The sequence below is a fragment of the Microbispora hainanensis genome, from assembly GCF_036186745.1.
Taxonomy (GTDB): domain Bacteria; phylum Actinomycetota; class Actinomycetes; order Streptosporangiales; family Streptosporangiaceae; genus Microbispora.
Genome location: NZ_CP108086.1, coordinates 5853311 through 5910981, shown reverse-complemented (window position 1 = coordinate 5910981; position 57671 = coordinate 5853311). Strand labels below are relative to the sequence as shown.

Genomic DNA, 57671 nt, shown 5'->3' with positions numbered 1-57671 from the left:
CCGGACTCGGTCCTCGGCCAGCAGGTGATCCGCGACCACTTCATCCCCGGCCGGGCGGCGCCGCTTCGCATCGTCGTGGCCGACGATGTGGCCGGGAAGGTCCAGAGCGCTCTCACCGAAGGCACGCACACGCCGGTCGCCGACATGCACGCGGTGGCGAGGTCGGTCGGGGCGGACGGCTCCTCCCCGGGGGCGGAGGCGCAAGGCCGGCCGGGTTCCGCGAACGACCTGATCACCTTCGACGCGGACCTGCGGATGGATCCGTTCTCGGAGCAGGCCACCGACGCCGTCCCCGCGCTGCGCGAGGTCGCCGAGCGCGCGGCCGGCGGCCGGACGGTCATGATCGGCGGGACCGTGGCAGAGAACTACGATGCCCGCCAGGCACTCGGCCGTGACACCGGGCTGATCGTCCCGGTCAGCCTCGCCCTGATCCTCGTCGTCCTCGCCGTGCTCCTGCGTGCGGTGGTGATGCCGCTCTACGTGATCGCGACCGTGATCCTCTCCTTCGGCTTCGCCCTCGGCGTCAGCTCCCTCGTCTTCACCCACCTCATGGGCCAGCCGGCCTCGGACCCGAATCTGCCGATATACGCGTTCATCTTCCTCGTCGCCCTAGGCGTCGATTACAACGTGTTCCTCCTCGGCCGGATCCGCGAGCAGCGCCGCAAGCACGAAACCCGCCGTGCGGTGACGGAGGCCCTCGCGCGGACCGGTGGCGTGATCACCTCCGCGGGCCTCGTGCTCGCCGCCACCTTCGCCACGTTGATGGTGATCCAGATGGAGTCGCTGTTCCAGATCGGCTTCGTGGTGACCCTGGGCCTGCTCGCCGACACCTTCCTCGTGCGGGCCCTGCTCGTCCCCGCTCTCGCGATAATGCTCGGCGAGCGGAACTGGTGGCCGTTCAACACGACAGCGCGCCCGCCGGAAGCAGGCCCGCCCACGGTGAGAGCCGCCGTCAGCCTGGGAGAATCGTGAGCACTTCCAGAACACTGCCGCGCTGAGGGGCGCTCACGCGCCTCCGTGCCACCCCGGTTCCGTACCGGAAAGAGCCGGGCGGGTCAGAGCGGGATGTTGTTGTGCGCTCCCCGCGTGGCCGGCGCCGCGGCGAGGGCCTCGGCGAGCCGCCGCCGGGTCGTCCGCGGGTCGATCACCTCGTCCACGACCTGGAGGTCGAGCGCCCGGCGGACGCCGCCCGACAGCTCCTCGTGTTCCCGCACCAGGTCGGCGCGCAGCCGCTCCCTGTCCTCCGCGGAGGCGGCCGCGGCGAGGCGCCGGCGGTGCAGGATCTCCACTGCCGCCTCGGCCCCCATGACCGCCACCTCCGCGCCCGGCCAGGCGAAGACGGCGGTCGCCCCGAGCGAGCGGGAGTTCATGGCGATGTAGGCGCCGCCGTAGGACTTGCGGACGACCACCGTCGCCCGCGGCACGGTCGCCTCGGCGAAGGCGTGCAGCAGCTTCGCCCCCCGGCGGACCACGCCGCCCCACTCCTGGTCGACTCCCGGGAGGTAGCCGGGAACGTCCGCCAGCACGACCAGTGGAACGCCGTGGGCATCACACATACGGACGAACCGGGCGGCCTTCTCCGCCGACAGGGCGTCGAGGCAGCCGCCCTTGCGGAGCGGGTTGTTCGCCACGACGCCGACCGTGTGCCCGGCGAGGCGGCCGAGCCCGACGACGATGTTCGGCGCCCAGCGGGCCTGGATCTCCACGAACGCGGCACCGTCCTCGCCGTGGTCGAGCAGCGCGCGGATCACCGGGCGGATGTCGTACGCGCGGCGCGCCGACTCGGGGAGCAGGGCGGCCGGGTCGCGGTCGTCGGTCAGGCCGTCCAGGGCGTACCCGCCGATGTCGGCCAGCAGGCCGGTGAGGGTGCGGGTGCGGCGGTAGGCGTCGTCCTCGTCCCCGGCGACCACGTGCACCACGCCGGAGCGGCGGCCGTGCGCGTCGGCGCCGCCGAGCCCCTCCATGTCGATCTCCTCGCCCGTCACGCTGCGGACCACGTCGGGGCCGGTGACGAACACCCGGCCCAGGTCGGACATGACGATCAGGTCGGTGAGGGCCGGTCCGTACGCCGCCGCGCCCGCCGCCGGGCCCACGATGACGGAAATCTGCGGCACCCGGCCCGAGGCGCGGATGTTCGCCTCGAAGACCAGTCCGGCGCCGTGCATCGACTCCACGCCGTCGGCGAGACGGGCCCCGCCGCAGTGCCACACGCCGATCACCGGCACCCGGCGCCGCAGCGCCTCGTCCACGGCGGCGACGATGTGCCGGGCCCCGGCCAGCCCCAGCGCCCCGCCCATGACCGTCGCGTCGGTGCAGAAGGCGACCACCGGGGAGCCGTGGACGCGCCCGGTGACCGCGAGCACGCCGCTGCCGTCCTCCGCGTGCAGCGGCGTCATCGAGTCCCCGTCGAGCAGGCGGCCGAGCCGGGCCACGGGTTTGCGGACGTCGCGGCTCTCCTGCGCCGCCACCGCCTCGGCAACGGTCATGGATCTACCCCCATCGATGTGCGTGCGCTCGCGTTTCCCCGGAAACGGTAGGCGGGCCGCACCATCGGGGTCCAATTACGATTTCCGATGGAAATATATAAAGAAATCATTATGAATGAGCCGATATGCCGTGATGGGCGTCACAGTTGACTATCGCACGAAATTCGTGCAAATGTCGATCAGGTTGGCTGGGCCGGAGCCACGAGCTCCGGACGGGAAGCGCGGGTACGGCGAAAACCGCGCCGCCGCTGCTCAGCGCTCTCCGGAAAGGCCTCCCGCGGGCGGACCGGGCTGTTTCCTTTTCCGTTTCGGCCGTGGAATAGGGACAGCCCGGGCCGTACCACCTTCCACGGTGAGGGAAAGCGGCGAATGCGGCCGGACCGGTCGCGCGTTCACGCGAGCGAGCAGGCGCGAGACCTGAAGCGGCGAAAACGACGACAGGCACGACGAGAAGCACGGGCACGACGCGAGGGGACGGATGTTCACCATGGACGAGGCGGTCGGCTACGGCGAGAACGCGGTCGCGGTGGTCGGGCTCGCCTGCCGGCTGCCGGGAGCGCCGCACCCGCGAGACCTGTGGGACCTGCTGCGCGCCGGGCGCGACGCGGTCGGCCCGCCCCCGGAGAGCCGCGTGGCGGGCGAGCCCCGGCTCGCCGGCCTGCGAGGCGGGTTCCTGGACCGGGTCGACGAGTTCGACGCGGGGTTCTTCGGCGTCTCGCCGAAGGAGGCGGCGGCGATGGACCCCCAGCAGCGGCTGACGCTGGAGCTCGCCTGGGAGGCGCTAGAGGACGCCGGCATCCGGCCCGGCGATCTCGGGGGCATGCCGGCGAGCGTGGTCATCGGGGCGATGGCCGCCGACTACGCCACGCTCGTCTACCAGCAGGGAGAGGCGGCCATCACCCGCCACACGCTCGCCGGGCTCACCCGCGGCATCCTGGCCAACCGCGTCTCGTACGCGCTGGACCTGCGCGGGCCGAGCTTGACCGTCGACACCGCGCAGTCGTCCGCCCTGGTGGCGGTCCATCTGGCCTGTGAGAGCCTGCGCTCGGGTGAGGCGGCCGTCGCGCTCGCGGGCGGGGTGAACCTCAACCTCGTCCCGGAGAGCACGGCGACCGCCGGGCGGTTCGGCGGCCTGTCCCCCGACGGGCGGTGCTTCACCTTCGACGCCCGGGCCAACGGCTACGCGCGCGGGGAGGGCGGCGGGATCGTCGTGCTGAAGCCGCTGCGGCAGGCACTGGCCGACGAGGACCACGTCTACGCCGTCATCCTGGGCAGCGCGGTCAACAACGACGGCGCGACCCCCGGCCTCACCGTCCCCGACGCCGCCGCCCAGGAGCGGGTCGTACGACTGGCCGTGGAAAGGGCGGGCGTCGATCCTGCCGCCGTACAGGTCGTCGAGCTGCACGGCACCGGCACCAGGGTCGGCGACCCGATCGAGGCGGCGGCCCTCGGCGCCGCGCTCGGCGCGGCCCGGCCCGCGACGCGGCCGCTCCTGGTCGGGTCGGCGAAGACGAACGTCGGCCACCTGGAGGGAGCTGCCGGGATCGTCGGGCTGCTCAAGGCCGTGCTCAGCATCCACCACCGGGAGGTTCCGGCCAGCCTGAACTACGAGACGCCGAACCCCGGCATCGACCTCGACGCCCTCAACCTGCGGGTCGCCACCGAGCTCTCCCCCTGGCCGCGCCCGGACGCGCCGCTGGTCGCCGGGGTCAGCTCCTTTGGAGTGGGCGGAGCGAACTGCCACGTCGTCCTCGCCGAGCCGCCGCCGCGGCCCGCGGCCTCCGGGCCGGGAGCGCCGGCTCGGGACGAGATCGCCACCGATGCCGGGCCGGCCCGGGAAGGCGAGGATGCCGGCCCCGGCGGGAGCACCCCGGAGGTCGTCCCTCTCGTTCTGTCGGCGCGCGACCCGGCGGCGCTGCGCGAGCAGGCCGCCCGGCTGAGCGGCTCGGCCGCACTCGACGCCGACCTGTCCGACGTCGCGCTGTCGCTGGCCACCGGTCGCACCGCGTTCGAACACCGGGCGGTCGCGGTGGGCACGGACCACCAGGACGTGCGGAAACGGCTACGCGCGTTCGGCGCGGGCGACCTGGCGTCCGGGGTGGTGCAGGGCAGGGCGCGCGACCTCGGCGGCACCGTGCTGGTCTTCCCCGGTCAGGGCAGCCAGTGGGCAGGCATGAGCAGGGACCTGGCCGACGCCTCTCCTGTCTTCGCCCGGCATCTGGCCGAGGTCTCCGAGGCCCTCCAGCCCCACGTGGACTGGTCGCCCCGGGACGTGCTGTGGGATCTGCCGGGCGCGGCGTCGTTCGAGCGGGTGGACGTCGTGCAGCCCGCGTTGTTCGCCGTCATGGTGGCACTGGCCCGGCTGTGGGAGCACTTCGGCGTCCGTCCCGACGCGGTCATCGGCCACTCCCAAGGGGAGATCGCCGCCGCGCACGTCGCGGGCGCCCTGTCGCTGGAGGACGCCGCCGCGATCGTGGTCCTGCGCAGTCAGGCGCTCGCCGCGATATCGGGCCGCGGCGGGATGGCCTCGGTCCCGCTGCCGCGTCCCGTGGTCGAGGCGCGGGTGGCCGAATGGGCGGGACGCCTGGAGATCGGCGCCGTCAACGGCCCCTCGGTCACGGTCGTCTCCGGTGACGCGGACGCGCTGGACGAGCTGATCGCCCGATACGAGGCCGAGGGCGTCGCGGTGCGGCGGGTGCGGATCGACTACGCCTCCCATTCGGCGCACGCCGAGGCCGTACGGGACCGGCTGCTGGCCTGTCTGCCGGGGCACCCGGCCCGGCAGAGCGGCGTTGCCTTCTACTCCGGGCTGACCGGCGGGCGGCTCGACACCGCGGAGCTGAACGCGGACTACTGGTATCGCAACCTGCGCCACACCGTGCGGTTCGACGAGGCCGTCGCGGCCGCGCTGGGTGACGGGCACACGGTGTTCGTGGAGGCCAGCCCCCACCCGATCCTGGTTCCGGGAGTCCGGGAGATTCTGGACGCCACCGACGCCGCGCCGGGCCTCGGACGGGTGGTCACCGGAACGCTCCGCCGCGGCAGGGGGGACCTGGGCGAATTCCTCCGGGCGCTCGGCACGCTCCACGTCAACGGCGCGCACGTCGACTGGAGCCGTGCCGTACGGCCGGGCGCGCGGCGCGTGCCGCTGCCCACCTATCCCTTCCAGCGTCGCCGGCACTGGATCGACACCGTCGCCGCGCCGGCGAACCCGGACGCGCGGCCGGCACCGGCCGATCCCGTGCCGGGAGAAAGCCGGCAGGAGACACGCAGCAGACAGGAGACACAGAGCCGGCAGGAGGCGTCCCGGGATCCGGAGGTCGCGAGGAGCGAGCAGGCGTCGCTCGATCTCGTGCTTTCCGCCACGGCGGCCGTCCTGGGGCACGCGGACGCGCGGAGCGTCCCACCGGACCTCTGCTTCAAGGACCTGGGGCTCGACTCGCTGGGCGTGGTGGAGCTGCGGGACGCCCTGGCCACGGCCACCGGCCTGACGGTTCCCGCGACCGTCACCTTCGAGCACCCTTCGCCCCTCGCGCTGGCCCGCCACCTGCTCGCCCTGTCCGGCGGCGGGACGACCGCTCCCTCGGCGCCTCCCGCACCGGCGTCCGGGGAGGGGACGGCCGACGAGCCGATCGCGGTGGTCGCCATGGCCGGGCGATACCCGGGCGCCGACAGCCCTGAGAGGCTCTGGGACCTCGTCCTCGACGGCGCCGACGCCGTCACCGCCTTCCCCGCCAACCGGGGCTGGGACGTGGAGGCGCTGCACGATCCCGCCGCGACGCGGCCGGGCACCTCCGTGACCGGTGAGGGCGGCTTCCTGCACGACGCCGACCGCTTCGACGCGGAGTTCTTCGGCATCAGTCCCCGCGAGGCGGCGGCCATGGACCCCCAGCAGCGTCTCCTGCTGGAGGTGGCGTGGGAGGCCTTCGAACGGGCCGGTGTCGTGCCGCGGTCGCTGGCCGGGACCCGCACCGGCGTGTTCGTCGGCATGATGCCCCAGGACTACGGCCCCCGGTTGCACGAGGCGGCCGGAGGATCCGAGGGCTACGCCCTCACGGGCATGGCGACCAGCGTCGCCTCCGGGCGGATCGCCTACACCTTCGGGCTCGAAGGGCCTGCAGTGACGGTGGACACGGCCTGCTCGTCGTCGCTGGTCGCGTTGCACCTGGCCGTACGGTCGCTGCGGTCGGGCGAGTCGGACCTCGCCCTGGCCGGCGGGGTGACGGTGATGTCGTCACCCGGCATGTTCACCGAGTTCTCCCGGCAGGGCGGGCTCGCTCCCGATGGGCGGTGCAAGGCGTTCTCCTCCTCCGCGGACGGCACCGGCTGGGCCGAGGGCGTCGGCCTGCTACTGGTCGAACGCCTGTCGGACGCACACAAAAACGGCCACCCGGTGCTGGCCGTCATCCGCGGCACCGCCGTCAACCAGGACGGCGCCTCCAACGGCCTCACCGCGCCCAACGGGCTGTCGCAGCAGCGGGTGATCCGCCAGGCCCTGAAGGACGCCGGGCTCGGTCCTTCGGATGTGGACGCGCTGGAGGCGCACGGGACGGGCACGAGGCTCGGCGACCCCGTCGAGGCGCAGGCGCTGCTGGCGACGTACGGCCAGGACCGGCCCGCCGACCGGCCGCTGTGGCTCGGCTCGCTGAAGTCGAACATCGGCCACACCCAGGCCGCCGCGGGCGTCGCCGGCGTCATGAAAATGGTGCTGGCCATGCGGCACGGCGTGTTGCCGAAGACGCTGCACGCCGACGAGGCGTCCCCGTACGTCGACTGGTCCGCGGGCCTAGCGCTGCTGACGGAGCCCGTGCCCTGGCCGGAGACCGGCCGCCCGAGACGTGCGGGCGTTTCGTCGTTCGGGATCAGCGGCACCAACGCCCACGTCATCCTCGAACAAGCACCCGAGCGGGACGACACCCCGCAGGCGTCTCACGCCGTCTCGCCGAACGGTTCCCTGAAAGCGTCCGCTGCCCAGAACGATGGTCACTCCCTCGCCGCCGCATCCGACGGTCGTCGAGAAGGACCGGCCACACGGGGTTCGGTCCCGGTGGTGCCGTGGGTGATCTCAGCACGATCCCAGCAGGCGCTGCACGCCCAGGCCGCCCGGCTCGCCGATCATCTGGACCACCACCCCGACCTCGACCCGGCCGACGTCGGCCACTCCCTGGCCACCACCCGCACCCACTTCGACCACCGCGCCGTCATCATCGGAACCACCCGCCACGAACTCCTGGAACGCACCCGCGCCCTCGCCGACGGAAACACCGGCGGCATCGTGACCGGGATCGCCCGCCCCGGCGGACTCGCCTTCGTCTTCACCGGCCAGGGCAGCCAACACACCGGCATGGGACGCGGCCTGTACGCCACCTACCCCGCCTTCGCCACCACCCTCGACCACACCATCGAATTACTCGACCAGCACCTCGCCGGACACGCACCCGTACCACTACGCGAAGTACTGCTCGGCGACACCGACCCCACCCTGCTCGACCAGACCCTCTACACCCAGCCCGCGCTGTTCGCCCTGCAAACCGCCCTCACCCACCTGCTGGCCACCTGGGGCATCACCCCCACCGCCGTCGCCGGACACTCCATCGGCGCCATCGCCGCCGCCCACACCGCCGGCATCCTCACCCTCCCCCACGCCGCCGCCCTCGTCGCCACCCGCGCCCGCCTCATGCACACCCTCCCCCCCGGCGGCGCCATGACCGCCATCAACGCACCCGCAGACCACATCACCCCCCAACTCGCCCCTCACCACAACACCGTCACCATCGCCGCACTCAACACCCCCACCTCCACCGTCATCTCCGGCGACACCCACACCATCACCCACCTCACCCAGCACTTCCGCGACCACGGCTACAAAGTCCGCCCCCTGACCGTCAGCCACGCCTTCCACTCCCCCCACATGAACCCCATCCTGGAGGAGTTCGAACACGCCGTCGCCGAGCTGTCCCTCACCCCGCCCACGGGACCGGTCATCCCCTTCGTCTCCGACCTCACCGGCCAGATCGCCACCCCAACCGACCTGACCGACCCCTCCTACTGGACCCGCCACCTGCGCAACCCCGTCCGCTTCACCGACGCCACCACCACCCTGCACGACAACGGCATCACCACCTTCATCGAAATCGGGCCCGACGGCGTCCTCAGCGGGCTCATCCGCGAAACCCTCGACCACGAACCAGACCTGATCGCCGTCCCCGTCCTACGCCGCGACCACCCCGAACCCCACACCGCCGTCACCGCCGCCGCCCACGCCCACACCCACGGCACCCCCGTCGACTGGACCCCCCTCCACCGCCACGCCACCACCATCGACCTGCCCACCTACGCCTTCCAGCGGCGCAGGCACTGGGTGAGCCCGCCGAAGTCCGGCCAGGCCGGGCCCTACGACGACGGAAAGGCGCGTTTCTGGGACATCGTCAGCCGCGGCGACCTCGACGCTCTGGTCGGCACCCTGGGTGCCGAAGCCGAGCGCGTACGGCAGTCGCTCGGGGAGGCCCTGCCGGTCCTGGCCTCATGGCATGCCGTTCGGGACGCGCGGACCACGCTGGATTCGTGGCGCTACCGCGTCGCCTGGCGGCCGGTGGAGGAGCCCGCGCTCCGGTCCGGGGGCCGCTGGCTGCTGGTCCGTACACCGTGGGAGACGGCCGCGGCCTGGGCGAAGGCCCTGCGACACGTGCTGGAGGAGCGCGGCGCCGAGGTGGCGGAGGCCGTCGTCGGCGGGACGGCCGACCAGGATTCCCTGGTGGCGTCGCTCACCTCCGTGCGGACCGGTGAGCGATTCACCGGTGTCGTGTCCCTGCTCGGCCTGGACGGCACCCCCTACGAGGGTCAGGACATCGCTCTGCTGCAGGCGTTGGACGCGGCGGCGGTCGACGGCCCGCTCTGGCTCACGACGAGCGGCGCGGTCGCGGCGGCGCCGTCCGACCGGGTGCCGGACCCCGCCGGGGGGCTCGCGTGGGGCCTGGGCGGAGTGATCGCCGCCGAGAGGCCCGAGCGGTGGGCCGGGATCGTGGACCTTCCGCCCCTGCACGAGTCGCCGCACGGGTCGCCGCCTGATGGGCGGAGCGTCGCGTACGCCGTGACCGCGCTGACCGGACGGCACGGCGAGTCGGAACTCGCGGTGCGCGCCTCGGGACTTCTCGCGCGCCGGCTGGTTCCCGCGCCGAGCCGGGAGGCCACGCCTGCGGAGTGGACACCGGCGGGGACCGTGCTCATCACGGGCGGCACGGGCGCGCTCGGTGCTCATGTGGCCCGGCGGCTGGCCCGGCGCGGGGTCCCGCACCTGTTGCTGGTCAGCCGGCGGGGGCTCGACGCTCCCGGGGCGGAGGACCTGCGTGCCGAGCTCACCGGGCTGGGCACCCGGGTGACGGTCGCCGCGTGCGACGTCTCCGACCGGGACGCTCTCGCCGCCGTGCTCGCGGCCGTGCCGCCGGAGCATCCGCTGACCGCCGTGGTCCACACCGCCGCCGTACTGGACGACGGCCTGCTCGGCTCGCTCACGCCGGAGCGGCTGACCGCCGTGAACCGGGTGAAGGTGGGCGGCGCGCTCGCCCTGCACGAGCTGACCCGGGAGCTTCCCCTGACGGCGTTCGTGCTGTTCTCGTCGGTCACCGGGCTGATCGGCAATCCCGGCCAGGGCAACTACGCGCCGGGCAACGCCTTCCTTGACGCCCTCGCCGAGCATCGCCGGTCGCTCGGCCTGCCCGCCACCTCCATCGCCTGGGGGCACTGGGACGGCGAGGGCATCGCCGGCGAGGAGGCCCGGGAGGGGCTGCGGCGAAGCGGATTCCCGCCCATGGCCCCCGATCTCGCGGTGTCGGCGCTGGAAGAGGCGGTGGCCGGCGGAGAGACCCGGCTGGTCGTCGCCCGCGCGGACTGGGCGACGGTGCACGCCGTACGGCCTCACCCGCTGCTCGCCGAGCTGCCCGAGGCCCATGCGGCGGCGCCCGGCGCGGCGGAGACCTCCGGCGGCGAGCCGGACCTCCCCGCGCGGCTCGCGGCCCTGCCGGAGCCCGAGCGACGGCCGACGCTGCGCGCGCTGGTCCGCGCGGAGATCGCCGACGTGCTCGGATACGGCTCGGCGGCCGAAGTGGACGACGACCGGGGCTTCCGCGACCAGGGGTTCACCTCACTGTCGGCCGTCGAACTGCGCAACCGCCTCACCCGGCTGACCGGAACGCCGCTTCCGAGCACGCTCGTGTTCGACTACCCGACGCCCGCCGGGCTCGTGGACCACCTGCTCCACGTGCTGCTGCCCGATCCCGAGCCGCCCGTCGCCGCCGTGCTCGCAAAGCTCGGTGAGCTGGAGACGCTGATCGGTGAGCTGGAGACGCTGCTCGGCGAGACGCTTTCATCGTCAGATCGGGAGGCCGCGGCGAACCGGATGCGGCGCCTCGCGGAGCTTCTCGGGGAGACCCGGCCCGGCGAGCGCCCCGCGGCGGCCGCCGACCTGTCCTCGGCCTCCGACGACGAGCTCATCGACTTCATCAGCAACGAGCTCGGCATCTCCTGACCTGTTCCCTTTGCCCCACCCTGGCCCATGGAAGGCGGACCTGTGAGCGACGACCAGATCCGGCGTCTCCTCCGACGCGTGACGGAGGAACTGCACAAGACGCGCGAAGAACTGCGGGACGTCCGGGACGAGCAACGGGAGCCGATCGCGATCGTGGGGATGGGCTGCCGTCTGCCCGGCGGGGTGGCCTCCCCCGAGGACCTGTGGGACCTGGTCGCCGAGGGCCACGACGCCGTCACCGAGTTCCCCACCGACCGCGGCTGGGACCTCGACGCCCTGTACGACCCCGACCCCGACCACCCCGGCACCTCCTACACCCGCCACGGCGGCTTCCTCGACGACATCGCCGGATTCGACGCCGACTTCTTCGGCATCTCCCGCCGCGAAGCCCTCGCCAGCGACCCCCAGCAACGCCTCCTCCTCGAAGTCGCCTGGGAAACCTTCGAACGCGCCGGCATCGACCCCACCACCCTCAAAGGCAGCCGCACGGGCGTCTTCACCGGGACCAACGGTCAGGACTACGCGAAGTCGTCGGGCCCCGCGCCGGAGGAAGTCGAGGGCTACCTGATCACGGGCACCGCGGCCAGCGTGTTGTCGGGGCGCATCGCCTACACCTTCGGGCTCGAAGGGCCTGCGGTGACGGTGGACACGGCTTGCTCGTCGTCGCTGGTCGCGTTGCACCTGGCCGTACGGTCGCTGCGGTCGGGCGAGTCGGACCTCGCCCTGGCCGGCGGGGTGACGCTCATGACGTCGCCGGGGACGTTCGTCGAGTTTTCGCGGCAGCGGGGGCTCGCGCCGGACGGGCGGTGCAAGGCGTTCTCCTCGTCGGCCGACGGCACCGGCTGGGCCGAGGGCGTCGGCCTGCTGCTGGTCGAACGCCTGTCGGACGCACACAAAAACGGCCACCCGGTGCTGGCCGTCATCCGCGGCACCGCCATCAACCAAGACGGCGCCTCCAACGGCCTGACCGCCCCCAACGGCCCCTCACAACAACGCGTCATCACCCACGCCCTCGACAACGCCGGACTCGGCCCCCTCGACGTCGACGCCGTCGAAGCCCACGGCACCGGCACCACCCTCGGCGACCCCATCGAAGCCCAAGCCCTCCTGGCCACCTACGGACAAGGCCGCCCCACCGACCAGCCCCTATGGCTCGGCTCCCTCAAATCCAACATCGGCCACGCACAAGCCGCCGCCGGCGTCGCCGGCATCATCAAAACCGTCCAAGCCATCCGCAACAAGCACCTCCCCCAAACCCTCCACATCGACCAGCCCACCCCCCACGTCGACTGGACCACCGGCACCATCCAACTCCTCACCGAACCACGCCCCTGGCCCGAAACCGGCCACCCCCGCCGCGCCGCCGTCTCCGCCTTCGGCGTCAGCGGCACCAACGCCCACGTCATCCTCGAACAAGCACCCGAGCGGGACGACACCCCGCAGGCGTCTCACGCCGTCTCGCCGAACGGTTCCCTGAAAGCGTCCGCTGCCCAGAACGATGGTCACTCCCTCGCCGCCGCATCCGACGGTCGTCGGGAAGGACCGGCCACACGGGGTTCGGTCCCGGTGGTGCCGTGGGTGATCTCAGCACGATCCCAGCAGGCGCTGCACGCCCAGGCCGCCCGGCTCGCCGATCATCTGGACCACCACCCCGACCTCGACCCGGCCGACGTCGGCCACTCCCTGGCCACCACCCGCACCCACTTCGACCACCGCGCCGTCATCATCGGAACCACCCGCCACGAACTCCTGGAACGCACCCGCGCCCTCGCCGACGGAAACACCGGCGGCATCGTGACCGGGATCGCCCGCCCCGGCGGACTCGCCTTCGTCTTCACCGGCCAGGGCAGCCAACACACCGGCATGGGACGCGGCCTGTACGCCACCTACCCCGCCTTCGCCACCACCCTCGACCACACCATCGAGCTACTCGACCAGCACCTCGCCGGACACGCACCCGTACCACTACGCGAAGTACTGCTCGGCGACACCGACCCCACCCTGCTCGACCAGACCCTCTACACCCAGCCCGCGCTGTTCGCCCTGCAAACCGCCCTCACCCACCTGCTGGCCACCTGGGGCATCACCCCCACCGCCGTCGCCGGACACTCCATCGGCGCCATCGCCGCCGCCCACACCGCCGGCATCCTCACCCTCCCCCACGCCGCCGCCCTCGTCGCCACCCGCGCCCGCCTCATGCACACCCTCCCCCCCGGCGGCGCCATGACCGCCATCAACGCACCCGCAGACCACATCACCCCCCAACTCACCCCTCACCACAACACCGTCACCATCGCCGCACTCAACACCCCCACCTCCACCGTCATCTCCGGCGACACCCACACCATCACCCACCTCACCCAGCACTTCCGCGACCACGGCTACAAAGTCCGCCCCCTGACCGTCAGCCACGCCTTCCACTCCCCCCACATGAACCCCATCCTGGAACAGTTCCAGCAGGCGATCAGCGACCTGACCTACACACCCCCCACCATCCCCTTCATCTCCGACCTCACCGGACAACCCGCCGGCTCAGAAATCGACGCCGCCTACTGGACCCGCCACCTGCGCAACCCCGTCCGCTTCACCGACGCCACCACCACCCTGCACGACAACGGCATCACCACCTTCATCGAAATCGGCCCCGACGGCGTCCTCAGCGGGCTCATCCGCGAAACCCTCGACCACGAACCAGACCTGATCGCCGTCCCCGTCCTACGCCGCGACCACCCCGAACCCCACACCGCCGTCACCGCCGCCGCCCACGCCCACACCCACGGCACCCCCGTCGACTGGACCCCCCTCCACCGCCACGCCACCACCATCGACCTGCCCACCTACGCCTTCCAACACGAACACCTCTGGCTCACCCCACCCACCACACACACCGACCCCGCACACCTGGGCCTCACCACCACCGCCCACCCCCTCCTCGGCGCCGCCCTCACCCTCGCCCACGACCACACCACCGTCTACACCGGCACCCTCTCCCTCACCACCCACCCCTGGCTCGCCCACCACACCGTCTTCACCACCCCCATCCTCCCCGGCACCGCCTACCTCGACCTCGCCCTCCACGCCGCCGACCACACCGGCCACACCACCATCGACGAACTCCTCCTCCACGCCCCACTCGTCCTGCCCGAGAACGGCGGCGTGCAGGTGCAGATCATCGTCACCGGCTCCGACCGGTCCACCGCGGAGATCTACTCCCGGCCCGACGGCGACACCGGAGACTGGACCCGCAACGCCACCGCTCTACTGGCCAAGGACGATGCCGGGCCCGGCTTCGACCTCACCGCATGGCCTCCGGCGGACGCGGAGCGGATTGGCCTCGGCACCGCGTACGACCGCCTGACCGAGGCGGGGCTGCACTACGGTCCGGTGTTCCGGGGACTGCGCGCCGCCTGGCGGCGCGGCGACGAACTGTTCGCCGAGGTCTCCCTACCCGAAAGCGAACGGGCCGGCGTGGCGGACTTCGGCGTGCACCCCGCTTTGCTGGACGCGGCACTGCACGGGGCCGCGCTGCACTGGCTGGACGGCACACCGAGCGGCCACAGCAACCTGCCGTTCGCCTGGAACGGCGTCCGCCTGCACGCCACCGGCGCCACCGACCTGCGGGTACGCGTCAAGCTGGGCGACTCCGGATCGCTGTCACTTGAGGCCGCCGACCCCACCGGCGCGCCGGTCGTCTCTATCGGCCGGCTGCAGGTGCGTCCCGTGGCGGCCGACCAGTTGTACGCCGGGTCGGCGAAACAAGACGGGCTCTACCGGGTGGAGTGGTCACCGCTGGATCCCGTGCCGGCCCCGCGCGAGGCATGGGCGGTGCTCGGCGACCGCCCGCTCTACGACACACTGCGCCAAACCGTCACCGCCTCCTTCTACGAAGACCTGACCACCCTCACCGACGCCATCACCGCCCCCGACACCGCCCCCGACACCGCCGCCGGCAACGCCGCCGATCCAGTCCCCGACCTCATCGTCCTGCCGATCCCCACCCACAGCCCCAACACACACAACACCAGCCCCACCAGCGTGGAAGAAGGCGCGACCACGCACGACAGCCCGGTGGAGACAGCGCACGCGGTGCTCGAACACACCCTGCACACCCTGCAGACCTACCTGACCGACGACCGCCTCGCCGACACCCGCCTGCTCCTGCTCACCCACCACGCCGTCGCCGTCAACAACAACGACCCCATCGACCTGACCACCGCCCCCCTCTGGGGCCTCATCCGCACCGCACAAACCGAACACCCCGGCCGCATCCACCTCATCGACCACGACACCCACCCCAACTCCCTCACCACCCTCCCCCAAGCCACCGCCACCGCCCACCACCACAACGAACCCCACACCGCACTCCGCACCGGAACCCACCTCACCCCACGCCTCACCCCCCACACCCCCCAACCCACCCACACCACCCACACCACCCAACCCACCGAACCCGCCCACCCCCACACCTGGGACCCCAACGGCACCGTCCTGATCACCGGCGGCCTAACCGGCATCGGCGCCCTCCTCGCCCACCACCTCGCCACCCACCACCACATCCGCCACCTCCACCTCGCCGGACGACGCGGCCACAACACCCCCGGCGCCGACCAACTCCTCACCGACCTCACCACCGCCGGCGCCCACGTCACCATCACCGCCACCGACATCACCGACCCCCACGCCGTCCACACCCTCATCAACTCCATCCCCCACGACCACCCCCTCACCGCCGTCATCCACGCCGCCGGCATCACCCACGACACCCCCCTGGCCACCCTCACCCCCCACCACCTCCACCCCGTCCTCGCCCCCAAAATCGACGGCGCCTACCACCTCCACCACCACACCCGCCACCACAACCTCGCCGCCTTCATCCTCTTCTCCTCCATCAGCGGCCTCCTCGGCGGCGCCGCCCAAGCCAACTACGCCGCCGCCAACACCTTCCACGACGCCCTCGCCCACCACCGCCACACCACCGGCCTCCCCGCCACCAGCCTCGCCTGGGGACTATGGGCCCACACCAGCACCCTCACCACCAACCTCAGCCAGATCGACCGGAAACGGCTGGCCAGGCTCGGCCTGCATCCGCTCGCCACCGCGCACGCACTGGCCCTGTTCGACGCGGCCGTCTTCGGGCCGGCCGGCCAGCCGCCCGTGCTCGTGCCTGCGCGGTTGAACACGGCGACCGAGACGCCCCCGCCACTGCTGCGCCGCCTGATCTCCCCCCGCCGACCGGCCGCACGAGCCGCCCGGACCACCCAGGCGACCGGTCAGGACACCTCACTGCCCGCCCGGCTCGCCGGGCTCGCTCCCGAGCAGCGCGGCACGGTTCTGCTCGACCTGGTCCGCGCCGAAGTCGCCACCGTCCTCACCCACCCCGACCCCACCGCCATCCCCGCCGACCGACCCCTCATCGAACTCGGCCTCGACTCCCTCACCGCCGTCGAACTCCGCAACCGCCTCACCACCACAACCACCCTCCGCCTCCCCGCCACCCTCACCTTCGACCACCCCACCCCCCGCGCCATCGCCGATCTGCTGGACGGCCTGCTCGGAGGCGTCCGTACGGAGAAGGCACCCGTACGGGCCGAAACGGCGGCGATCGGGGCCCTGGCCGACGACCCGGTCGTCATCGTCGGCATGGCCTGCCGGCTTCCCGGCGGCGTCGAATCGCCCGAGGCGCTCTGGCGACTCGTGGAGAGCGGCGGCGACGCGGTGTCGGAGTTCCCCACCGACCGGGGCTGGGACCTCGAAGGGCTCTACGACCCCGATCCCGACCATCCCGGCACCTCATACACCCGGCACGGCGGGTTCCTGCGGGACGTCGCCGACTTCGACGCCGCCTTCTTCGGCATCTCGCCCCGGGAGGCACTCGCGATGGACCCGCAGCAGCGGCTGCTGCTCGAAGTGGCGTGGGAGGCGTTCGAACGGGCGGGGATCGACCCACAGCGGCTCAAGGGCAGCCGCACCGGGGTCTTCGCGGGTGTGATGTACCACGACTACGCGCCCCGGCTGCAGGAGGTCCCCGGCGACCTGGAGGGATATCTCATCAACGGCAGCGCGGGCAGCGTCGCTTCGGGACGCGTGGCGTACACCTTCGGTTTCGAGGGCCCCGCGGTGACGGTGGACACGGCCTGCTCGTCCTCGCTTGTCGCCCTGCACCTGGCCGCCCAGTCGCTGCGTACGGGCGAGTCGGACCTCGCGCTCGCGGGCGGCGTCGCGGTGATGTCGTCGCCCGCCACGTTCGTCGAGTACTCGCGGCAGCGGGCCCTGTCGGCGGACGGGCGGTGCAAGGCGTTCTCCTCCTCCGCGGACGGCACCGGCTGGGGAGAAGGCGTGAGCCTGCTGCTCCTCGAACGGCTGTCGGACGCGCGCAGGAACGGGCACCCGGTGCTCGCGGTCGTCCGCGGCTCGGCCGTCAACCAGGACGGGGCCTCCAACGGTCTCACCGCCCCGAGCGGGCCGTCCCAGCAGCGGGTCATCCGGCAGGCGCTCGCCAACGCCGGGCTGGCCGCGTCGGAGGTGGACGCGGTCGAGGCGCACGGCACGGGCACGACGCTCGGCGACCCCATCGAGGCGCATGCGCTGCTGGCGACGTACGGCCAGGACCGGCCCGCCGACCGGCCGCTGTGGCTCGGCTCGCTGAAGTCGAACATCGCGCACACCCAGGCCGCCGCGGGCGGCGCCGGGGTGATCAAGATGGTCATGGCGATGCGCGGCGGCGTGCTGCCGAAGACGCTGCACATCGACGAGCCGAGCCCGCACGTGGACTGGTCGAGCGGCGCCGTACGCCTGCTCGGCGAGACTCGCCCCTGGCCGGAGACCGGCCGCCCCCGGCGGGCGGCGGTCTCGTCGTTCGGGGTCAGCGGTACGAACGCGCATGTGATCCTGGAGCAGCCCCCGGCCGCCGAGGAGCCGGCCAGGAAGGCGCCCGCGCCCCCGCCCGCCGTGCCGTGGGTGCTGTCCGGGCACCTGCCCGAGGCGCTGCGTGGCCAGGCCGTCGGCCTCGCGACGTACCTGGACGGCCGTGCGGACCTCGATCCCGTCGACGTCGCGCACTCTCTCGTCTCGGCCAGGGCGCTGTTCGCCGAGCGCGCCGTCGTGGTCGCGCCGAGCAGCGCCGAGTTGTCCGCCGATCTGTCCGCCGGGCTGGCCGCGCTCACCCGCGACGGCGCCCTGCCCGACCACGTCGTACGCGGCACGGCCGACGTGACCGGCAAGGTCGTGTTCGTCTTCCCCGGGCAGGGCGGGCAGTGGCCCGGCATGGCAGCCGGGCTGCTGGAGACGGCGCCGGTGTTCGCGAAGCGGCTCACCGAGTGCGGGCGGGCGCTGGCCGAGTTCGTGGACTGGTCGCTGCTCGACGTGGTGCGGGGCGTCCCCGGCGCGCCGGGGCTCGACCGGGTCGACGTGGTCCAGCCGGTGCTGTGGGCCGTCATGGTCTCGCTCGCCGAGCTGTGGCAGTCGTACGGCGTGCGTCCCGACGCCGTGGTCGGCCACTCGCAGGGAGAAATCGCCGCGGCGGTGGTGGCGGGGGGCCTGTCGCTCCGCGATGCCGCCCGCGTGGTGGCCCTGCGCAGTCAGGCCATCCGTACCCTGTCGGGCGACGGCGGGATGGCGTCGGTCGCCCTGCCCCTGGAGGAGGCCGAGGCCCGGATCGCGGCCTGGGACGGGCGGCTGTCGGTCGGGGTGGTCAACGGGCCGGGCAGCGTGGTCGTGTCGGGCGAAGCGGGCGCCCTGACGGAGCTGCTGGCCGCGCTCGACGCCGAGGGGGTGCGCAACCGGCGGATCTCGGTCGACTACGCGTCGCACTCCGCCCGGGTGGAGCTGATCGAGGAAGAGATCGTCAAGGCGCTGTCCCCCGTCGCTCCCCGGGAGCTGACCGTGCCGATGCTGTCGACCGTCACCGGTGACTGGGTCGGCCCCGAGGAGCTCGACGCGGAGTACTGGTACGCCAACCTGCGCCGGCCGGTGCGGTTCGAGGCCGCCACCCGGGCGCTGGCGGCCGGTGGCCACAGCGCGTTCGTCGAGATCAGCCCGCACCCGGTGCTCACGTCGAGCATCGAGGACACCCTCGACGCCGCGGGCGTCGCACCGGCGCTGGTCACCGGCACGCTGCGGCGCGACCAGGGCGGGCCGGAACGGTTCCTCGTCTCGCTCGCCGAGGCGTTCGTGCGGGGCGTTCCGGTCGACTGGAGCGTCGCCCTCGCCGGGTCGGAACCGCGCCGCGCCGACCTGCCCACCTACGCCTTCCAGCGCACCCGCTACTGGCTCGACGCCTCCCGTACGTCCGGGGTGGGCGGCTCGGTGGAGGACGCCGCCCCCGGTGCGCCGTCGCCCGCGCGGCGGTTCGCCGGACTCGACCCGGCACAGCGCCGCGAGGCCGTGCTCGATCTCGTCCGTACGGAGGTCGCCGCGGTGCTGCGGCACTCCGACGGCGAGGCGGTCGCGCCGGCCAGGGCGTTCAAGGAGCTGGGTCTCGACTCGCTGACCGCCGTCGACCTGCGCAACCGGCTCCGGGCGGCGACCGGGCTGCCCCTGCCGACCACGTTGATCTTCGACTACCCCTCGCCCACCGCGGTGGCCGAGCACATCCTGACGGCTTTGGGCGACGCCGAGACGGACGGCGAGGACAAGCCGGCGGACGATCCGCTGACCGCGCTGCGGCGGCTGGAAGCGAGCCTGCTCGCCGAACCGGACGAGCGCGGCGAGGTCGTCTCCCGGCTCCGCGCGCTGCTGGCGCGCTTCGACACGGCCGCCGAGGACGACGACCCGGACGCCGAACTCGACCTCGACTCCGCCACCGACGACGAACTCTTCGACCTCCTGGACAGGGGCTGATTCCTGATGGCGAACGACGAAAAGCTGCGCGAATATCTCAAGCGTTCGATCGCGGAGACCAAGCAGGCCGAGCGGCGGCTACGGCAGATCGAGGCGAAGTCGCGCGAGCCGATCGCGATCGTGGGGATGGGCTGCCGTCTGCCCGGCGGGGTGGCCTCCCCCGAGGACCTGTGGGACCTGGTCGCCGAGGGCCGCGACGCCGTCACCGAGTTCCCCACCGACCGCGGCTGGGACCTCGACGCCCTGTACGACCCAGACCCCGACCACCCTGGCACCTCCTACACCCGCCACGGCGGCTTCCTCGACGACATCGCCGGATTCGACGCCGACTTCTTCGGCATCTCCCGCCGCGAAGCCCTCGCCAGCGACCCCCAGCAACGCCTCCTCCTCGAAGTCGCCTGGGAAACCTTCGAACGCGCCGGCATCGACCCCACCACCCTCAAAGGCAGCCGCACGGCGGTGTACGCGGGGGTGGCCGACCGCACGTACGGCTCCCGGCTGCCGCAGGTGCCCGACGAGCTGGAGGGATACCTGGCCATCGGCAACCTGGGCAGCGTGCTGTCGGGGCGCATCGCCTACACCTTCGGGTTCGAGGGCCCGGCCGTGACCGTTGACACCGCCTGCTCGTCGTCGCTGGTCGCGCTGCACCTGGCCGTCCAGGCGCTGCGTACGGGGGAATGCGACCTCGCGCTCGCGGGTGGCGTCACGGTGATGGCCAGCCCGATCGGCTTCACGGAGTTCTCGCGGCAGCGGGGGCTCGCGCCGGACGGGCGGTGCAAGGCGTTCTCCTCGTCGGCCGACGGCACCGGCTGGGCCGAGGGCGTCGGCCTGCTACTGGTCGAACGCCTGTCGGACGCACGCAAAAACGGCCACCGCGTGCTGGCCGTCATCCGCGGCACCGCCATCAACCAAGACGGCGCCTCCAACGGCCTGACCGCCCCCAACGGCCCCTCACAACAACGCGTCATCACCCACGCCCTCGACAACGCCGGACTCGGCCCCCTCGACGTCGACGCCGTCGAAGCCCACGGCACCGGCACCACCCTCGGCGACCCCATCGAAGCCCAAGCCCTCCTGGCCACCTACGGACAAGGCCGCCCCACCGACCAGCCCCTATGGCTCGGCTCCCTCAAATCCAACATCGGCCACGCACAAGCCGCCGCCGGCGTCGCCGGCATCATCAAAACCGTCCAAGCCATCCGCAACAAACACCTCCCCCAAACCCTCCACATCGACCAGCCCACCCCCCACGTCGACTGGACCACCGGCACCATCCAACTCCTCACCGAACCACGCCCCTGGCCCGAAACCGGCCACCCCCGCCGCGCCGCCGTCTCCGCCTTCGGCGTCAGCGGCACCAACGCCCACGTCATCCTCGAACAAGCACCAGACCAGGACGACACGGCATCCGGCACGACCCCCACACCGCGGGCATCGCTTACCGTGACATCGGACGCGGATCGTGCGGTTCCGGTGGTGCCGTGGGTGATCTCAGCACGATCCCAGCAGGCGCTGCACGCCCAGGCCGCCCGGCTCGCCGATCATCTGGACCACCACCCCGACCTCGACCCGGCCGACGTCGGCCACTCCCTGGCCACCACCCGCACCCACTTCGACCACCGCGCCGTCATCATCGGAACCACCCGCCACGAACTCCTGGAACGCACCCGCGCCCTCGCCGACGGAAACACCGGCGGCATCGTGACCGGAATCGCCCGCCCCGGCGGACTCGCCTTCGTCTTCACCGGCCAGGGCAGCCAACACACCGGCATGGGACGCGGCCTGTACGCCACCTACCCCGCCTTCGCCACCACCCTCGACCACACCATCGAGCTACTCGACCAGCACCTCGCCGGACACGCACCCGTACCACTACGCGAAGTACTGCTCGGCGACACCGACCCCACCCTGCTCGACCAGACCCTCTACACCCAGCCCGCGCTGTTCGCCCTGCAAACCGCCCTCACCCACCTGCTGGCCACCTGGGGCATCACCCCCACCGCCGTCGCCGGACACTCCATCGGCGCCATCGCCGCCGCCCACACCGCCGGCATCCTCACCCTCCCCCACGCCGCCGCCCTCGTCGCCACCCGCGCCCGCCTCATGCACACCCTCCCCCCCGGCGGCGCCATGACCGCCATCAACGCACCCGCAGACCACATCACCCCCCAACTCGCCCCTCACCACAACACCGTCACCATCGCCGCACTCAACACCCCCACCTCCACCGTCATCTCCGGCGACACCCACACCATCACCCACCTCACCCAGCACTTCCGCGACCACGGCTACAAAGTCCGCCCCCTGACCGTCAGCCACGCCTTCCACTCCCCCCACATGAACCCCATCCTGGAACAGTTCCAGCAGGCGATCAGCGACCTGACCTACACACCCCCCACCATCCCCTTCATCTCCGACCTCACCGGACAACCCGCCGGCTCAGAAATCGACGCCGCCTACTGGACCCGCCACCTGCGCAACCCCGTCCGCTTCACCGACGCCACCACCACCCTGCACGACAACGGCATCACCACCTTCATCGAAATCGGCCCCGACGGCGTCCTCAGCGGGCTCATCCGCGAAACCCTCGACCACGAACCAGACCTGATCGCCGTCCCCGTCCTACGCCGCGACCACCCCGAACCCCACACCGCCGTCACCGCCGCCGCCCACGCCCACACCCACGGCACCCCCGTCGACTGGACCCCCCTCCACCGCCACGCCACCACCATCGACCTGCCCACCTACGCCTTCCAACACGAACACCTCTGGCTCACCCCACCCACCACACACACCGACCCCGCACACCTGGGCCTCACCACCACCGCCCACCCCCTCCTCGGCGCCGCCCTCACCCTCGCCCACGACCACACCACCGTCTACACCGGCACCCTCTCCCTCACCACCCACCCCTGGCTCGCCCACCACACCGTCTTCACCACCCCCATCCTCCCCGGCACCGCCTACCTCGACCTCGCCCTCCACGCCGCCGACCACACCGGCCACACCACCATCGACGAACTCCTCCTCCACGCCCCACTCGTCCTGCAACCCGGCCGTACGGTCCGGGTCCAGGTGATCGTGAACGGCGCGGACACCGACGGGCAGGCGACGCTCGACGTGTACTCCCGCCCCGAGGGAGAGCACGGTGAGTGGACCCACCACGCCACCGCCGTACTGGCCAAGGACGATGCCGAGCCCGGCTTCGACCTCACCGCGTGGCCTCCGGCGGACGCGACCCCTGTAGACGTGGCAGGCGTGTACGAGACTCTGACCACGGCGGGGCTGGACTACGGTCCGGTGTTCCGGGGACTGCGCGCCGCCTGGCGGCGCGGCGACGAACTGTTCGCCGAGGTCTCCCTACCCGAAAGCGAACGGGCCGGCGTGGCGGACTTCGGCGTGCACCCGGCGTTGTTCGACGCGGCCGTCCACCTGCCCGCCTGGGCGGGGCTTGCCGAGGTGCCGGAGGGACAGAACCGGTTGCCGTTCGCCTGGAACGGCGTCCGCCTGCACGCCACCGGCGCCACCGACCTGCGGGTACGCGTCAAGCTGGGCGACTCCGGATCGCTGTCGCTCCAGGCCGCCGACCCCACCGGCGCGCCGGTCGCCTCGATCGACACCCTTACCGCCAGGCTGGTCTCCGCCGAGCAGCTCAAGGTCTCCGGATCGGCTGAGGAGAACACCCTGTTCCGGGTGGAGTGGTCACCGCTGGATCCCGTGCCGGCCCCGCGCGAGGCATGGGCGGTGCTCGGCGACCGCCCGCTCTACGACACACTGCGCCAAACCGTCACCGCCTCCTTCTACGAAGACCTGACCACCCTCACCGACGCCATCACCGCCCCCGACAACGCCCCCGACAACGCCCCCGGCAACGCCGCCGATCCAGTCCCCGACCTCATCGTCCTGCCGATCCCCACCCACAGCCCCAACACACAAAACACCAGCGCGACCACGCACGACAACCCGGTAGAGACAGCGCACGCGGTGCTCGAACACACCCTGCACACCCTGCAGACCTACCTGACCGACGACCGCCTCGCCGACACCCGCCTGCTCCTGCTCACCCACCACGCCGTCGCCGTCAACAACAACGACCCCATCGACCTGACCACCGCCCCCCTCTGGGGCCTCATCCGCACCGCACAAACCGAACACCCCGGCCGCATCCACCTCATCGACCACGACACCCACCCCAACTCCCTCACCACCCTCCCCCAAGCCACCGCCACCGCCCACCACCACAACGAACCCCACACCGCACTCCGCACCGGAACCCACCTCACCCCACGCCTCACCCCCCACACCCCCCAACCCACCCACACCACCCACACCACCCAACCCACCGAACCCGCCCACCCCCACACCTGGGACCCCAACGGCACCGTCCTGATCACCGGCGGCCTAACCGGCATCGGCGCCCTCCTCGCCCACCACCTCGCCACCCACCACCACATCCGCCACCTCCACCTCGCCGGACGACGCGGCCACAACACCCCCGGCGCCGACCAACTCCTCACCGACCTCACCACCGCCGGCGCCCACGTCACCATCACCGCCACCGACATCACCGACCCCCACGCCGTCCACACCCTCATCAACTCCATCCCCCACGACCACCCCCTCACCGCCGTCATCCACGCCGCCGGCATCACCCACGACACCCCCCTGGCCACCCTCACCCCCCACCACCTCCACCCCGTCCTCGCCCCCAAAATCGACGGCGCCTACCACCTCCACCACCACACCCGCCACCACAACCTCGCCGCCTTCATCCTCTTCTCCTCCATCAGCGGCCTCCTCGGCGGCGCCGCCCAAGCCAACTACGCCGCCGCCAACACCTTCCACGACGCCCTCGCCCACCACCGCCACACCACCGGCCTCCCCGCCACCAGCCTCGCCTGGGGACTATGGGCCCACACCAGCACCCTCACCACCAACCTGACCTCGGTGGACCACGCGCGGATCAAGCGGACCGGGCTCAGCCCGCTCAGCGCCGCGCACGCACTCGCCCTGTTCGACGCCGTCGCCTTCCGCGACCCGGGCGTGCCCCTGGTCGTCCCTGCCGCCCTCACGGCCACGGCCGAGACGCCGCCGCCGCTGCTGCGCGGGCTCGTACGGCAGGCCCGCCCCGCCCTACGCGGCGCGGCGGCCGGGGGACCATCCCTCGCCGCCCGGCTGAACGGACTGACTCCGGACCAGCGGACCGAGGCCCTGCTCGACCTGGTCCGCACCGAAGTCGCCACCGTCCTCACCCACCCCGACCCCACCGCCATCCCCGCCGACCGACCCCTCATCGAACTCGGCCTCGACTCCCTCACCGCCGTCGAACTCCGCAACCGCCTCACCACCACAACCACCCTCCGCCTCCCCGCCACCCTCACCTTCGACCACCCCACCCCCCGCGCCATCGCGGCGTACCTCGACCGGGAGCTGCCCGGCCTGGCGAGCGGCCCGGCCGGACCGGCCCGCCGTACGGACGCGGGGTCCGGCGGTGGTCTGGCCGCCCTGCACCGGCGGATGCACGAGACGGGCAAGCACGACGAGGCAGCACAACTGCTGGTGGCGGCGTCGCACGCGCGGAGCCACTTCGGTGCGCAGGACCGGGACCGGTACGCGCTGCCGCCGGTGAGGCTGGCGACGGGACCCGGCCGGGTCTCCGTGGTCTGCTTCCCCGCGCTCAGCGCGATCTCCGGGCCGCACGAGTACTCCCGGTTCGGCCAGGCCTTCCGCGACGACCGGAACGTGTACGTGGTGCCGTCCCCGGGATTCACCGACGGGGAGGACGACGCGCTGCCCGACTCGCTGGAGACGCTGATCCAGATGAACGTCGAGGGCCTGCGCGAATGCGTGGGCGACGAGCCGTTCGTCGTCGTGGGCCGCTCCATGGGCGGCTGTGTGGCGCACGCCGTCACGGTGGCCCTGGAGGAGCAGGGCCTGCGGCCGGCCGGGCTGGCGCTGATCGACAGCTACCCGATCGACGCCTCCGCCCAGGACGGCATGGGCTGGTGGCAGGGCGCGATGATCGGCGGCATGCTCGAACGCATCGACCGGTTCGACATGACGCTCCACGACACGAGGCTGACGACGATGGGCGTCTACAACCGGTTGTTCATCGGCTGGCAGCCGAAGCCGGTGGACGCCCCGATCCTGCTGCTGCGTGCCGTCGAGCCGCTGCGCGGTACCACGATCGAGGCGGACGACCCGGCCCGCTGGAAGGCGTACTGGCCGGTGCCGCACGATGCCGTCGACATCCCCGGCGATCATTTCACCACGCTGGAGGAGCACGCGGGCACGACCGCGGAGGCGATCCGCGCCTGGATCGGCACGCTCAGAATCGAGGAGCCCGCGGCGTGACACGGCCTGCGGCCGTCGTCACCGGTGCGGCGGCGGCCATCGGGCGGGCGGTCGCGGAGCTGTTCGCCGAGCGCGGCTACGGCGTGGTCGCGGTCGACCTCGCCGAGCCGCCGCCGGCCGACCTCGCGCGGACCCCCGGGATCGTGCCGCCGGCCGGGGATGTGGCGGAGGAGGCCGTCAACGAGGCGGCCGTCCGCCTCACGCTCGATCGCTTCGGGAGCCTCGGCACAGTGGTGCTCAACGCGGGCATCGGCGGCACGCCTCCGCTGGAGGCTCCCGGCGCGGTGGAGCGGTTCGACCGCATGGTCGCGGTCAACCTGCGCGGCCCGGGGCGGCGGCGCGATCGTGCTGACCGCGTCGGTGTCGGGGCTGGCCGGCGACCCGGGCGTCTGGGCCTACAACGCGACGTAACGCGCCATATTCGTCATCGCTGAATCACCGATCGGCCCGGGGTCCACGCGAACAGGAGGCGGTCGTGTCCGGCTTGGACGCGTTCCCCGCCCGCGGGAAGGGAAGCGCCCGCGACCCACTTCCGGCTTCAGCCGATGAGCTGCTGCACGATGCCCAGCCGGTCGGGGAGCACCTCGTACTCGACGATCCGCCCGTCGCGGAACCGGATCGTGCTGATGCTCTGGCCGGTGAAGCGGCGTCCGCTCGGCGGGGCGCCGAACACCTCGCCGCGCTGGACCCCCTCGATGGTCCAGTAGACGACGACCCGGTCGCCCTCGGCGACGGTGTCCGTCACGGTCGCGGTCACGCCCTCGACCGCCGAGCGCAGCCAGGTGATGTGCTGGACGAATCCGGCACGCCCCAGGTCGCCCCCGGCGGGCCCGGCCGCGTCCGACGCGTCGTCGGCGACGATCTCGTCGAGGACATCGAGACGGCCCTGCGAGACGACCTCCTCGTAGAAGCGTCTGGCCACCGCGCGGTTGATCTCCGTGGTGCTCGTCTCCGTCGTGCTCATGAGTGGTCTCCTTCTCTGTGCGAGGGTCACCGGCGTACGGCCGGCAGCGGGAGGATTCCGAGGCTCGCGTCGAGACCGCCGTCGACGACCAGCGTGGTCCCGGTGACGTACGACGCGGCGGGCGAGGTGAGGAACCAGACGGCCTCGGCCTGCTCGCGGGGCTCGGCGAACCGCTGAAGCGGCACTCGGCGCTCGATCTCGGCGGTGAGCACCGGGTCCTGGCGGACGCCCGCGTTGATCCGCGTCCAGGTGAGCCCGGGGGCGAGTGCGTTGACCCGGATGCCGTCGGGCGCGTGGTCGATGGCCGCGGCGCGGACGAGATTGATCACCGCGCCCTTCGAGGCGTTGTAGGCCCAGTTGCCGGGGTCGCCGCGCAGTCCGGCGACGGAGGCGGTGACGACGATCGCACCGCCTCCCGCCGCCCGCAGCGCGGGCGCGGCGGCCCAGATGCCCAGGATCGGACCCCGGAGGTTGACGGCGAGGATGCGGTCGGCGGCCTCCACCGCGCCGGGCGACTCCCAGGGCCGGGTGCCGCCGATGCCGGCGTTGAGCACGACCGCGTCGAGCCGGCCGAACTCCCGCTCCGCCAGCGCGACCGCGGCCACGTTGGTCTCCTCCAGGGACACGTCGCCGGCCAGCGTCACCACGCGGTCGAGCGTGGCGAGCTCCTTGAGCGCGTGCTCGTCGCGGTCCACGGCGAGCACGGCGACGCCGCGCTCGGCGTACAGCTCGGCGGTCGCCCGGCCGATGCCCGAGCCGGCGCCGGTCACGAGGACGACGCGCGGGCCGGGGATGGGTGAGGTCATGGCAGGCCCTCCAGATTCATAGCGGGTGCGGCTCGTTCCGTCGTCCACCCCACGTCGATCCTCGGGACGGCGGCGAGCAGCTCGGCGGTGTAGGCGGCACGCGGGGCGCGGAAGACGTCCGCGACGTCGCCGGTCTCGACCAGGGCGCCGTCCTTCATCACCGCCACCCGGTCGCAGACCTGGCGGACGACGCCCAGGTCGTGGGAGATGAACAGCAGCGCCACCCCGGCCTCGCGCCGCAGCCGGGCGAGCAGGGCCAGGATCTGCGCCTGGACGGTGACGTCGAGCGCCGAGACCGGTTCGTCGCAGACGATCACCTCGGGACGCGGGGCGAGCGCCCGCGCGATCGCCACCCGCTGCCGCTGGCCGCCGCTCAACTGGGCGGGGCGCCGGTCCAGCAGGGCGTCGTCCAGTCCGACCTCGGCGAGCAGCCCGGCGACCCGGTCGCGCCGCAGGCGGCGCGACATCCTTCCCGGCACCGCCTCCCCGACGACCCGCTCGACCGTGAACCGCGGGTCGAACGAGCTGAGCGGGTCCTGGTCGACGAGCTGGATACGAGAGCGGCGGGCGCGCCGGTCGCGCTCCCGCGGCACGCTCCACGCCTCGCCGTCCAGCAGCACGGTTCCGGCGTCGGGGGCGATCTCGGCAAGCACGATCCGTGCGGTGGTGCTCTTGCCCGACCCCGACTCGCCGACCAGGCCCAGCGCCTCGCCCGCGCGCAGGTCGAATGAGACGTCGTCCACCGCCGTACGCCACGAGCCGCCCGGGGAGCGGTACCGCTTGGTCACCCCCCGCACCGAGACGACCGCGTGGTCCTTCACCCGGGGCGGCGCCGCCGCCGCACCTGAAGCGGGGACGGGCCGTTCCCGGTCCGCGTGGAAGCAGCGGACCTCCCGGCCCGGCCCGTACGGCACGGGCGGCGGCGGCTCGGCACGGCAGCGGTCGTCGGCCAGCGCGCAGCGCGGCGCGTACGGGCAGCCGCCGGCGGCGGGAGGGCCGGTGCGGACGAGGGGCAGCTCCCGCGCCGGACCGTCCACGGCGGGCACGGCGGCCAGCAGGTCGGCGGTGTAGGGATGGGCGGGGGCCCGCAGCAGCGCGTCCGCCGGTCCCCGTTCCACGACGAGCCCGGCGTAGATGACGGAGACCTGGTCGGCGAGCCGGGCCACGACCGCCAGGTCGTGGCTGATGAGCAGCACCGCCGTGCCCGCCCGCACGCGTGCCCTGAGCAGGTCGAGCACCTGCGCCTGCACGGTGACGTCGAGGGCCGTGGTGGGCTCGTCCGCGACCAGCAGCGACGGCCGGGCGGCGATCGCGGAGGCGATCAGCGCCCGTTGCCGCAGGCCGCCGGACAGCTCGTGCGGATACTGCAGGAACCGCACGTCGGGATCGGGCACGCCCGCCTCCGCGAGCAGCCCGATCACCTGGTCGTCGAGGTCGTCGCGGTCCGCCAGGCCGTGCACCTCCAGTGCCTCCGCCACCTCGTGCCCGACCCGGCGAAGCGGGTCGAGCGAGGTCAGCGCGTCCTGCAGGACGTAGCCGATGCGACGCCCGCGCAGCCGCCGCCACTCGCGGCCGCTCAGCCGGCGCAAGTCGCGCCCCTCGAAGGACAGCGTCCGCGCCCGCACCCGCGCGCCCGTGCCGGCGAGACCGAGCAGCGCCCGGGCGGTGACGCTCTTGCCCGAGCCCGACTCGCCCACGACCGCGAGGCACTCCCCCGCACGCAGGGACAGGTCGACGTCTCGTACGGCCCGGACCACGCCGCGCCGGGTGGCGAAGTCCACCGACAGCCCGGCGACCTCTAGCAGGGGTGCCTCGGTCATCCGGCCTCCCGCCCTTCGTAACGGGCCTGCAGGGCCCGCCCCACGACGGTGGCGGACATGACGGTCAGCGTGATGGCGGCCCCCGGGAACAGGGCCAGGGTCCAGCTCGCGTCGAGGTAGTCGCGTGCCTGCGCGAGCATCGCCCCCCACTCGGGGGCGGGCGGCTGCGGACCTAGCCCGAGGAAGCTCAGCGAGGCACCGGCGATGAGCGCGGTGCCCACGTTGATCGTGGCCAGGATCAGCAGCGGCGCGACGACGTTGGGCGCGATGTGCCGCAGCAGGATCCTCCCCGGCGTCAGCCCCAGGTTGACCGCGGCCCGCACGTACGCCGAGCCGCGGACCACGAGCGCCTGCGCGCGGACGACTCGGGCGAAGCCCGGCGCGAGCGCCACCGTGATGGCCAGGACGGCGTTGCGTGTGCCCGGCCCGAGGACGGCCACGACGAGCAGGGCCATCAGGATGGCCGGGAACGACAGCAGCACGTCGGCCAGCCGCATGGCCGCCTCGCCCACGAGGCGGCCGCCCAGCGCCGCCAGCAGGCCCCAGGCGGAGCCGGCGAGCCCGGCCAGCAGCGTCGAGCCGACGCCGACCAGCAGCGACGGCCGGGCACCGAAGACCAGCCGGGCCAGCACGTCGCGGCCGAGCTGGTCGGTGCCGAGCGGGTGGCCCGGCATCGGGTCGCGCAGCGCGAGGGCCGGGTTCACCTGGTCAGGGCCGTGGGCGAACAGGCCGGGGGCGAGAGCGGCGAGGCAGACGAGCGCGAAGAACGCGGCGGCCAGCGCCACGCCGGCCTGCGCGGCCCCCACCCGCAGGCGCGGGAGCGCCGCCGGGCCGTACGAGGCCGGGGCGGTCATGCGGCGGCCTCCCGGACGCGGGGGTCGACCAGCCCGTAGAGCAGGTCGAGCCCGATGTTGATCAGCGAGAACGTGAGCGCGGAGAGCACGACCACGCCGGTCACGACGGGAAAGTCCCGGCCGCGCACCGCCGCCACCACGACGTGGCCGAGGCCCTGGCGGGCGAAGACGGTCTCCACGACGACGGTCCCGGCGAGGAGCTCGCCGAGCACCCAGCCGGAGAGCGTGAGCACCGGCAGCGCGGCGTGCCGCAGCGCGTGGCGCGCGCGGATGCGGTTCTCGGTGGCGCCCCTCGACCTGGCGGTCAGGGCGAACGGCTGGTCGAGAGCGCGTTCGAGCCCCTCCCTGGTCACCTGGGCCAGCACGCCGGCGATGGGCAGCGCGAGCGCCGCGCACGGAAGCACCAGCGCGGCCGCTCCCTCGTCGCCGAGCACGGGGAACCAGCGCAGGCGGAAGGAGAAGGCGGCCAGCAGCAGGATGCCGATCCAGAAGTTCGGCGTCGAGATCGAGCAGAACTCCAGGACCCGGGAGATCGCCCGTGCGCGCGGCCTGCCGGCCGTGAGCAGGGCCAGCGCGACCGCGAGGCAGAAGCCGAGGACCGCCGCCCCCGTCGCGAGCGACAGGGTGGAGCCGAGCTGCTCGCCGATCACGCTGCTCACCGGCCGGCCGAGCTGGTAGGAGCCGCCGAGGTCGGCACGCAGGAGGCGGCCGAGGAACAGGACGTACTGCACGCCGACCGGCTCGCGCAGGCCGTACTGGTCGCGGATGGCGTCGAGCACCTCGGGAGTGGCGTTGGCCTGGACCCCGCCCGCGATGATCCGGGCGGGGTCGCCCGGCACCAGCCGCATGCCGGCGAAGGCCAGCGTCGCCGCGCCCCACAGCACGAACAGGGTCAGCGCCAGCCTGCGGGCCAGCCGGATGGCCAGCGGAGCCACCGGGATCAGTCCCCCAGCCAGGCGCTGTGGAAGACCGGGTAGGTCTGGGCGTCGAAGGCGACGCCGCGCACCTTCGCCGAGAAGGCGGTGAGCTGCACGGGAGTGTAGAGCGGCAGCACGTACGCCTGCCGGAGCACCTCGCGCTGCACGGCGGCGTAATCCTTGTCCGCCGTGGCCGGGTCGGATGTCTCCGCCGCCTCCTCCACCCACCTGTCGATCTGCGGCGAGTCCACCAGCGCGACGTTGCCGCCGGCCTTGGCGTAGGTGTTGCCCGAGGCGAACGCGAAGCGCAGCACGTCGGGCGTGGGCCGGGCGAAGCTGACGTCCACCAGGTCGTAGCCGCCCCCGATGAGGTACTTGGCGACGAAGGCCCCGGTGTCCACGGCCGGCCGTTCGATCTTGATGCCGACCTGCTTGGCCTGCGCCTGGATGCCCTCGGCGAGAACGTCGCGCTGCTCCTTGTTGCCCTCCGCCCAGTAGGGCCAGACGAGGGTGAGGGTCTTGCCGTCCTTGACGCGGTAGCCGTCGGCGTCCGTCTTCGTCCAGCCCGCCTCGTCGAGCAGCCGCCTCGCCGCGTCCGGGTCGTACGACGCCAGTTCGCTCTCGGCCGTCGGGTCGTACGACGCGGTGGTGCGGCTGAGCGGATTGCGCGCGACCGGGAAATGCCCGAAATAAATGTTGCGCACGAGTTCCTCGACGTTCACGGCGGCCGAAAGGGCGCGCCGCACCCGCACGTCCCGCAGCGGCCCGCGGGTCTGGTTCAGATAGAGGTTGTAATTCAGGCCCGGCGTCTCCTGGGAATTCAGCGCGAACCCGGGGAGGGACCGCAGCTTTCCCGCGTTCACCGGAGGGACGCCGGCGATCGCCTGCACCTGCCCGCTCGTGAGGGCGCCCCACCGGGTGGCGTCCTCGGGGACGAACTCGAACACCAGGGTGTCGAGGTAGGCCGCGCCCTCATGGGACGCGCCGGCGGGCGGCGAGGCATAACCGGCGTTCTTGCGCAGCGTGACGCGCTTGTCCTTCTCCCAGGAGACGTAGGAGAACGGTCCGGTGCCGACCGGCCGGTAGTCCGCGACGGGCTTCGCGAGCGCCGCCGGACTCTGGATGCCCAGGTACGGCACCGACAGCGCCTGTAGGAACGGGGTGAACGGCCGCTTCAGCGTCACCTCGACGACATGGTCGCTCACCACCCGCGACTTCTCGTACGGCGCGATCAGCGAGGCGGCGTAGGCCGACTTGGTCGCCGGGTCCACGACGTGGTCGAGGCTCGCCTTCACGGCCTCGGCGGTGAACGGCGTGCCGTCGTGGAAGGTGACGCCCTCCCTGAGCGTGAACGTGTAGGTCTTCCCGTCGCCGGACACGGTCCACTTGGTGGCGAGCCAGGGCGCGAAGGTGTCCGGACCGGTCTGCGCGACCAGCGAGTCGAAGATGTTGCGGTCGATCAGGCCGGTCACCGCGGTGGCCGCGACGGCCGGGTCGAGCGACACCTGCGTGCCGGCCAGGGCGTAGGTGAGGGTGCCGCCTGCCACCGGGCCTCCGCCCGCGGCCCGGACGGCCGGCCGCTCGTCCCCGCCGCCTGCCGAGACGACCAGGACGACTGCGGCGACGGCGATCACCGCCAGGACCGCCCCCAGGACGGCCGGGCGTCTGGAGCGCAGGCTGCGCCTCTTCCTGACCGGCCCGTCGTCGACGCGGGTGGCGGTGTCGTCGCTCAGTGACATGGCGGAACCTTCTCTGTCGCGCAATGGGGCACAAGGGGACACCACGGGGATACGGGCGTGCGGAAGCGCCGGAGACGGGGTGGTGCGGCGGGACCGCACCACCCCGCCGCACTCGCCCTCCGCGCCGGCCTCTGCACCGGCCCTTCGTACAGGCCCTCCGCATTGGCCGGCCCGAACCCCGGAGACCCGGAAAACGACCGCCAGCGAAATCGAATTTTCGAGCGGCGGCTAGATCACACCATATCCGAGCGGGCCGGTCAATATGAAAGCATCATTATCGCGACCGATTGTAAACGCCGATCGATATCAATTCGAATTTCCAATGGAAACCTGTTCGGAACGCGATCCGGACAAACGCGTGACGGACGAGAAGAACGCTTCGAGGGCCTCGCCCGCCCGCTCCCCGATCGCCGGGTCCAGCCCCTGCCGGCTCACCAGGCGCAGCCCGATGGCCTCCTGCCGAGGAAGCGGCGCGATCTCCTCCAGGCCGTCCGGAACGCCGTACGCGGTGGGCAGCAGGGCGAGGCCGAGGCGCGCGCGGGCCGCCGCCAGCACCCCTTCGAGGTTGGTGGCCTCCGTCGTGATGCGTACGGACCAGCCGAGACGCTCCAGCACGCGTACGGCCTGCGCGCGGAGCGAGCACGGCTCCTGGAAGGCGACCAGCGGCACCGGGCGGTCCGGCTGCGGGAGGAACCAGCCCGGGGCGCCGAGCCAGCGCAGCGGCAGCGTGGCGACCTGCCTGCCTCCGGCATTCGGCACCACACCGAGGATCAGCGCCATGTCGAGCGTGCCGCGCATGGTGGCCTCCGCCAGCGTGGTGCTGCGGTCCAGCCTGAACACGACGTCCTGCGCCGGGAGCGCGGCCATCAGGGCGCCCAGGAGGTCGGGCAGCGCCCCGCATCCCGCGTGCTCGACCGCGCCCACGCTCAGGGCGGCCCGGCGCTCGGCGCCGAGGCGGCCCATCGCCTCGTCGTGCACGGCGAGCAGCCGCCGCGCCTCAACCAGCAGCGCCTCGCCCGCGAGCGTGAAGCGGGTCGACCGGCCGGTCCGCTCGACCAGAGGCTGCCCGATGACGCGTTCCAGCGACCGGACATGCTGGCTTACCGTCGGCTGACTGGTCCGCAGGGCGGATGCGGCCCGCCCGAAGCCGCCGCACTCGGCGATGGCCACGAAAGTTCGCAGTTGCACGAGATCGAGCAATGCTCCCATGGCCGCATCATAGCCTAAAACCCACTTTACCTACATAGAATTAGGGCTGTGAACCTCCGGTCCACCAGCGGACGGCCGCGGCCGCGATCTCCGGCGGCACCTGGTGCCCGCCGCGGAACTCCTCGTACGTCACCTCGTAGCCGCTCTCCCGCAGCTCGGGGACGAGCCGCCTGCTGCATTCGCCGATCGGCAGCACGCGGTCGGAGACGCCGTGCGAGACGAAGATCCGGGGACGGCCGTGCCGGATCATCGGCACCATGAACCCCGGGGAGAACGCGAGCACGGCCCCGAACAGGTCGCCGTTGGCCGGCCCCAGCGACAGGGCGTAGGAGGCGCCGTCGGAGAAACCGGCCACGGCCACCTTGCCGACCGCGACCGGCGCACGGGCGAACGCCTCCTCCAGCGCGGCGTCGATCCTGGAGACGTCCGCGCCGTATCCGCCGACGATGACGTCCCAGGTGGCGGAGACGGCCTGCGGCGCGAGCAGCAGCACGCCGAGCTCCGACGCGTGGGGAAGCAGCCACTCCAGCGCCTCCTCCGCCGTGCCGCCCGCGCCGTGCAGCACGACGGCGAGCGGGGACGGCCCGGCCGCCGGGGAGGGCGGCACGGCGAACAGGGCGCGCCCGTCCAGGCGGTGCACCCCCGGCTCCAGAGGGGAGGCCGTCCGTGCGACGGCCACCGGGCGGGCGGACAACCGGCCGTGCCGCACGCCCTCCTCGGGCCCCGGATGGGGCCGGCTGCGCTCCGGCGTGCCCATCGGCCATCACCCCCCGCCCAGGATTTACCCCTCCTGCCCGCGGGTCACCGCGTCACGGCCCGGCTTCGGCCGCGCGATCACGGCTCCGGCTTCAGCCGCGCGTGGCGGCGATCACCTCGGCGACCAGCGCGGGCGAGGTGACCCGGCGGACGTACTCGGGCTGGCGCAGCTCACCGCCCATGAAGGGGTACGGGTTGCGGTGGACGGCCGGGCTGGGCTCGTCCACCAGGGCGGCGAAGTGGACCTCCCCGGCCCCGGTCGCCTCGACCACCCGGCTCACGTTGCGCGGGGTGATGCCGCCTCCCGGCATGACGACCAGCCGGTCGCCCGCCCGCCGCACCAGCTCGGCGATCAGCGGTGCGCCCTCCAGGGCCGAGCTGTCCTGGCCGGAGGTGAGCACCCGGTCGATCCCCAGGCCGGCGAGGGTCTCCAGCGCGGCGAACGGGTCGGCCGTCATGTCGAAGGCCCGGTGGAAGGTGACCGAGAGCCCGCCTGCGGCGTCGATCAGCCGCTTGGCCACCTCGACGTCCACCTCCCCCTCCGGGGTTAGCACGCCGATCACCACGCCCTGCGCCCCGGCGTCGCGCACCGCCGCCACGTCGCGGACCATGGCCGCGACCTCGTACTCGTCGTAGACGAAGTCGCCGCCGCGCGGGCGGATGATCACGTGGACCCGGATCGCCGAGACGGCCGCGAGCGTGGCCTCGACCGTGCCCAGGGTGGGCGTCAGGCCGCCCTCGAACAGCGCGGCGCACAGCTCCACGCGGTGCGCGCCCGCACGCTCGGCGGCCAGCGCCCCGGCCGTGCTGTCGATGCAGATCTCGTACGTCAGGCTCATCTCTCCCCCATCACGAAAGCCGCCGCGCGGAAAGCGGCCGCTCAGAAAACAGCACTGATCTCGCCGACGGGGACTCCCCCGCCCAGCACCGGGACGGTCGTGAACTCGGCCGCCGCCGAGACGTCGGCGCCCGCGGCCCGCAGCGCGGCGAGCGCGATCGCGGTCGTCGCCCGGGGGCCGCCGTCGATCGCCTTGACGGCCGCCGCGTGCCCGGAGGCGAGCGCCACGACCAGCACCCCCTCGGCGCCGCCCTTCACCACGGCGCCGGGCAGCGCCCGCATCAGGCGGGTGTTCAGGTGGCCGGTCCCGCCGACGTACTCCGGGTGGGCCCGCATGGCGTCGGCGACCGCGCGCGGCGGCGTGCCCTGCGGGGACACGGCCATGGCGCGTACGGCGCGGGCCAGGCCGGTCAGGGAGATCCCGAACAGCGGGGCGCCGCAGCCGTCGACGGCGACGTGGGCGGCCTTCTCCCCCGACAGCTCCTCCACGACCGACCTGACCCGTTCCTGCACGGGGTGGCCGGGGTCGAGGTAGCCGTCGGCAGGCGCGCCCGCGGCCACGGCGGCGGCGAGCATCGCGGCGTGCTTGCCGGAGCAGTTCATCCGCTCCCGCGACGGTCCGAGACCGGCCCGGATCAGGGCCTGCCGGGTGTCCTCGTCCTCCGGCCAGTCGGGCGGGCAGCGCAGGTCGTCGAAGCCGAGCCCGGCCTCGGCGAGCATCTCTGCAACGAGCCGCACGTGGAAGTCCTCCCCCGTGTGGCTGCCGGCGGCGATGGCGAGCGCGGGGCCCTGCAGGTGGGCCCCGGCGAGCAGGCAGGCGAGAGCCTGGAACGGCTTGGCCGACGAGCGCGGCAGCACCGGCGCGTCCACCGAGCCGCGCGCCACGGCGACCTCGCCGCCCGCCGACAGCGCGACCACGCTGCCGAAGTGGACGCTCTCCACGAAACCGGACCGCACGACCTCCGCGAGCGGGGCGTATTCAGCGAGGGACACGAGTGATCTTCCTCCTGCGCGGGCCGCCCCCGCCCGCCACGGAGCGGTCGAGGGAGCGGGCGAGCGCGGACAGCGACGCGTTGACCACGAGGTAGACCAGCGCGACGACGATGTACGTCTGGATGAGCAGGCCGTTGTAGTTGGCCAGGACCTTGCCGCTGTAGAGCAGCTCGGCGTAGCTGACGACGAACCCGAGCGAGGTGTCCTTCAGCAGGCCGACCGACTGGCTGACCAGCGAGGGCAGCACCCGGCGGGCCGCCTGCGGCAGCACGACCAGGCGCATCGACTGCCCCTGGGTGAGCCCGAGGGCGAGGGCGGCCTCGCCCTGTCCCCGTTCCACGGACATGATCCCGGCCCGGAAGACCTCGGCGAACAGCGCCGCGTTCGACACGGAGAGCGGCACCACGAGCTTCCAGAACAGCGGCAGGTCGAGGCCATATCTCGGCAGCGCGAACAGCACGAGGTAGACCAGCAGCAGGGCCGGGATGGTCCGCACGGCCTCGACGTACGCGGCGGACGGCAGGCGGATCGCCCGGCGCCGCGACAGCCGTCCGAGCGCGAGGGCGATCCCGGCCGCCATCGAGAGCGCGGCGGCCACGACGGCGGCCAGCGCGGTGGACCACAGCCCGCCGAGCAGGTAGCGCCACATCGGCCAGGTCGCGTACGGCTGCCAGCGCTCGGCGGCGAGCTGCCCGTTGGCGGCGAACTGGCGCAGGGCCAGGGCCAGCAGGGCGAGCAGCACCAGCACGCCCGCGATGGTGGCGAGGCGGATGCGACGGCGGGCGCGCGGGCCCGGCTCGTCGAACAGCAGGTTGCTCATCGCGCCACCGCCAGCCGCCGTTCGAGCCGCCCGGTCACGAACCCGGCGCAGGCGGCGATCGCGGCGTACGCCAGGCCCGCCCCCACGAAGATCGGGATGGGCTGCGCCTCCAGCAGGTTCACCCGGTTGGCGGCGGCGGTCAGCTCGACCACGCCCACGGCCGCCGCGAGCGAGGTGTTCATCGTGAGCGCGATGAAGATGTTGCCGATCGGCTGCACGACGGTCCGCAGCGCCTGGGGCAGCACGACGTGGCGCAGCGACTGGCCGAACGTCAGCCCCAGGGCGCGGGCCGCCTCGCCCTGACCGGCGGAGATCGCGTTGACGCCCGAACGGAGGGCCTCGGCGATGTAGGCGCCCTCGTACAGCGCGATCACCACGATGGCCGTGGTGGTCAGGCCGGCCTTGAGCCCGATCTCGGGCAGGCCGAAGACCGCGAGCACGAGCAGCACGAGCAGCGGGAGGTTCTGCAGGGTCTCGACGTAGACCGTCGCGACCGCGCGCAGCACCGGGACCGGCCCGACCCGCATCGCCACGATCACGAGCCCCACGACCGCGGCGCCCACGAAGGACGCCGCGGTCATCTGGAGGGTCACGACCAGCCCCTGCCAGAACTCGGGCAGGTGATCAAGCAGTGCCGACATCAGGAACCCGGCACCGAGCCGATCTCGGGCGGCGTGGGGGCCTCACCCTGCACGACCGTGCCGAGGGAGTTCTTCCAGATGTCCTGCCAGACGCCGTCGGCCTGGATCTTCTTCAGCCAGTCGTTGACGAACGACTTGAACTGGTCGTCGCCGTGCTTGAGCCCGATGCCGTACGGGTCCTGGGTGAACGGCTTGGTGACGATCTCCAGCTCGGGGTCCTTCTTGGCGTCGGCGACGAGCAGCGTCTCGTCCTGCACGTAGGCCACGCCGCGGTCCTGCTTGAGCGCCTGGACGCACTCGGGGTCGCCGCCGAAGGTGATGATCTTCGCCTGCGGAGCGAGCTTCTTGATCTCGGGGATCGCGGGGGTGTTGGCCCCGGCGATGACGGTCTTGCCGTTCAGGTCCTGCGGCGAGGAGATCCCCGTCGTGCCCTTCTTGACCGCGATGGACAGGCCCGAGGAGTAGTAGGGCCCGGCGAAGGCGACCTGCTCGGCCCGCTCCGGCGTGATCGTGTAGGTCTGGAAGACCACGTCGACGGTGCCGTTGCTCAGCAGCGCCTCGCGGGTCTCGGACGCCGAGTTGACGATCTTGACCTTCGGCTGCCCGATGATGTACTTGGCCAGCGCCTTGCCGAGGTCGGCGTCGAAGCCCTCCACCTCGCCGGTGGCCGGGTTCTGCTGGGACAGCAGCGGCGCGTCGAGCGAGCCGCCGACGATGAGCTCGCCGCGCTGCTTGATCTTCTCCATCGTCGAGCCGGGCAGGATGTCCGCGGCGGCGGCCACCGGAGCCTTGGCGATCACGCCGCTCCCGCCGCCCTCACTCGGGGCCGCGCCCGGCACGGCGGAGCTCGCCGAGTCCGTCCCGGCACAGGCCGTCAGGCCGGCCATCGCCACGGCGGCGACAGCGGCCACCCGCTTAATGGACACCATCGGGGTCCACCATCCTTTGCGATCAGTGCGTGAGTACCTTGGCCAGGAAGTCCCTGGCCCGATCGGTCCGAGGGGAGTCGAAGAAGGCGTTCGGCTCCCCCGTCTCGACGATCCGGCCGCCGTCCATGAAGACCACGCGGTCGGCCGCGCGGCGCGCGAAGCCCATCTCGTGGGTGACGACGACCATGGTCATGCCGTCGGCGGCCAGGCCCGTCATCACGTCGAGGACCTCGCCGACCATCTCCGGGTCGAGCGCCGAGGTGGGCTCGTCGAAGAGCATGACCTTCGGCCGCATGGCCAGCGCGCGGGCGATGGCCGCGCGCTGCTGCTGACCGCCCGACAGCCGGGCGGGCTGCTTGCCCGCCTGCTCGGCGATGCCCACCCTGGCCAGCAGCTCGTGGGCGGTCCGCTCGGCCTCGGCGCGGCTCACGCCGCGCACCTTCATCGGCGCGAGCATCACGTTCTCCAGCACGGTCTTGTGCTGGAAGAGGTTGAAGTTCTGGAAGACCATCCCCACGTCGGCCCGCAGCCGGGCCAGCGCGCGGCCCTCGGCGGGCACGGGGACGCCGTCCACGAGGACCTCGCCCGAGTCGGCCGCCTCCAGCCGGTTGAGGCACCGGCACAGCGTCGACTTGCCGGACCCGGAGGGCCCGATCACCACCACGACCTCGCCGCGCGCCACGTCGAGATCGACGTCGTGCAGCACGTGGTGGTCACCGAACCACTTGTTGAGGCCTCGTACCCGAATCATCGCCATCTTCCTTCGAAATCGAAGTTATGGCGGACCGTAATGGATGATTCTGGGCGAAGTCAACGCGTTGGCGGACAAAGTCACACCGTGGTATCTCTTACCCCTATGCCAGGCAAAGAGAGGTTGCCGGTGCGGGGGGCGCAGGGCGACCTCCTGCGCCTCGTCGCCGCCGGCCACGCCGAGTCGCGGGCGGAACTCGCCCGCCTGTCCGGCCTGGCGGCCTCCAGCGTCTCGTTGCGCGTCGAAGAGCTGATCGGCAGCGGGCTGCTGGTGGAGGAGGGCGCGGGCACCTCCCGCGGCGGCCGGCGCCCACGCCGGCTGCGGCTCAGCCCCAGCGCGGGACTGCTCGCGGTCGCCGACCTGGGCGCCCACCACGCGCGCCTCGGCCTCCTCGACCTCAGCGGCACCCCGCTGGTGGTCGAGGAGCGCCCCTGCGAGATCGCGGACGGCCCCGAGGCGACCATCGACTGGATGGCCGCCGCGTTCGAGGACCTGCTGGCCGCGCACGGCCCGCCCGGGGTCCCGCTGCGCGGGGTCGGCACGGGCATCCCCGGTCCCGTGGACCCGGCGACCGGCCGGGTCGTCGCACCCTCGCGCATGCCCGGCTGGAACAACTTCCCCGTCGCCGAGCGCCTCGGCGCGCACTTCGACCTGCCGGTGCTCGTGGAGAACGACGCCAACCTCATGGCGGCCGGCGAGGCCAGGGCGTGGCCGAAGTGCGAGACGCTGATGGTGCTCAAGGCCGGCAGCGGCATCGGCTGCGGCGTGATCGTGAACGGCACCCTCCATCGGGGGCGGGGCGCCGCCGGCGACATCAGCCACGTGCGGGTCAGGAGCGACTCGTCGGTCACCTGCTCCTGCGGGCACGACGACTGCCTTGAGGCCTACGCCAGCGGTGCGGCCCTCATGAGCGTGCTCAACGAGCAGGGCATCGAGGTGCGGCGGCCGTCCGACGTCGTCGCGCTGGTCGAGGACGGGGTGCCCGAGGCCACCGCCCTCGTCCGCAACGCCGGGCGGCTCATCGGCGAGGTGCTGACCGTGCTGGTCAACTTCATCAACCCCGACGCGATCGTGGTCGGCGGCAGCCTGTCGCCGGCCGAGCCGCTGATCGCGTCGATCCGCGCGGCCGTGTACGAGCGGTGCCTGCCGCTGGCCACCCGCGACCTGGAGATCTCCACCACGCGGTCGGGACCCGACGCCGCCCTGCTCGGCGCCGGATCCTTGCTGCTCGACGCCGTGCTCGCCTGACCACCGACCCCGAACGGACGGCCGTGACCCGATACTGCCTCTTCGACCTCGACGGCACGCTGACCGACCCCGAGACCGGCATCGTCGCCTCGCTGCGGCACGCCCTTTCCGCCGTCGGGGTCCCGGAGGCGGAGCACGAGCGGCTCCGCGCCATGATCGGCCCTCCCCTCCAGGAAGGCTTCCTCATGCTCGGCGTGCCGCCGGAGCGTGTCGACGACGCGGTGCGCGCCTACCGGGAGCGCTACACCGACGGGATGTACGAGAACGAGGTCATCGAGGGAATCCCCGCCGTGCTGGAGGCGCTCGTCGCCGGCGGCTGGACCCTGGCGGTGGCGACCTCGAAACCGGCCGTCTACGCCGAGAAGATCCTTGTGCACTTCGGGCTCGACGGCTTCTTCACGTACGTCGCCGGTGCGACGCTCGACGGGTCACGACGGCACAAGGCCGACGTCATCCGGCACGCGCTCGACGTCCTCGGCGCTCCACCCGAGGCCGCCGTCATGATCGGCGACCGCATGGAGGACGTCGCCGGCGCGGCCGCCTGCCGGGTGCGGAGCATCGCCGTCACCTGGGGTTTCGGCGACGCGGCCGAGTTCGTCGATCCCGGCCTCATCGCCGTTGTGGACACGCCCCGACGCATCCTCGACGTGCTCTCCCAAACGGCCATCCCTGAAATGGATACGCCCGGCGGGTCGTAAACGCACGAATACGCCTGCGTACGAGGCGAAATCGCCTTGACGTGATCGGGATGGACATGACTAGATCACTTTCGTGATCATCACTTTCCCTCCGAAACGTCCCAGTCGTTCCAGCACATCGGAATCAGGAATTTCTGGGCGCTCGTCGCCCCGCGAAGAGAGCGGCGGATTCCATAAGTCGTCAATCACCCGGCTGCTGGCCTGCCTCGCAACCGCTTTGGCGGTGACCGCCGGCCTTTTCGTCGTGCAGGCACCGGCCGCCTCGGCCGCCGGCATCACGACCGACCTGGGCATCACGAGCGGCGGTGACGTGGTCGCGGGCGGAGGAAAGGCCTTCATCGCCGGGGACGACCAACTCCTCGTCGTCAACCTGACTTGGCTCACGTTTCAAGATTGTCGCTGAGCGCGAGGCGTTGACCTCGTGGTTCCCCGTCGGGAACGGCGAAAAGTGCGCACTAAATCGATCATGTCTCTACCCTGGTGGCCGTGTCTCCGTACGTGCGGACGGTGAAGACGGCCTCAGGCGCCCGGGCGGTGCAGATCGTCTACTCCTCCCGCCGCGGATCGCGGGAGATCGAGCACATCGGGTCGGCGCACGACGACGCCGAGTTGGAGACGCTCAGGGCGGTGGCGCGTCAGCGGCTGGCCGCCGGCCAGCAGGAACTGGACCTGGGGCTGGACGATGGGCCGATGGCGGGCGGGCCGCTGGAGATCGTCAGCTCGCGGATGGAACACCTGTGGGACGCGCTGTCCCGCGCCTACGACACGCTGGGGTTTGCTGCCGCGGCCGGGGGCGATGAGGTGTTCCGGCAGCTGGTGCTCGCGCGGGTGATCGAACCGACGAGCAAGCACGACAGCCTGCGCGTGCTCGGCGAGGCCGGGATCGATGCGGTGTCGTATGCCACGGTGAAGCGCCGCCTGCCGGACTACGCCGCACCGCAGTGGCGCCAGGCCCTGGCCGGTGCATGCGCGGCCCACACCCGCCTCGGGCCGGCCAGCCTGGTCCTCTACGACGTGTCAACCTTGTACTTCGAGACCGACGCCGGGGATGGGTTCCGCGAGCCGGGCTTTTCCAAGGAACGCCGCCTGGACCCGCAGATCACGATCGGGCTGCTCACCGACTCCTCCGGGTTCCCGCTCATGGTGACCGCCTTCGAGGGCAACAAGGCCGAGACCCACACCATGCTCCCGGTGATCGAAGGGTTCATGGCGGCCCACCACCTGCCGGACGTCACGATCGTGGCCGACGCCGGGATGATCTCCGAGGCGAACAAGCAGGCCATCGAAGCCGCTGGGCTGTCGTTCATCCTCGGCATGAAGATCCCCGAGGTGCCGTATGTGGTCAAGCAGTGGCGGCGCGAGCACCCCGGCACCCCGATCCCCGACGGGCACATCTTCATCCAGCCCTGGCCGTCGGGATCGAGCCGGCCCCGCCGCGACCAGATGATCTACTACCAGTACCGGGCAGAGCGGGCCCGGCGCACCCTGCGCGGCATCGACGAGCAGGTCGCCAAGGCCCAGCGCGCCGTCGACGGGCAGGCGCCGGTCAAGCGCAACCGGTTCATCAGGCTGTCCGGCGCTACCAAGAGCGTCAACACCGAGCTGGTGGACAAGGCCAAGGCCCTGGCCGGGCTCAAGGGCTACATCACCAATCTCGCCGCCTGCCCGGACGGGACGCCCATCACCGCCGAGTTCGTCATCAGCTCCTACCATCGGCTGTTCGAGATCGAAAAGTCCTTCCGGATGAGCAAGCACGACCTCAAAGCACGGCCGATCTACCACCACAAACGCGAGTCCATCGACGCGCACCTGACGATCGTGTTCGCCGCCCTGGCGGTCGGCCGGTGGATCGAGGCACGGACCGGATGGTCGATCAAGAAGTTCGTCCGCACCACCCGCCGCTACTGACCTTTAATTCGTGATGTCGCCTCCCGTTCTCATGGTCAGGCCGGTCGGTGGGAGGCATCCGTCGATGAGGTGGGCCCGGTACTGGATCTTCTTCAGGGCGCGCTTGATGACGCGGACGAGCTGGGGCAGGTCGGCGGCGGCGAGGTTGGCCAGGGCGCCGCGTTTGAGCAGGGACCAGATGCCCTCGGTGGGGTTGAGGTCGGGGGCGTAGGCGGGGAGCTGGACGATGGTGAGCCAGTCGGCGTGCTCGGCGGCGAAGGTCTTCATCCCGGGCACTAGGTGCAGGTTGAGGTTGTCCCAGACCAGCACGATCGGGGCGCCGAGCTGGGCGTGGGCATGAAGGATCAGGTCGCGGTAGTCCATCCAGCCGAAGGTCTTGGGCTCGCCTTTGCGGCCGCGGTAGACGTGCAGGCGGTAGATCAGCCGGGAGCGTTCGCCGGGTTTGTAGCAGACCAGGGCGGCGATGTTCACCCGTCCGCTTCCGCGCCCGCGGACGTGTACCACCGGCGTGTGCCCGCGCCGGCCCCACGTTCGTGCGCGAGGCGGCCTCAGCCCTTGACCGGCTTCGTCTTCGAAGCAGATCCAGGCGCCGTCGGCCGCCGCGGATCTTCCACCTGCGGCCAGACCTCCTTCTTCCACACCTCGATCGCGGCCTCGTCCCGCTCGATCGCCCGGCGGGCGGGGCGCTGGCACGACCAGCCGTTACGCCGCAGCAGGTACCACACCCCCTGAACGGTGTAGCCGAGGTGGAACATCCTGCCGATCAGCGTCTTGATCCGCATCAGCGTCCAGCGCTGGTCGGCGAACCCGTGCGCCAGCGGACCGCGTTCCAGCTCGGCCTCCAGCCGGGCGAACTGCGCCGGGCTGAGCCGGGGCAGCGCGTGCGGGCCTGCTGAGGCCAGCGCCGCCGTGCCACCCTCGCGCCAGGCGCGCCGCCACCGCTCCACCGACCGCTGAGTGACCCGCAACGTCCGGGCTAACGCCGCGTTCGTGACCCCCTGCTCGAACATCACGGCTGCGCTCAGCCGTACCTCCTCGCGGCGCCGCTGCTCCTGGGGGGTGAAGCCGCCGCCTTGGGCATACCGCACACCCTGGTCATACAGACCAGATCAGCCCTCGTCAGCTCACCGACAAGACCCATTTAAGTTCCGTATCGCACCGTCCGAATCCAAGCCGGCAACCACGTCCTGACCGCCGCCGACCCTCTGCCCACCGACCTACGCAACGCCCTCAAGCGGATCCGCAGCCCCGAAGGTGCGCACTAAATTGAGCCAACTCAGGTCCGAAACGTCCCAGTCGTTCCAGCACATCGGAATCAGGAATTTCTGGGCGCTCGTCGCCCCGCGAAGAGAGCGGCGGATTCCATAAGTCGTCAATCACCCGGCTGCTGGCCTGCCTCGCAACCGCTTTGGCGGTGACCGCCGGCCTTTTCGTCGTGCAGGCACCGGCCGCCTCGGCCGCCGGCATCACGACCGACCTGGGCATCACGAGCGGCGGTGACGTGGTCGCGGGCGGAGGAAAGGCCTTCATCGCCGGGGACGACCAACTCCTCGTCGTCAACGCCAACGGCACGCGCAACGCCGGCTTCAGCCTGCCCGGCATTCAGGGCCTTGCCATCACACCGGACGGCACACGGTTGTACGTGGCGCTACGCGATTTGAACGAGATTATGGAGCTCGACACCGCCACTCTCGACACCACCCGGGAGATCAGCCTGGCCGAATACCCATGCCCGACGAACTTGGCGTTGTCGGGCAGATGGCTCTGGGTGGGATACGGATGCGACCAATGGGATGGCGGTGTCGTCGGCATCGACATGGCGTCCGGACACCGATCACGGCTGATCCGGGTGGCAGCCACCTATGCCAGCCCCAAGGTCGCCGCCGCCGGAAATACTCTGGTGGTCGGCGATGCGCTCTCCCCGGCCACCCTGAGCGTGTACGACGTGAACGCGTTCCATACCACCCTGCGCGGCATCATCGACGGCCACGACTACCACGCGGGCTTCCTGGGAGACCTCGCCATCACACCGGACGGTTCGACCATCATCGCGGCATTCCTCAATTCGGCCGAATACTTCGCCTGGGACACGACCAGTCTGCAAGAGGTCCACGCCTACGGCCCGGATCCGTCCTCCGGCTACTACGCGCCGGTCGTCGCGGTCAGCCCGGACGGAACTCGCGTCGCGGGCGGGCGCGGGACCAAGTCAGGTCTGGTCGTGACCGTGTACGACAGCGCGACGACGACCCCGGTCTACACCGGCACGCTCAGGGACCATGGCGCTTTTATGGACCTGCAGAGTCTCACGTTCTCGGGTGACGACCTCTTCGCCCTGTGGAAGGACCTGGCTACTCACCATCTGCACCTGTGGCGGCTGGAAACCGGCGCGCTCCCGGAGTCCACGCTGACCCTGACGGCTCCGTCCACCGGGACCGGGGCCGACGTCCTCACCCTGACCGGCCGGCTCACGATGCCCGACGGGTCGGCTCCGGGTGAGCAGCCGCTCGTGGTGACCCGCCACGTGAACGACAGCGCCGAAATCACCCGCGAAGTGACGACCGCGGAGGACGGCACGTTCACCTTCACAGACGGGCCGAGAAGCGCAGGGGTGATCAGATACGACGTGATCTGGAACGGCAGCCCGACCGTGCACTGGAGCACCGCTTCGGCGACCGTCACCTTGGTCAAGGCAGAGTCGTCGATCACCCTGTCCGGACCGGAGACGGGCACCGTCGGCACACAGCTCAAGGTGAGCGGTGCGCTTTTCCAGGGTGGTCAGCCCATGGGTTCCACCATCCCGTTGAAAGTCCTACGCACGGTAATCAACAGCGAGGGCACCGTGGTCACCGAGCTGCCGCACCCACGCATGGTCATCTTCGACGGAAGATTCACCTTCACGGATACACCCACCGAGGCGGGCGAGTACTCGTATCGCGTCGAGTGGGCCGGAGATCAGGCGAGCCTGCCGACGACGGCCACCTTCGATGTGACGGTCGGAGAGGCACCGCAGGAATGACCGGCTCGGCGACCACACGAGACCGATCTGGGGAGGCTCCCCGGCGGACGCCATCGCGTCCTCTCCTCCCCCTGCGCTGACCCTGCTCTGACGGTGCGCGGCGGCCTCGGCCGGTCCGAAGACCGGCTGAGGCCGCCGTGGTGAGCGCCTCCGGGCGACGGCCCTTGCCATCCGGCTACCCGTCGGTTCGCCTCTTGCCCGGATTTGCGATGTGCCCTGGGGCCTGCTGACCCCCTCTTCGCGCCAGTGCCTCTCGGGGCGGAGTCCCCTCAGGAGCCCTTCAGGAGCACCTCAGGGGGCGTCAGGACGTGGCGATGGCGGTGAGCACGTCGAGCCTGGCGGCACGTCGGGCCGGCAAGAGCCCGGCCAGCAGGCCGGCGAGTGCGGCCACCGCGACGACGAGCAGGAGCGGACCGACCGGCACTGTGAGCGTGGTCTCGGTCGTGCGGCCCAGGGCGGTGACCGTGCCCGCGGCGAACGCGACGCCCAGGCCGACCCCGGCCACGATCGCCAGGGCCGCGACGAGGACCGCCTCACCGCGGATCATCCAGCGCATCTGGGCACCGGTCATGCCGACCGCCCGCAGCAGCCCGAGCTCCCTGGTCCGCTCGATGATCGACAGGGCCAGGGTGTTGGTGATGCCCATCAGCGCGATGAGGACGGTGAGCATCAGCAGCACGCTCACCAGGCCCAGGACCTGGTCGATCATCGCGTTCCGCCCGGCGACGGCCGCGGCCTGGTCGCGCACCTGCGCGGTCGGGGCGTCGGCCAGGGCCCGTTCGATGGCCTTCTTGGCGTCCGCACCGCTCACTCCGTCGGCCACCTTGACGAAGACGCTCGCGTCGACGTCCTCTCGGTAGTTCCGTTCGTAAGTGTCCAGGGAGATGACGTAGCCGGTCGACAGCGCCTGCGCGTCGCGGTCGCGCAGCAGGCCGACCACCGGGAGGCGCTGGACGCCGGTGCGGGAGAACGTCATCGCCAGGGTGTCGCCGACCTTGAGGTTCCGCTCCTTGGCGACGTTCGCCGCCAGGACGACGCCGCCGCCCGCGACCGCGTCCAGGCGTCCGGCGACCATGTGGAGCGAGGTCACGCGGGGCAGCGTGACCGGGTCGACCGCGGTGAGCGCCTCGACCGACTGCCCGTCCTTCCAGTGGCCGTAGCGCAGCCGGGAGGCCACGGCGACCTGCGGCAGCTCGCTGACGTGGTGATGGACATGCGCGGGCAGCCCGCCGAGCATCTCGTTGCGTGCGCTCTCCACCACGTAGTCGGCGGTGATCGTCTCGGCGTACGACCGTGCGGTCGACTCCTTGATCGAGGTCCCCAGCACGGTCGTGAAGCTGACGAGCGCCAGGCCGAAAGCCAGGGCGAGGGCGGTCGCGGAGGTCCGCCGGGGCGACCGCGCGGCGGACTCGCGCGCCAGCCGTCCGGGGACCCCGGCCACGCCGAGCGGCCTGCCGAGCAGCCGGACCAGGCCCGGGATGACCGCCGGTCCGAGCAGGGCCAGCCCCACGACGGTGCTCACCGCCGCCTCGCCGAGCACGACGACCGACCCCGGCCCGGCCAGGACGATCGACAGCCCGGCCGCACCGAGCGCGGTGAGAACCGCGCCGGCGACCGTGCGGCCCCAGCCCGCCCGCCCGGAGAGATGGTCGGCCGACGAGCGCCGCATCGCCTCGACCGGCGCCACCGCGGCCGCGCGGCGAGCCGGCCCGAACGCCGACAGGACCGTGACACCGACGCCGACCACGAACGCGACGGCGAAGGTCCGGGGCGTGACGACGAGCCCGCCGCCGGGCAGCGTCATTCCGAAGACGCCGGCGAGATCGCGCAGCCCCGCCGCGCAGGCGACGCCGAGGCCCACGCCCGCCACGGAGGCGGCCAGCCCAACCAGCAGCGCCTCGCCGAGCACCGAGCGCATCACCTGACCGCCGGTGGCCCCGGCCGCGCGCAGCACGGCCAGCTCACGTGTGCGCTGGGTGACGACGATCGAGAAGGTGTTGGCGATGAGGAACGCGCCGACGAGCAGGGCCGCCGCCGCCAGAGCCAGCAGCATCATCTGCAGGGAGGAGATCTGCGTCTTGGCCGCCGCCGCGCTGGCTGCGGCGACGTCCCGGCTGGAGGAGACCTCATATCCGGAGCCGAGCGCGGCCGACACCGCGGAGCGCAGCCGCCGGACGTCCGCGCCCTCCGCCGCGACGACGGCGACCTCCGACGAGCCCCCGCCGAGGGCGAGCAGACGCTGCGCCGCAGGTAGCGTGACCAGGGCGACCGTGGTCTCGGGCAGCCCCTCGCCCGGCCCGAACCCGGCCAGCCCCACCACTCGGAGCCGTTTCGTGCGCTCGGCCCGTACGGTCACCTCGGCGCCGAGGCCGATGCGGTGCCGCCGGGCGGTCGCGGCGTCGATCACGACCTCGCCCTCGGTGACCGGAGCGCGTCCGGCGCGCAGGGTGAACGGGCCGACCGGTGCGGGGTCCCAGGACAGCAGCAGCGACGGGCCCGCCGGGACGATGGTCTTCCCGCCGACGCCGATCAGTCCCTTGCCCCGTACGACGGGGGTGGCGGCGGCCACGCCCGGCACCGCGCGGACGCGGTCCGCGACCTCGGCGGGCAGCGGGTCGCGCTCGACCTCCACTCCCATCGCCGAGTCGAACGCGACCGCGTCGCGGACGGTCAGGTCGACCCCCGCGGCGGCCGTACGGAACTGGTCGTCGAGCAGCCGCTGTGAGGTGTCGGTGAGCACCAGGCTGCCGGTGACGAAGGTGACGCCGAGCAGGACGGCGAGCAGGGTCAGCGCCAGTCTGCCCCGGCGAGCGACGGTGTTGCGGATGATCAGGTACCACATCGCGATCACTTCTCCTCGTTGCGGGTGACGCCGGCCACCCGGCCGTCGGCGAAGTGGGCCACCTGGTCGGCGTACGCGGCGGCGTTCGCGTCGTGGGTGACCATGACGATGGTCTGGCCCAGCTCGTGGGCGGCGTGGCGGAGGAAACCGAGCAGCGCCTCCCCCGCCCGGGAGTCGAGGTTGCCGGTCGGTTCGTCGGCGAAGACGATCCGCGGGCGGGCGGCCAGCGCGCGGGCCACGGCGACCCGTTGCCGCTGTCCGCCGGACATCTCGGCGGGGCGGTGCCGCAGCCGGTCGCCCAGCCCGAGCATCGCGACGATCTCGTCGATCCACGCCTGGTCGGCCCGCCGGCCGGCGAGGGTCAGCGGCAGCGCGATGTTCTCGGCGGCGGTCAGCGTGGGAACCAGGTTGAAGCTCTGGAACACGAAGCCCACGTGGTCGCGGCGCAGCAGTGTGCGCTGCCGCTCGCTGAGCCGGCCGAGGTCGGTGTCCCCGATGAGCACCTGTCCCTCGTCCACGGTGTCCAGACCGGCCATGGCGTGCATGAGCGTGGACTTGCCGGACCCGGACGGGCCCATGACGGCGGTGAACCGCCCGGCGGGGATCGACAGGGTGGCACCGTCGAGGGCCCGGACGGCGGTCTCGCCGCGGCCGTAGATCTTCACGACGTCGCGGGCCAGCGCGGCGACGTCGGTACGCACGGATGTGATGGTCATGGCGTGCTCCTCGAGTGATCAGTGGAGGTCGAGCGGGCCGCGCCGCACCCAGCGCCGGGTGGCGGGGACGGCTCGGGCCTGCCGGGTTCGTCGGTGCTGCTCGGCCTGCCGCAGCAGCTCGTGATGCCTCAGCCGGATCAGCTCGGGAAGAACGGGGAGGATGATGTTCATGTCAGGAGCGTCGCGGTCCGGGCTGTCCGGGGGCTGGCCGCCGGCTTTGCGCGTCCCCTGCGGCACCTGACAGACCCGGACAGCTCCGGACAGCGGACGGACAGCCGTTCGCCAGGCCGGGACGGCACGCTGAACGGCATGGCAGACCAGAGCCGTCAGGGGGCGGCGGCGGAGACGACCGTGTGCGTGCCGGCCCTGCTGTGCCGCAGATGCGTCCGTCTCCTGAGCAGACACGTACGAGACGTTCCCGGCGTCTCCTCGTTCGAGGTGGACGCCGGGCGGGGCCTGCTGCGCGTACGCGGGGTCGTGGACCCGGCGGAGCTGCGGGCGGCGCTGGCGTCGGCGGGGTTCTCGGGCGACCGGTGCGAACACCGGGATGTCAGTATGTGATCAGCTCGTGAGCGCGGCGGCCGTCTCGCGGGCGTGGGCGGCCTCGTCGGGGACGCCCGCCGCCTCCGCGCACTCGGCCAGGAACGACCAGAGGCGAGCCCTGGCCCAGGGGAACTCGCCCTCCTTCAACAGCGCCAGCGCGTCCCGGCACTCGCGGACGGCGGCACCGGCGTCCCCACGCACGCGGGCCATGCGTGCCCGCCCCCACGCAGCCCACGCCTGGCAACGGGGGTTGCGCACCCGGCGAGCGACCTCGTCCGCCTCGGCGAGCAGCGCCGAGGCGTCGTCGCCCTCGTCCATGTCCAGCCGGGTGTGGGCCGTGTGCACGAGCGCGAAGGTCAGCCCGTGAAAGGAGTTTCGGCCGCGCACCTCGTCCACGGACTCCCGCAGGACGGCCAGAGCCTCCTCGTGCCGTCCCGACTCGCGCAGGGCGATGCCGAGATGCGCGAGGATCGCGCTGCCGATGATGCGGTCGCCGACTGCCCTGGCCAGGTCGAGGGCGCGCCGCCACCGGACGGCCGCGTCCTCGAAGTCGCCGAGGCGCAGGGCCAGCAGCGCCTCCAGATACTCCGTCATGCACAGCCACCAGCCGTCGTCGGAGTCGCCGAGTTCCCGCCTGCTCCGCTCGATCATGGCGCGGTAATGCGCGGCGTCCCCGCCGTACTGGCCGGCCCAGGACATCACGAGCCGGGAGATCGCGGCGTTGCGCGCGTCACCGATCTCCTCGAAGATCGCAAGACTCTCCTCCGTGGCGGCGACCGAGTGCGGGGTCGGATAGTACACGTGCAGGAGCCCGATGCCCTGCAACGCCCGGCCCCGTGCGCCCGCGGACCCGCCACCGGTCTCCAGCAGCGCGGTCAGCGCCCGCGTGCCTTCGTAGCGCACGCCGTAGTTCCAGAACATCACGAGCGCGTTGGCCAGCCGGAAGCCGTTCTCGACGTCACCGCGGTCGAGGGCGTGGTCCACGGCGGCGCGGAAGTTGTCGTGCTCGTCGTAGAGCCGGGTGAAGACGGTGAGGTTCCGTACGTACGGCCCGTTCTCCTCGGCCAGGCGCACGTAGCAGGCCAGGTGACGGTCGCGGCATTCGGCGACCTCCCCGGCCTCCTCCAGCCGGGCCCACGCGTAGTCGCGTACGGTGACGAGCAGCCGGAACCGCCCTGTGGCCGGTTCGGGAACCACGAGCGACCGGTCGACCAGCCGGAACAGCAGGTCGAGCACCTCTCCTCTGCCGACGCCGCCGCCTGCTCCGGAGAAGGCGCACACCTCCTCCGCGGCGGCCGGGGTCCAGCCGCCGCGGAACACCGCGAGGCGGCGCAGCAGGCGCCGCTCGGCATCCGTCAGCAGGTCGTGGCTCCAGTCGAGCGTGGCGCGCAGCGTGCGGTGGCGCGCCTCGCCGGTGCGCGGTCCCGCCGTCAGCAGCGAGAACCTGTCCGCCAGCCGGGCCTCGATGTCGGCCGGGGACAGCGCCTTGACCCTGGCCGCGGCCAGCTCGATGGCGAGCGGCATGCCGTCGAGCCTGCGGCAGATGGACGCCACCACGGCTGCGTTCCCGGCGTCGAGCGTGAACGAGGGCCGTACGGCACGGGCCCGCTCCTCGAAGAGCCGGACGGCGGAATCGTCGCCCAGCGGGCCGACCGCGACCTGCACCTCGCCGGGTATCGCCAGCGCCTCCCTGCTGGTGGCCAGCACGCGCAGGCGCGGGCAGGCCGCGGCCAGCCGCTCCACGAGAACGGCGACGTCGTCCACCACGTGCTCGCAGTTGTCGACCACGAGCAGCGTGCGGCCGTCCCGCAGGTGCTCCTCGACCACGTCGGCCGGCGCGGTGCCCTGCGCCGCCACGCCGAGCTCGGCGGCGAACGCGCCGGCGACATCGGCTCCCGGCTCCAGGGCGGCCAGGCGGACCAGCAGCACTCGATCGGCCGGCATCTCGTCCGGCGTCTCGCTCACCCTGCGTGCGACCTCGAACGCCAGCGTCGTCTTCCCCATCCCGCCCGGGCCGGTCAGCGTCACCACCCGCGCCTCGGCGAGCCGTTCCAGCACCGCCGCGACGTCGTCCTGGCGGCCGATGACCGACGTCAGCCGCCGCGGCAGCCGCTCGGCGCCTTCCGGTGCTCGTTGCCCGGCGGGCCCGGGGGGCGATGGGACGGACGGCTGGACGGACGGCTGGGCGGACGGCTGGGCGGCGGCCGGGACCTGCTGGCGGAGGATGGCCTCGGCGAGGGCCTGCAGCTCCGGCGACGGGTCGATGCCGAGCTCGTCTGCGAGACCACGGCGCAGCGCCTGGTAGGCGGCCAGCGCCTCCGCCTGCCGTCCGCCGCGATACAGCGCGAGCATCAGCAGGCGGTGCAGCCGCTCCCGCAGCGGATGCAGTGCCACCAGGCGCTCGATATCGGCGATCGCCTCGTTGTGCCCGCCGGACTCCAGCAGGAGCTCGATCCGGTCCTCGACCGCGCCCAGCCGCAGCTCCTCCAGCCGGGCGCTTTCCGTGGTCGCCCACGTCGTCCGGCCGACGTCGGCCAGCGCGGGGCCCCGCCACAGCCGCAGCGCCTCGTCCAGGCGGCTCGACGCCGCGGTGACGTTCCCGGCGGCCGTCTCCTCCCGCGCGCGGACGAGCAGCCGCTCGAACACGTGCGCGTCGACGGCCTCGGCGGGCACGGCGAGCCGGTATCCCGGAGCCTGCGTGACCAGGACGTCCGTGCCCAACCCGGCGGCGGCGAGGGCGCGGCGCAGCTTGGACACCCGGATCTGCAGGGCGTTCGCCGCGTCGGCCGGCAGGTCGTCACCCTCGTCGCCCCACAACGCGTCCGTCAGGGCGTCCACCGGCACCACGCGGCCGCAGGACAGGGCCAGCCGGGCCAGCAGTGCCCGTACGGACGGAGGCAACGCCGCCACGGAGCCGTCGGATGCCCGCACCTCGGTGGGTCCGAGAACCGCGAACGTCACGGCGGTGTTCGGCATGTCACTCCTCGTCATCCCCGACTCCACCGGGATTGCCCAATATTAAGGGGCGATGAGCGACTTGCCGGGAGTGTTGGCGGAGGCCGTCAGCCGCTCGGCCAGGGCACGCGCGTCGCGGTCCACCCACCCGAGCACGGACGATCCGCGAGTCCGCTGCCAGGGCAGGCCGAGGAAGTACAACCCCGGCCAGGCCGTGACGCCCTCACGGTGCACCGGCGCCCCCTGCTCGTCCAGCACCGGCACGTGCAGCCAGGGATAGTGCGCGCGGAAACCGGTCGCCCACACGACGCCGTCGGGTCGCACGCGGCGGCCGTCCGCGAGGACGACGTCCCGCCCCTGGACGTCCACGGTGCGGTCCACCCGCTCCACCCGCCGCAGCAGCCGCTTGACGTCCGTCCCGATGATCAGCTCCCTGCTTCTGACCCGGCGCCCGATCCTGCTGTCGCCGCGGATGTCCATGAAACCCAGACGGGAGAACCACCAGAACACGTCACGGCCCAGAATGCGCTGCGGCAGCGCCAGGCCCATCGACGAGGCCGACAGCCGGACGCGCCGCCCGGTGCCGGCCAGCTCATCGGCGATCTGCACACCGGTGTTGCCCGCGCCGACGACCAGGATCTCGCCCATGGGGAGCTGGTCCGGACGGCGATACCGGTTGCTGTGCAGCTGGGTGACGCCTCGGTCGAGGCTCGACGCGAAGGCGGGCGTGCGCGGCGTGTGGAACGCCCCCACCGCGACCACGACCCGCGCCGCCGTGTACGTCTCGGCCGAGGTCTCGACCAGGAACCGCTCCCCCTCCGGCCGTACGGCCGTGACCTGGCGGCCGAGCCGCACCGGAAGGGCGAAGCGCTCGGCGTACGTCTCCAGGTAGTCGGCGGCCTCGTCCTTGCCCGGATGACCGTCGGGGTCGCCCGGGAACGGCAGGCCGGGCAGGGCGTCGTACCGGCGCGGCGTGAACAGCGTGAGAGAGTCCCACCGGTGACGCCACGCGTCTCCCACCCGCTGGTGCGCGTCGAGGATGACGAACCGCAGACCCGCGCGGCGCAGGTGATATCCCAGCGCCAGCCCGGCCTGCCCCCCGCCGATGATCAGCGTGTCGTACGCCGCCGCGCTCATCCGGCCACCTCGTAACCGGCCTCGGCGATGGCCGTGCGCACCGCGGCCGGGTCCGCCGTGCCGGTGACCAGCACCGTCTTGGCGGTGAAGTCGACGGCCACGGAACCGACACCGGGCACCTCGCCGACGGACTCCGCGATCGCCTTGACGCAGTGGCCGCAGCTGATGGCCGGCACGGACAGGACGAGCTGGTTCATCATGACTCCTTCACGTCGCGGACCGCTCCGTACGGCCCGGATGGCACGACCATGCCGGGCGGCGCTGTCCATCCCCTGTCCCGAGCCGGACAGGGGACGGTCAGCGGCGGGAAAGCGACGCGCGCGACCGTCGCAGCGAAGTCCTCAACCAGGAGGTGAAGCGATGACGGTCACGACGACCGTGCGTACGCTGAACATCGGCGGGATGACCTGTGCGTCCTGCGTCCGCAGGGTGGAGAAGGCCCTGACCCGGGTCGACGGCGTGGAGTCGGCCGAGGTGAACCTCGCCACCGAGGTCGCCACCGTCACCTGCGATCCCGCCCGCGTGACCGTCGGGATGCTCACCGAGTCGGTCGCACGTGCCGGGTACACCGCGGAGATCTCCGGGCCCGAGCCTCGGCCTGGGTCCGCGCCCGAGACCGCGCCCGAGACCGCGCCGGAGCCGGATGCGGAGCCGGATCGGGAGGTCATCCGGCTGAAGCGCACCTGGCAGGTCACCCTCGCCGCGGGGCTGTCGATGATGGTGCTGATGTACCTGCCGCTGCCCATCGACGCGATGGACTGGCTGATGCCGTTGCTGCTGGTCGTCGCCACCATCGCCCAGTTCTCGGCGGGCCGTCCCTTCTACCGCGCCGCCTGGGCGGCGGCCCGGCACCGCGCGGTCAACATGCACACGCTCGTCGCGCTCGGCACGACCGTGGCGTACGGCTACAGCGCGTTCGTCACGCTGTGGCCGGCCACGGCGGAGCGGCTGGGGCTTCCGCCGCACGTGTACTTCGAGATCTCCGTCGTCGTCATCGCGCTCGTCCTCATGGGCCGGTGGATGGAGGCGAGGGCCAGGAAGCGGACCACCTCCGCCATCGGGGAACTGCTCGATCTGCGGCCGAAGACGGCGCGGGTGCTGCGCGGCGACAGCGATGTCGAGGTCCCCGTCGAGGACGTCGCCGTCGGCGACCTCGTACGGGTGCGCCCCGGCGAGAAGGTCCCCGTGGACGGCGTCGTGGCCGCCGGAGTCTCCACCGTGGACGAGAGCATGATCACCGGGGAGAGCGTGCCGGTGCGCAGGGGCGAGGGCGACCCGCTGATCGGCTCCACGATCAACCTGACCGGCTCGGTGGTGATGCGGGCCACCGCCGTCGGGCAGGACACGACGCTGGCGCAGATCGTCCGGCTGGTCGAGCGGGCGCAGGGATCGAAGGCGCCCCTGCAGCGCCTGGCCGACACGGTGTCCGGGTGGTTCGTGCCCGCCGTCATCGGCGTCGCCGCGCTCACCTTCGTCGTCTGGGCGGTCTTCGGACCCGGCCAGGGACGGCTCACGTTCGGCATCGGCGCCGCCATCGCCGTCCTCATCATCGCCTGCCCGTGCGCGCTCGGCCTGGCCACCCCAACAGCGATCATGGTGGGCACCGGGAAGGCCGCCGAGTCGGGCATCCTGATCTCCGGCGGCGACGCGCTCGAACAGGCCCGCCGTCTCACCACGGTCGTCCTGGACAAGACCGGCACGATCACCCGGGGCCGGCCCGAGGTCACCCGCCTCGTCACCGTCGCGGGCGGGGACGCCGGCGAGCTTCTCGCGTACGCCGCCGCGGCCGAGAAGGGTTCGGAGCACCCTCTCGGCGAGGCGATCGTCACGCACGCCGGGGACCGGGGGCTCCGCCTGCCCGAGGTCGAGCATTTCGACGCCGTGCCCGGTCACGGGGTGGAGGCCCGCGTCGGCGGCAGGTCCGTGCTCATCGGAAACGCCGCACTCATGCGCCGCCATCTCGGGAACGACTTCGGCTTCGGCTTCGGCGAGCTGGAGCGGATCGCCGCCGAGGCCGCGGCCGAGGGAGCGACCCCCGTGTACGTCGCCCTCGATGGCCGGCTCGCCGGAATGATCGGTGTGGCCGACACCATCCGGCCCGAGTCCCGTGAGGCCGTCGAACGGCTGCGCGCGCTCGGCCTGGAGGTGTGGATGCTGACCGGCGACAACCGGGTCACCGCCGACGTCGTCGCCCGGCAGGTCGGCATCGACCACGTCATCGCCGACGTACGGCCCGAGGACAAGGCGGCCCGGGTGACCGCCCTCCGCGAGAGGGGCGCGGTCGTCGCCATGGTCGGCGACGGGATCAACGACGCCCCGGCGCTGGCCACGGCCGACCTCGGCATCGCCATCGGCACCGGGACCGACGT

33 protein-coding genes and 2 pseudogenes (2 of these 35 running past the window's edge) are annotated in these 57671 nt (G+C 72.5%); 12 read left to right on the top strand and 23 right to left on the bottom strand.

The annotated features are described in order from the left end of the window. Positions 1-972 carry the end of an MMPL family transporter gene (locus OHB01_RS27310; RefSeq protein WP_328854157.1) on the top strand. Its footprint begins 1299 nt before the window's first position, so the window shows 972 of its 2271 coding nt (coding positions 1300-2271); its start codon lies beyond the left edge, outside the window; the stop codon is at positions 970-972. Positions 973-1055: 83 nt separating this feature from the next. Here the strand turns inward: OHB01_RS27310 and OHB01_RS27305 are convergent, their stop codons facing one another. Continuing rightward, positions 1056-2486, bottom strand: coding sequence for an acyl-CoA carboxylase subunit beta (locus OHB01_RS27305; protein ID WP_142648844.1), 1431 nt, complete (start codon positions 2484-2486; stop codon positions 1056-1058). A 487-nt stretch (positions 2487-2973) separates the two neighbouring features. Here OHB01_RS27305 and OHB01_RS27300 point away from each other — a divergent pair, with 487 nt between their 5' ends. The 4 genes and pseudogenes from OHB01_RS27300 to OHB01_RS27285 all read left to right on the top strand — a co-directional run bounded on the left by OHB01_RS27300 (position 2974) and on the right by OHB01_RS27285 (position 26636). Further along, positions 2974-11010: a type I polyketide synthase gene (locus OHB01_RS27300; protein ID WP_328854156.1), complete on the top strand. Its 8037-nt coding sequence runs from the start codon at positions 2974-2976 to the stop codon at positions 11008-11010. Positions 11011-11148: 138 nt separating this feature from the next. Further along, positions 11149-19848 (top strand): annotated as a pseudogene (locus tag OHB01_RS27295) (type I polyketide synthase); the annotation flags it as partial. Between the two features lie 6 nt (positions 19849-19854). Then, positions 19855-26202, top strand: a complete 6348-nt coding sequence (locus OHB01_RS27290; protein ID WP_328854154.1) for a type I polyketide synthase — start codon at positions 19855-19857, stop codon at positions 26200-26202. Then, complete coding sequence (locus OHB01_RS27285; protein WP_328854153.1) at positions 26199-26636, top strand: SDR family NAD(P)-dependent oxidoreductase; 438 nt, start codon at positions 26199-26201, stop codon at positions 26634-26636. Before OHB01_RS27290 ends, OHB01_RS27285 begins: the two co-directional genes overlap by 4 nt. Positions 26637-26740: 104 nt before the next feature. On the opposite strand, the gene OHB01_RS27280 is transcribed toward OHB01_RS27285, so the two are convergent. The 14 genes from OHB01_RS27280 to OHB01_RS27215 form a co-directional block, all read right to left on the bottom strand. Then, positions 26741-27166: an ester cyclase gene (locus OHB01_RS27280; protein ID WP_142652528.1), complete on the bottom strand. Its 426-nt coding sequence runs from the start codon at positions 27164-27166 to the stop codon at positions 26741-26743. A 26-nt stretch (positions 27167-27192) separates the two neighbouring features. After that, complete coding sequence (locus OHB01_RS27275) at positions 27193-27972, bottom strand: SDR family NAD(P)-dependent oxidoreductase (RefSeq protein ID WP_142652527.1); 780 nt, start codon at positions 27970-27972, stop codon at positions 27193-27195. Beyond that, on the bottom strand, positions 27969-29792 hold the full coding sequence (locus tag OHB01_RS27270; RefSeq protein ID WP_147945064.1) for a dipeptide ABC transporter ATP-binding protein: 1824 nt from the start codon (positions 29790-29792) through the stop codon (positions 27969-27971). Before OHB01_RS27270 ends, OHB01_RS27275 begins: the two co-directional genes overlap by 4 nt. Further along, entirely contained in the window at positions 29789-30646 is an 858-nt protein-coding gene (locus OHB01_RS27265) for an ABC transporter permease (protein ID WP_142652525.1), read from the bottom strand. The genes OHB01_RS27270 and OHB01_RS27265 overlap by 4 nt, the downstream gene beginning before the upstream one ends. Next, a complete protein-coding gene (locus OHB01_RS27260; RefSeq protein WP_260617559.1) occupies positions 30643-31581 on the bottom strand; it encodes an ABC transporter permease in 939 nt (312 codons plus the stop codon). The genes OHB01_RS27265 and OHB01_RS27260 overlap by 4 nt, the downstream gene beginning before the upstream one ends. A 5-nt stretch (positions 31582-31586) precedes the next feature. Next, positions 31587-33302: an ABC transporter substrate-binding protein gene (locus OHB01_RS27255; RefSeq protein WP_142652524.1), complete on the bottom strand. Its 1716-nt coding sequence runs from the start codon at positions 33300-33302 to the stop codon at positions 31587-31589. A 306-nt stretch (positions 33303-33608) separates the two neighbouring features. Beyond that, positions 33609-34511 (bottom strand): LysR family transcriptional regulator, encoded by a 903-nt coding sequence (locus OHB01_RS27250; protein WP_142652523.1) that lies wholly within the window; start codon positions 34509-34511, stop codon positions 33609-33611. A gap of 40 nt (positions 34512-34551) precedes the next feature. Continuing rightward, positions 34552-35268: an alpha/beta hydrolase gene (locus tag OHB01_RS27245; RefSeq protein ID WP_142652522.1), complete on the bottom strand. Its 717-nt coding sequence runs from the start codon at positions 35266-35268 to the stop codon at positions 34552-34554. 91 nt (positions 35269-35359) lie between these two features. Further along, positions 35360-36106 (bottom strand): copper homeostasis protein CutC, encoded by a 747-nt coding sequence (locus tag OHB01_RS27240; RefSeq protein WP_142652521.1) that lies wholly within the window; start codon positions 36104-36106, stop codon positions 35360-35362. A 41-nt stretch (positions 36107-36147) separates the two neighbouring features. Continuing rightward, positions 36148-37098, bottom strand: a complete 951-nt coding sequence (locus tag OHB01_RS27235; protein ID WP_142652520.1) for an asparaginase — start codon at positions 37096-37098, stop codon at positions 36148-36150. Further along, positions 37085-37918, bottom strand: coding sequence for an amino acid ABC transporter permease (locus OHB01_RS27230; protein WP_142652519.1), 834 nt, complete (start codon positions 37916-37918; stop codon positions 37085-37087). The genes OHB01_RS27235 and OHB01_RS27230 overlap by 14 nt, the downstream gene beginning before the upstream one ends. Further along, complete coding sequence (locus OHB01_RS27225) at positions 37915-38559, bottom strand: amino acid ABC transporter permease (protein ID WP_142652518.1); 645 nt, start codon at positions 38557-38559, stop codon at positions 37915-37917. The genes OHB01_RS27230 and OHB01_RS27225 overlap by 4 nt, the downstream gene beginning before the upstream one ends. Continuing rightward, on the bottom strand, positions 38559-39488 hold the full coding sequence (locus OHB01_RS27220) for a glutamate ABC transporter substrate-binding protein (RefSeq protein WP_142652517.1): 930 nt from the start codon (positions 39486-39488) through the stop codon (positions 38559-38561). The genes OHB01_RS27225 and OHB01_RS27220 overlap by 1 nt, the downstream gene beginning before the upstream one ends. 22 nt (positions 39489-39510) lie before the next feature. Next, the gene (locus tag OHB01_RS27215; protein WP_142617678.1) at positions 39511-40239 is read right to left on the bottom strand and encodes an amino acid ABC transporter ATP-binding protein; all 729 of its coding nucleotides are present in this window, start codon (positions 40237-40239) and stop codon (positions 39511-39513) included. Positions 40240-40344: 105 nt separating this feature from the next. Here OHB01_RS27215 and OHB01_RS27210 point away from each other — a divergent pair, with 105 nt between their 5' ends. From OHB01_RS27210 to OHB01_RS27195, 4 genes and pseudogenes are all read left to right on the top strand, one after another. After that, positions 40345-41487, top strand: a complete 1143-nt coding sequence (locus tag OHB01_RS27210; RefSeq protein ID WP_205831247.1) for an ROK family protein — start codon at positions 40345-40347, stop codon at positions 41485-41487. 23 nt (positions 41488-41510) lie between these two features. Beyond that, positions 41511-42185, top strand: a complete 675-nt coding sequence (locus tag OHB01_RS27205; RefSeq protein WP_168066617.1) for an HAD hydrolase-like protein — start codon at positions 41511-41513, stop codon at positions 42183-42185. 73 nt (positions 42186-42258) lie between these two features. Then, complete coding sequence (locus OHB01_RS27200; protein ID WP_328854152.1) at positions 42259-42588, top strand: hypothetical protein; 330 nt, start codon at positions 42259-42261, stop codon at positions 42586-42588. An 83-nt stretch (positions 42589-42671) separates the two neighbouring features. Next, a pseudogene (locus tag OHB01_RS27195) lies at positions 42672-44090 on the top strand (IS1634 family transposase); the annotation flags it as partial. 6 nt (positions 44091-44096) lie between these two features. Here the strand turns inward: OHB01_RS27195 and OHB01_RS27190 are convergent. Both OHB01_RS27190 and OHB01_RS27185 read right to left on the bottom strand, forming a co-directional pair. Further along, positions 44097-44732, bottom strand: coding sequence for a transposase (locus OHB01_RS27190; protein WP_147945461.1), 636 nt, complete (start codon positions 44730-44732; stop codon positions 44097-44099). After that, a complete protein-coding gene (locus OHB01_RS27185) occupies positions 44642-45181 on the bottom strand; it encodes a winged helix-turn-helix domain-containing protein (protein WP_142652783.1) in 540 nt (179 codons plus the stop codon). Before OHB01_RS27185 ends, OHB01_RS27190 begins: the two co-directional genes overlap by 91 nt. 326 nt (positions 45182-45507) lie before the next feature. On the opposite strand from OHB01_RS27185, the gene OHB01_RS27180 reads away from it, so the two are divergent. Further along, a complete protein-coding gene (locus OHB01_RS27180) occupies positions 45508-47109 on the top strand; it encodes a hypothetical protein (RefSeq protein WP_328854151.1) in 1602 nt (533 codons plus the stop codon). Positions 47110-47410: 301 nt separating this feature from the next. On the opposite strand, the gene OHB01_RS27175 is transcribed toward OHB01_RS27180, so the two are convergent. The 3 genes from OHB01_RS27175 to OHB01_RS27165 are packed head-to-tail and all read right to left on the bottom strand — an operon-like array spanning position 47411 to position 50838. Then, a complete protein-coding gene (locus OHB01_RS27175; protein WP_261986004.1) occupies positions 47411-49951 on the bottom strand; it encodes an ABC transporter permease in 2541 nt (846 codons plus the stop codon). 5 nt (positions 49952-49956) lie between these two features. Beyond that, on the bottom strand, positions 49957-50667 hold the full coding sequence (locus tag OHB01_RS27170) for an ABC transporter ATP-binding protein (RefSeq protein ID WP_142652482.1): 711 nt from the start codon (positions 50665-50667) through the stop codon (positions 49957-49959). A gap of 18 nt (positions 50668-50685) precedes the next feature. Beyond that, positions 50686-50838, bottom strand: a complete 153-nt coding sequence (locus OHB01_RS27165; RefSeq protein WP_168066605.1) for a hypothetical protein — start codon at positions 50836-50838, stop codon at positions 50686-50688. 138 nt (positions 50839-50976) lie between these two features. Between OHB01_RS27165 and OHB01_RS27160 the strand changes: the two genes are divergently transcribed. After that, on the top strand, positions 50977-51228 hold the full coding sequence (locus OHB01_RS27160; protein ID WP_168066607.1) for a heavy-metal-associated domain-containing protein: 252 nt from the start codon (positions 50977-50979) through the stop codon (positions 51226-51228). Here the strand turns inward: OHB01_RS27160 and OHB01_RS27155 are convergent, their stop codons facing one another. From OHB01_RS27155 to OHB01_RS27145, 3 genes are read right to left on the bottom strand one after another with little or no spacing between them, the layout of a single operon-like run. Next, the gene (locus OHB01_RS27155) at positions 51229-54201 is read right to left on the bottom strand and encodes an AfsR/SARP family transcriptional regulator (RefSeq protein WP_328854150.1); all 2973 of its coding nucleotides are present in this window, start codon (positions 54199-54201) and stop codon (positions 51229-51231) included. A gap of 27 nt (positions 54202-54228) precedes the next feature. Then, positions 54229-55302: a flavin-containing monooxygenase gene (locus tag OHB01_RS27150; RefSeq protein ID WP_142652485.1), complete on the bottom strand. Its 1074-nt coding sequence runs from the start codon at positions 55300-55302 to the stop codon at positions 54229-54231. Then, positions 55299-55502: a heavy-metal-associated domain-containing protein gene (locus tag OHB01_RS27145; RefSeq protein ID WP_142652486.1), complete on the bottom strand. Its 204-nt coding sequence runs from the start codon at positions 55500-55502 to the stop codon at positions 55299-55301. The genes OHB01_RS27150 and OHB01_RS27145 overlap by 4 nt, the downstream gene beginning before the upstream one ends. A 160-nt stretch (positions 55503-55662) precedes the next feature. Between OHB01_RS27145 and OHB01_RS27140 the strand changes: the two genes are divergently transcribed. After that, a protein-coding gene (locus OHB01_RS27140) for a heavy metal translocating P-type ATPase (RefSeq protein ID WP_328854149.1) crosses the window boundary here: on the top strand, positions 55663-57671 show its 5' portion. Its footprint extends 1222 nt past the window's final position; 2009 of the gene's 3231 nt are visible here — the first part of the coding sequence; its start codon is at positions 55663-55665; its stop codon lies off the right edge, out of view.

Coding starts and splice junctions, on each gene's coding strand:
- OHB01_RS27305 (WP_142648844.1), bottom strand. CDS start 2,486: ATGACCGTTGCCGAGGCGGTGGCGGCGCAGGAGAGCCGCGACGTCCGC.
- OHB01_RS27300 (WP_328854156.1), top strand. CDS start 2,974: ATGGACGAGGCGGTCGGCTACGGCGAGAACGCGGTCGCGGTGGTCGGG.
- OHB01_RS27290 (WP_328854154.1), top strand. CDS start 19,855: ATGGCGAACGACGAAAAGCTGCGCGAATATCTCAAGCGTTCGATCGCG.
- OHB01_RS27280 (WP_142652528.1), bottom strand. CDS start 27,166: ATGAGCACGACGGAGACGAGCACCACGGAGATCAACCGCGCGGTGGCC.
- OHB01_RS27275 (WP_142652527.1), bottom strand. CDS start 27,972: ATGACCTCACCCATCCCCGGCCCGCGCGTCGTCCTCGTGACCGGCGCC.
- OHB01_RS27270 (WP_147945064.1), bottom strand. CDS start 29,792: ATGACCGAGGCACCCCTGCTAGAGGTCGCCGGGCTGTCGGTGGACTTC.
- OHB01_RS27265 (WP_142652525.1), bottom strand. CDS start 30,646: ATGACCGCCCCGGCCTCGTACGGCCCGGCGGCGCTCCCGCGCCTGCGG.
- OHB01_RS27255 (WP_142652524.1), bottom strand. CDS start 33,302: ATGTCACTGAGCGACGACACCGCCACCCGCGTCGACGACGGGCCGGTC.
- OHB01_RS27250 (WP_142652523.1), bottom strand. CDS start 34,511: ATGGGAGCATTGCTCGATCTCGTGCAACTGCGAACTTTCGTGGCCATC.
- OHB01_RS27245 (WP_142652522.1), bottom strand. CDS start 35,268: ATGGGCACGCCGGAGCGCAGCCGGCCCCATCCGGGGCCCGAGGAGGGC.
- OHB01_RS27240 (WP_142652521.1), bottom strand. CDS start 36,106: ATGAGCCTGACGTACGAGATCTGCATCGACAGCACGGCCGGGGCGCTG.
- OHB01_RS27230 (WP_142652519.1), bottom strand. CDS start 37,918: ATGAGCAACCTGCTGTTCGACGAGCCGGGCCCGCGCGCCCGCCGTCGC.
- OHB01_RS27225 (WP_142652518.1), bottom strand. CDS start 38,559: ATGTCGGCACTGCTTGATCACCTGCCCGAGTTCTGGCAGGGGCTGGTC.
- OHB01_RS27220 (WP_142652517.1), bottom strand. CDS start 39,488: ATGGTGTCCATTAAGCGGGTGGCCGCTGTCGCCGCCGTGGCGATGGCC.
- OHB01_RS27215 (WP_142617678.1), bottom strand. CDS start 40,239: ATGATTCGGGTACGAGGCCTCAACAAGTGGTTCGGTGACCACCACGTG.
- OHB01_RS27210 (WP_205831247.1), top strand. CDS start 40,345: ATGCCAGGCAAAGAGAGGTTGCCGGTGCGGGGGGCGCAGGGCGACCTC.
- OHB01_RS27175 (WP_261986004.1), bottom strand. CDS start 49,951: ATGTGGTACCTGATCATCCGCAACACCGTCGCTCGCCGGGGCAGACTG.
- OHB01_RS27170 (WP_142652482.1), bottom strand. CDS start 50,667: ATGACCATCACATCCGTGCGTACCGACGTCGCCGCGCTGGCCCGCGAC.
- OHB01_RS27165 (WP_168066605.1), bottom strand. CDS start 50,838: ATGAACATCATCCTCCCCGTTCTTCCCGAGCTGATCCGGCTGAGGCAT.
- OHB01_RS27160 (WP_168066607.1), top strand. CDS start 50,977: ATGGCAGACCAGAGCCGTCAGGGGGCGGCGGCGGAGACGACCGTGTGC.
- OHB01_RS27155 (WP_328854150.1), bottom strand. CDS start 54,201: ATGACGAGGAGTGACATGCCGAACACCGCCGTGACGTTCGCGGTTCTC.
- OHB01_RS27150 (WP_142652485.1), bottom strand. CDS start 55,302: ATGAGCGCGGCGGCGTACGACACGCTGATCATCGGCGGGGGGCAGGCC.
- OHB01_RS27145 (WP_142652486.1), bottom strand. CDS start 55,502: ATGATGAACCAGCTCGTCCTGTCCGTGCCGGCCATCAGCTGCGGCCAC.